This window comes from Antribacter soli (assembly GCF_021568775.1).
Taxonomy (GTDB): Bacteria; Actinomycetota; Actinomycetes; order Actinomycetales; family Cellulomonadaceae; genus Antribacter; species Antribacter soli.
On record NZ_JAKGSG010000065.1, the window covers coordinates 1 to 40758 of the forward strand.

The 40758-nt window shown below is 73.5% G+C and carries 36 protein-coding genes, 1 rRNA gene, 3 pseudogenes and 2 riboswitches; of the genes and pseudogenes, 20 read left to right on the forward strand and 20 right to left on the reverse strand.

All coding sequences use genetic code 11. The features are described from left to right. Window positions 1–78 (forward strand): 5S ribosomal RNA (gene rrf, locus L1785_RS23525); the annotation flags it as partial. Between the two features lie 74 nt (window positions 79–152). After that, complete coding sequence (locus L1785_RS21875) at window positions 153–1451, forward strand: AGE family epimerase/isomerase (protein ID WP_236091369.1); 1299 nt, start codon at window positions 153–155, stop codon at window positions 1449–1451. Window positions 1452–1478: 27 nt separating this feature from the next. Here L1785_RS21875 and L1785_RS21880 read toward each other — a convergent pair whose 3' ends face one another. The 4 genes and pseudogenes from L1785_RS21880 to L1785_RS21895 form a co-directional block, all read right to left on the reverse strand. After that, window positions 1479–2168 (reverse strand): sulfate/molybdate ABC transporter ATP-binding protein, encoded by a 690-nt coding sequence (locus L1785_RS21880; RefSeq protein WP_236091401.1) that lies wholly within the window; start codon window positions 2166–2168, stop codon window positions 1479–1481. 123 nt (window positions 2169–2291) lie between these two features. Continuing rightward, window positions 2292–3119 (reverse strand): annotated as a pseudogene (locus tag L1785_RS21885) (ABC transporter permease); the annotation flags it as partial. Next, on the reverse strand, window positions 3116–3877 hold the full coding sequence (gene modA / locus L1785_RS21890) for a molybdate ABC transporter substrate-binding protein (protein WP_236091370.1): 762 nt from the start codon (window positions 3875–3877) through the stop codon (window positions 3116–3118). The gene modA and the pseudogene L1785_RS21885, both read right to left, overlap by 4 nt. Further along, window positions 3874–4278 (reverse strand): TOBE domain-containing protein, encoded by a 405-nt coding sequence (locus tag L1785_RS21895; RefSeq protein ID WP_236091371.1) that lies wholly within the window; start codon window positions 4276–4278, stop codon window positions 3874–3876. Before L1785_RS21895 ends, modA begins: the two co-directional genes overlap by 4 nt. 71 nt (window positions 4279–4349) lie before the next feature. Between L1785_RS21895 and L1785_RS21900 the strand changes: the two genes are divergently transcribed. Then, window positions 4350–4850: a MogA/MoaB family molybdenum cofactor biosynthesis protein gene (locus L1785_RS21900; protein WP_236091372.1), complete on the forward strand. Its 501-nt coding sequence runs from the start codon at window positions 4350–4352 to the stop codon at window positions 4848–4850. Window positions 4851–4864: 14 nt separating this feature from the next. On the opposite strand, the gene L1785_RS21905 is transcribed toward L1785_RS21900, so the two are convergent. The 4 genes and pseudogenes from L1785_RS21905 to L1785_RS21920 form a co-directional block, all read right to left on the reverse strand. Next, window positions 4865–5113, reverse strand: a complete 249-nt coding sequence (locus L1785_RS21905) for a MoaD/ThiS family protein (protein WP_236091373.1) — start codon at window positions 5111–5113, stop codon at window positions 4865–4867. Window positions 5114–5235: 122 nt separating this feature from the next. After that, window positions 5236–5697: pseudogene (gene moaC / locus L1785_RS21910) on the reverse strand (cyclic pyranopterin monophosphate synthase MoaC); the annotation flags it as partial. Between the two features lie 227 nt (window positions 5698–5924). Then, window positions 5925–6935 (reverse strand): glycosyltransferase family 4 protein, encoded by a 1011-nt coding sequence (locus L1785_RS21915; RefSeq protein WP_236091374.1) that lies wholly within the window; start codon window positions 6933–6935, stop codon window positions 5925–5927. A gap of 104 nt (window positions 6936–7039) precedes the next feature. Beyond that, a complete protein-coding gene (locus L1785_RS21920) occupies window positions 7040–8491 on the reverse strand; it encodes an FAD-dependent oxidoreductase (RefSeq protein ID WP_236091375.1) in 1452 nt (483 codons plus the stop codon). A gap of 225 nt (window positions 8492–8716) precedes the next feature. Between L1785_RS21920 and L1785_RS21925 the strand changes: the two genes are divergently transcribed. Further along, entirely contained in the window at window positions 8717–9502 is a 786-nt protein-coding gene (locus L1785_RS21925; RefSeq protein ID WP_236091376.1) for a PAS and ANTAR domain-containing protein, read from the forward strand. A 38-nt stretch (window positions 9503–9540) separates the two neighbouring features. Here the strand turns inward: L1785_RS21925 and L1785_RS21930 are convergent, their stop codons facing one another. Continuing rightward, entirely contained in the window at window positions 9541–9825 is a 285-nt protein-coding gene (locus tag L1785_RS21930) for a DUF4235 domain-containing protein (protein ID WP_236091377.1), read from the reverse strand. Window positions 9826–9862: 37 nt separating this feature from the next. After that, window positions 9863–9970, forward strand: a riboswitch (TPP riboswitch). A gap of 69 nt (window positions 9971–10039) precedes the next feature. On the opposite strand from L1785_RS21930, the gene L1785_RS21935 reads away from it, so the two are divergent. From L1785_RS21935 to L1785_RS21945, 3 genes are read left to right on the forward strand one after another with little or no spacing between them, the layout of a single operon-like run. Beyond that, window positions 10040–11167, forward strand: coding sequence for a thiamine ABC transporter substrate-binding protein (locus L1785_RS21935; RefSeq protein ID WP_236091378.1), 1128 nt, complete (start codon window positions 10040–10042; stop codon window positions 11165–11167). A 47-nt stretch (window positions 11168–11214) separates the two neighbouring features. Continuing rightward, on the forward strand, window positions 11215–12909 hold the full coding sequence (locus tag L1785_RS21940; RefSeq protein WP_236091402.1) for an ABC transporter permease: 1695 nt from the start codon (window positions 11215–11217) through the stop codon (window positions 12907–12909). Then, window positions 12909–14186 (forward strand): ABC transporter ATP-binding protein, encoded by a 1278-nt coding sequence (locus L1785_RS21945; RefSeq protein WP_236091379.1) that lies wholly within the window; start codon window positions 12909–12911, stop codon window positions 14184–14186. The genes L1785_RS21940 and L1785_RS21945 overlap by 1 nt, the downstream gene beginning before the upstream one ends. 14 nt (window positions 14187–14200) lie before the next feature. On the opposite strand, the gene L1785_RS21950 is transcribed toward L1785_RS21945, so the two are convergent. Then, entirely contained in the window at window positions 14201–15385 is a 1185-nt protein-coding gene (locus L1785_RS21950) for a PrsW family intramembrane metalloprotease (RefSeq protein WP_236091380.1), read from the reverse strand. Window positions 15386–15570: 185 nt separating this feature from the next. Here L1785_RS21950 and L1785_RS21955 point away from each other — a divergent pair, with 185 nt between their 5' ends. Then, complete coding sequence (locus tag L1785_RS21955) at window positions 15571–16389, forward strand: copper homeostasis protein CutC (RefSeq protein ID WP_236091381.1); 819 nt, start codon at window positions 15571–15573, stop codon at window positions 16387–16389. Between the two features lie 80 nt (window positions 16390–16469). Here L1785_RS21955 and pgi read toward each other — a convergent pair whose 3' ends face one another. The 3 genes from pgi to L1785_RS21970 all read right to left on the reverse strand — a co-directional run bounded on the left by pgi (window position 16470) and on the right by L1785_RS21970 (window position 20548). Continuing rightward, the gene (gene pgi, locus L1785_RS21960; RefSeq protein ID WP_236091382.1) at window positions 16470–18173 is read right to left on the reverse strand and encodes a glucose-6-phosphate isomerase; all 1704 of its coding nucleotides are present in this window, start codon (window positions 18171–18173) and stop codon (window positions 16470–16472) included. Window positions 18174–18269: 96 nt separating this feature from the next. After that, entirely contained in the window at window positions 18270–19421 is a 1152-nt protein-coding gene (locus L1785_RS23000; protein WP_268915583.1) for a GNAT family N-acetyltransferase, read from the reverse strand. Next, window positions 19418–20548 (reverse strand): GNAT family N-acetyltransferase, encoded by a 1131-nt coding sequence (locus L1785_RS21970; protein ID WP_236091383.1) that lies wholly within the window; start codon window positions 20546–20548, stop codon window positions 19418–19420. Before L1785_RS21970 ends, L1785_RS23000 begins: the two co-directional genes overlap by 4 nt. Window positions 20549–20667: 119 nt before the next feature. Here L1785_RS21970 and L1785_RS21975 point away from each other — a divergent pair, with 119 nt between their 5' ends. Continuing rightward, window positions 20668–21117, forward strand: coding sequence for a MarR family winged helix-turn-helix transcriptional regulator (locus L1785_RS21975; protein WP_236091384.1), 450 nt, complete (start codon window positions 20668–20670; stop codon window positions 21115–21117). A 61-nt stretch (window positions 21118–21178) separates the two neighbouring features. Beyond that, window positions 21179–21769, forward strand: a complete 591-nt coding sequence (locus L1785_RS21980) for an isochorismatase family protein (protein ID WP_236091385.1) — start codon at window positions 21179–21181, stop codon at window positions 21767–21769. Window positions 21770–21781: 12 nt separating this feature from the next. Here L1785_RS21980 and L1785_RS21985 read toward each other — a convergent pair whose 3' ends face one another. Next, the gene (locus tag L1785_RS21985) at window positions 21782–22828 is read right to left on the reverse strand and encodes a LacI family DNA-binding transcriptional regulator (protein WP_236091386.1); all 1047 of its coding nucleotides are present in this window, start codon (window positions 22826–22828) and stop codon (window positions 21782–21784) included. Between the two features lie 223 nt (window positions 22829–23051). On the opposite strand from L1785_RS21985, the gene L1785_RS21990 reads away from it, so the two are divergent. From L1785_RS21990 to L1785_RS22020, 7 genes are all read left to right on the forward strand, one after another. Next, window positions 23052–24350: an extracellular solute-binding protein gene (locus tag L1785_RS21990; RefSeq protein WP_236091387.1), complete on the forward strand. Its 1299-nt coding sequence runs from the start codon at window positions 23052–23054 to the stop codon at window positions 24348–24350. 8 nt (window positions 24351–24358) lie between these two features. Then, the gene (locus L1785_RS21995) at window positions 24359–25399 is read left to right on the forward strand and encodes a carbohydrate ABC transporter permease (protein WP_236091388.1); all 1041 of its coding nucleotides are present in this window, start codon (window positions 24359–24361) and stop codon (window positions 25397–25399) included. After that, window positions 25396–26289: a carbohydrate ABC transporter permease gene (locus L1785_RS22000; RefSeq protein ID WP_236091389.1), complete on the forward strand. Its 894-nt coding sequence runs from the start codon at window positions 25396–25398 to the stop codon at window positions 26287–26289. Before L1785_RS21995 ends, L1785_RS22000 begins: the two co-directional genes overlap by 4 nt. 30 nt (window positions 26290–26319) lie before the next feature. Further along, entirely contained in the window at window positions 26320–28722 is a 2403-nt protein-coding gene (locus L1785_RS22005; RefSeq protein WP_236091403.1) for a beta-xylosidase/alpha-l-arabinosidase, read from the forward strand. 72 nt (window positions 28723–28794) lie between these two features. Further along, a complete protein-coding gene (locus tag L1785_RS22010) occupies window positions 28795–29151 on the forward strand; it encodes an RNA-binding S4 domain-containing protein (protein WP_236091390.1) in 357 nt (118 codons plus the stop codon). Between the two features lie 157 nt (window positions 29152–29308). Then, complete coding sequence (locus L1785_RS22015; RefSeq protein ID WP_236091391.1) at window positions 29309–29869, forward strand: hypothetical protein; 561 nt, start codon at window positions 29309–29311, stop codon at window positions 29867–29869. A 31-nt stretch (window positions 29870–29900) separates the two neighbouring features. Beyond that, window positions 29901–30554, forward strand: a complete 654-nt coding sequence (locus tag L1785_RS22020; protein WP_236091392.1) for a response regulator — start codon at window positions 29901–29903, stop codon at window positions 30552–30554. Between the two features lie 3 nt (window positions 30555–30557). On the opposite strand, the gene L1785_RS22025 is transcribed toward L1785_RS22020, so the two are convergent. Beyond that, window positions 30558–32228 carry a GAF domain-containing sensor histidine kinase gene (locus tag L1785_RS22025; RefSeq protein ID WP_236091393.1) on the reverse strand — a complete coding sequence of 557 codons (1671 nt, stop codon included), beginning with the start codon at window positions 32226–32228 and terminating at the stop codon, window positions 30558–30560. 135 nt (window positions 32229–32363) lie between these two features. On the opposite strand from L1785_RS22025, the gene L1785_RS22030 reads away from it, so the two are divergent. Together L1785_RS22030 and L1785_RS22035 are read left to right on the forward strand one after the other, a co-directional pair. Next, window positions 32364–33239, forward strand: coding sequence for a universal stress protein (locus L1785_RS22030; RefSeq protein WP_236091394.1), 876 nt, complete (start codon window positions 32364–32366; stop codon window positions 33237–33239). 28 nt (window positions 33240–33267) lie between these two features. Continuing rightward, window positions 33268–34386, forward strand: a complete 1119-nt coding sequence (locus L1785_RS22035; RefSeq protein ID WP_236091395.1) for a dipeptidase — start codon at window positions 33268–33270, stop codon at window positions 34384–34386. Between the two features lie 135 nt (window positions 34387–34521). Here L1785_RS22035 and L1785_RS22040 read toward each other — a convergent pair whose 3' ends face one another. From L1785_RS22040 to L1785_RS22060, 5 genes are all read right to left on the reverse strand, one after another. Next, window positions 34522–35100 carry a 1-acyl-sn-glycerol-3-phosphate acyltransferase gene (locus tag L1785_RS22040; protein ID WP_236091396.1) on the reverse strand — a complete coding sequence of 193 codons (579 nt, stop codon included), beginning with the start codon at window positions 35098–35100 and terminating at the stop codon, window positions 34522–34524. Window positions 35101–35175: 75 nt separating this feature from the next. Then, window positions 35176–35448, reverse strand: a complete 273-nt coding sequence (locus L1785_RS22045) for a hypothetical protein (protein ID WP_236091397.1) — start codon at window positions 35446–35448, stop codon at window positions 35176–35178. Window positions 35449–35586: 138 nt separating this feature from the next. Next, on the reverse strand, window positions 35587–36543 hold the full coding sequence (locus tag L1785_RS22050; protein ID WP_236091398.1) for an alpha/beta hydrolase: 957 nt from the start codon (window positions 36541–36543) through the stop codon (window positions 35587–35589). 133 nt (window positions 36544–36676) lie between these two features. Next, window positions 36677–38395 (reverse strand): hypothetical protein, encoded by a 1719-nt coding sequence (locus tag L1785_RS22055; RefSeq protein ID WP_236091399.1) that lies wholly within the window; start codon window positions 38393–38395, stop codon window positions 36677–36679. A 331-nt stretch (window positions 38396–38726) separates the two neighbouring features. Next, window positions 38727–39503 carry a C40 family peptidase gene (locus L1785_RS22060; RefSeq protein WP_236091400.1) on the reverse strand — a complete coding sequence of 259 codons (777 nt, stop codon included), beginning with the start codon at window positions 39501–39503 and terminating at the stop codon, window positions 38727–38729. Then, window positions 39504–39657, reverse strand: a riboswitch (cyclic di-AMP (ydaO/yuaA leader). A 417-nt stretch (window positions 39658–40074) separates the two neighbouring features. Between L1785_RS22060 and L1785_RS22065 the strand changes: the two are divergent. After that, window positions 40075–40758: pseudogene (locus tag L1785_RS22065) on the forward strand (hypothetical protein); the annotation flags it as partial.

The window sequence follows — 40758 nt, forward strand, 5'->3', positions numbered from 1 at the left end:
CCGAACCCGGAAGCTCAGCCCTTCAGCGCCGATGGTACTGCCCTGGTGACGGGGTGGGAGAGTAGGACGCCGCCGAACACCCTTCACGTGAAGGCCCGCACCCCCCGGTGCGGGCCTTCACGCATTTCCGCACCCGTGGCTATCCTTGCCGGGTGCGTAATGACCAGGCCCCCGCTGGGGCGGGCCTTCCCGAACAGATCGCCCCTTCGGCCGCTGTGCCGGCCGATGTGTCGGCCGACGAGCAGGCCGGCGCCTCGGCCTGGCGGCGGGAGCACTTCGCCGGCCTTCTTGACTTCGCGGCGGGCTCGCTGCGACCCGACGGCGCGGCCCAGTGGCTGGATGACGACGGCGTTCGCGACGCGTCGCACCCGGTGGAGACCTGGATCACCTCCCGCATGGCGCACACGTTCGCATTCGGGTCTCTGCTGGGCGTTCCCGGTGCCCGGGAGCGCGCAGACCTGGCGTTGCGCGGCCTGACCGACGTTCTCGCCGACCAGGAGTTCGGCGGCTGGGTGGCTGGCAGGGGCCCGGAGGCGGACGCCGTCGTCGGGCGCAAGCAGGCCTATGCCCATGCCTTCGTGGTGCTGGCCGCGTCGTCCGGTTCGCTCGCCGGCATCGCCGGCGCCCCGGCTCTCCTCGAGCAGGCGCTGCGTACCCTCGACGAGCGGTTCTGGGAGCCAGAGCACCGGCTTCACCTGGACGAGCGGTCGCGGGACTGGTCGGTCGTCGACCCCTACCGGGGCGTCAACGCGAACATGCACGCCGTCGAGGCGCTGCTCGCGGCCCACGGCGCCACCGGCGACCGGGAGTGGATCGAGCGTGCGCGGTCGATCGGCGACCGCGTGATCGCCTGGGCCGAGGCGAACGCGTGGCGCCTCCCCGAGCACTTCGACGCGGCCTGGGAGCCGCAGCTCGAGTACAACGCGGACCGCCCGCGCGACCAGTTCAAGCCCTACGGCGCAACCCCCGGCCACGGGCTCGAGTGGGCGCGGCTGCTCCTTCAGCTCGACGCCGAGGGGGGCACGCCCGGCATGCGGACCGTGGCCGCGGAAGCGCTCTTCGACCGCGCTGTCACCGACGGGTGGGATCCGCTGGGCGGCGGCTTCGTCTACACGACCGACTGGCAGGGCACCCCCGTCGAGCCACGGCGCTTCCACTGGGTCGCGGCCGAGGCCGTCGCGGCGGCGGACGTGCTGCACCGCGTGACCGGCTCGTCGCGCTACGCCGAGCTCGCCGAGCGGTGGTGGGTGTGGATCCGCAGGTACCTCGTCGACACCGAGCGCGGCTCCTGGCACCACGAGCTCGACACGTCCAACGTGCCGTCGGGCCGGACGTGGATCGGCAAGCCCGACGTCTACCACGCGGCCCAGGCCGTGATCCTCCCGGAGCTGCCGCTCACCGGCTCGTTCGCCGCCTCGGCGAAGCAGGCGGGCGAGATCCTGGCCCCCTGACCCGCCCGGACACCGCTCCGGCGGGTTCTAGCTCGGCGCCGAGGGGCTGAGCAGGCGGCGCGCGAAGGGGGACTCCGGCCGAGCGAGCACGCGGTCCACCGGCCCGTCCTCGACCACCCGCCCGCGGTCCAGCACCACGACCCGGTCGGCGAGGGCGGCGACGTCGGCGGCGTCGTGCGTGACGAGGAGGGTCGTGCGGGGAGCGGCGTCGTGGGTGGCGCGGAGCAGCGCGCGCACCTGCGCCACCGAGTCCACGTCGAGCGCGGCGAACGGTTCGTCGACGAGCAGGACGACCGGCTCGGTCGCCAGCGCCCGCGCGACGGCGACCCGCTGGGCCAGCCCGCCGGACAGCTCACGCGGGTGCCGGCCGGCGACGTGCTCCGCGCCGACGGCCTCCAGCTGCCGCGCGGCCGCCGCACGGGCGCTGGCCCCTCCGGTCCCGCGCGACGCCGGACCGAACGCGACGTTGTCCAGCACCGTCAGGTTGTCGAGCAGCAGCGCCCGTTGGCCCAGCCAGCCGACGCCGCGGTCACGTGCGGGTACCCGGACGCCCGCGGCGGTGTCGGCGAGGACGCGGTCACCGAGCGCGACGACCACCTCGCCGCGAGCCGGGTCGAGGAGGCCCGCCACCGCCTGGAGCAGCGTCGACTTGCCCGCCCCGTTCGGGCCGAGCAGCGCGACCACCTCGCCGGGCGCCACGTCCAGCGTGATGTCCATGCCCCGCTCCGGCACCCGTACCCGCAGGTGCAGCGGCACCGCGGCGGGCGGCGCCTTCCCCGTTGGCGCGACGTAGGCCGGGGCAGCGGCCGCCGGCCGCCCGGCGGCCGCGCCGGACACCGGCTCCGCGCCCGCCCGCGGCTCGCGCGCCGTCGGCCACGGGCCGTGTGCCGCGACGATGATCGCCAGCGCGACGACGACGAGCACGAGCGACAGCGCGACCGCCGCGTCCGGGTCTGCCGACCGGGCCAGGTAGATCTCGAGCGGGAGCGTCTGCGTGACGCCCTGCAGGGCGCCCGCGAACGTCAGCGTGGCCCCGAACTCGCCGAGCGCACGGGCGAACGCGAGGACCGTCCCCGACGCGAGCGCGGGCCGCAGCCGGGGGAGCGTCACCACGCGCAGGATGCGCGCGGGCCTGGCCCCGAGCGTGGCGGCGACGTCCTCGTGCGCGGTGTCGAGGGTGCGCAGCGCCCCCTCGAGCGTCAGGACGAGGAAGGGCAGCGCCACGAAGGTCTGCGCCACGACCGCCGCCGCCGTCGTGAACGGCACCTGGAACGGCAGGAGCTCGCCGAGCAGCCCCCGCCGGCCCAGCAGGGTCAGCAGCGCCAGGCCGCCCACCACCGGCGGCAGCACGAGCGGCAGCAGCACCAGGGCACGTGCGAGGCGTCGCCCCGGGAAGTGGAAGCGGGCGAGCACGAGCGCCATGGGGACCCCGAGCAGCAGGCAGAGCACCGTGGCTGCGGCGGACGTCCGCAGAGACAGCCACAGCGCGTCCCGGGCGCCGGGCGCCGTCACCAGGTCCCAGAACCCGGCGAAGTCTGCCCGGGTCACCAGGGCGACGACGGGCAGCACCACGAGGAGCGCACCCACGCCCGCGGGCAGGAGCACCCACCGCGGCACGCCGTCGGAGCCCGACCAGCGCGACGCGAGCCCCCGCTGGGCGTCCGTCACGGCAGCCCGAACCCCGCCCCGGCCAGCACGTCGCGTCCCGCCTCGCTCGTGACGAGCTCGACCCAGTCGCGGGCGAGGTCCGGCTGACCGGCACGGGTGAGCACGGCGACCGGGTACCTGTTGACGGCGGCCTCGGCCTCGGGCGTCGCGACGACGCGCAGGCCGTCGCCGGCGAGGGCCGCGTCGGTGACGTACACGAGCCCGGCGTCGGCCTCGCCCGCGGTGATCTTGGCCAGCACGTCGGTGACGCTGGGCTCCTCGCTGACCCGGTGGATCGTCACGCCGGCGGCCTGCGCGACCTCGTCGGTCGCGGCGCCGCACGGCACCTCGGGCGCGCAGACGACGACGTCGACGTCGTCCCGGGCGAGGTCTGCGAACGAGGCGACCCCGGCCGGGTCGTCGGGCGGGGTCACGACGGTGAGGGTGTTGGTGGCGAAGACGACCGGCCCGGCGACGTCGCCGCCCTCCTCGACGCGGGCCATCGTCCGCTCGTCGGCTGTCGCGAGCAGGTCGGCGGGGGCACCCGCCAGGACCTGGTCGGCGAGGTCGGCCGAACCCGCGTACGACACGATGACCTCGACCCCCGGGCGTGACGCCTCGAACTCGGCCGCCAGATCGTCGAACACCTGGCGGAGCGAGGCCGCGGCCAGCACCGTCAGCCTCTGGTCGTCCCCGGTCGCGCTGCCCGACGACGGCGCGCAGCCTCCGAGCACCAGGGCGACACCCAGCAGGGGGGCCAACGCACGTCCGACGGTCATGACGTACCCCCAGGAATCTCGACGACGACGTTCGTCGCCTTGACCACGGCGACCGCGAGGCTGCCGGGCCGCAGACCGAGCTCGCGGACGGCCTCGGTGCTCATCAGCGAGACCACCCGCTGACCGCCGCAGATCATGTCCACCTGCGACATGACGCGATCGCTGACGACCTCGGTGACGAGGCCGACGAACCTGTTCCGCGCGGACCGCGCGACCGCGGACGGGTCGGGCGCGGAGCGGGCCTGGTCCAGCGCCAGCCGCGCGAGGTCGGCACCGTCGACCACGTGCCGGCCGGCGGCGTCGGTCGTGGCGGCCAGATCGCCGGCATCGATGCGCCGGCGCAGCGTGTCGTCACTGACGCCGAGCAACGCCGCCGCCTCCTTGATCCGCAGCTGCGTCATGAGGATGACTCTATCGGCGCAGATGCGGATGGCACACCCCTGTTCGAAGGTCCGTCAAGGACAATGGCCGGATGACCCCCGACCGCGTCGCCGTCGTCACAGTCTCCGACCGCTGCTCACGCGGCGAGGCCGAGGACCGGTCGGGCCCGCTCCTCGTGCGGCTCGTCGAGGAGGCGGGCCTGGGGGGCGACGTGGTGACGCTCGTCGTGCCCGACGGCGTGGCCTCCGTCCGCGAGGCCCTCACGTCGGTGCTCGCGCAGGGGGCGCGGCTGGTTCTGACCACCGGCGGCACCGGCGTGTCGCCGCGTGACCTGACGCCCGAGGGCACGCGCGAGGTGCTGGAGGCCGAGGTCCCGGGCGTCGCGGAGGCGATCCGCTCGCTCGGCGCGTCGGCGGGCGTCCCGACGGCGGTGCTGTCGCGGGGGCTCGCCGGCCTCGCCCGGGCGGGCGACGGGCGGCGCGCCCTCGTCGTGAACCTGCCGGGCTCGACCGGCGGCGCGCGCGACGGGGCCGCCGTCGTGCTCCCGCTGTGGCCCCACGTCAAGGCACAGCTCGACGGCGGGGACCACTGATCCCTCGTCCGCCGTCAGCCCCCGGCGAAGGGCGGGAGCACGTCCACGGTCACGCCGTCCGGGACCACCGCGTCGTCGGACGCCGCGCGGGCCCCGGCCACGAGCAGCGCGCACCTGGGGAGCACCGGGCCCAGGGCCGGGTGCCGGGAGGCGAGGGACGCGCGCAGGCCGCCGACCGTCGTCGTCGGGCCGCCCAGGTCCACGGGCTCCGCGGAGACTCCCGCCGCCTCGCGCGCGCCGGCGAAGTACCGGACGGTGACCATCAGGCCCCCGAGGCGCCGCCGGCGGCGACGACCGCGAGCGGCCGGGCGTCCGCCTCGGTCCCGGCGCCCGCCTCGGTGGCGGGTTCGTCGCCCGCCCCCGCGCCCGCCGCCGCGAAGCCGTACCGGTGCCAGTCGCCGGACTTGCCGCCCGTCTTGGCGACGAGCTGCACGTCGGTCAGGACGACCGACTTGTCGAGGCCCTTGACCATGTCGACGACGGCGAGGCCGGCGACCGCGACGGCGGTCAGGGCCTCCATCTCGACGCCGGTGCGGTCGGCGGTGCGGACGGTGGCCGTGATGTCGACGCCGTGGTCGGCCACGGTGAGGTCGACCACGACACCGTGCACGCCGATGACGTGCGCCAGCGGGAGCAGCTCGGGGGTGCGCTTGGTCGCGGCGATGCCCGCGACGCGGGCGACGGCCAGGACGTCGCCCTTCGGGACGGTCTCGTCGCGCAGCGCTGCGACCACATCTGGGCCGCACAGCACGCGGCCTGTCGCAGTGGCGGACCTGACCGTCGGTTGCTTGGACGTGACGTCGACCATGCGGGCCTGACCCCGCTCGTCGAGGTGCGTGAGCTCCACGTACCCAGGATCGCACGGGTGCGAGCTCCTCGAGACCGGCGCACCGTGGAAGGAGCGATCGAGACCGGGCTGCAGGACGATCGGCGCAGAGGACGACGCGCGCCCGGCCGGGTCCCGGGGCCGTCACGGCGGACGTCACGCCGCCGTGGCGGTCCCGGCCAGGAGGGTGTCGCACGCCGCGGCGACCTCTTCGGCGCCGAGCGCCTCGTGCTCCGAGCCCATGCCGATCAGCATGGCGTCACGTCCCGGTGGAGCAGGTCGTTCCAGCGGTCGAGGAAGCGGTCGAGCGGGTAGCGCGTGAGCACGTGGTCACGCGCGGCCTTGCCGATGGCGGCGGCCTCGCCCGGGTCGGCGAGCCAGCGGAGCGCGACGGCGACGAGCTCGGCGGGGTTGGCGCTGAGGAACCCGGCGTGGGGCGGGACCGCCTCGTGCGCGGCCGTGACCGGCAGGGCCAGCACCGGCAGGCCGACGGCCATCGCCTCCAGCAGCGAGAGGCCGAGGCTCGTCCAGCGGAACGGGTGCAGGTAGGCGCGGGCGCCGGCCAGCCGCTCGTGGAGCACGGACTGCGGGTGGTCGTAGAGGCGTTCGGCGGACGCGGCCCCGACGTCGGACTGCGCGGCGAGGTGGGGCGCGAGCGCCTCGGTCCCCATCCCGTAGACCTCCATGGGGACGTCCCGGGCGATGCGGAGCAGCACGTCGGTGCCCGCGACCCGCCAGCGCCGGACCGGCTCGTTGACGACGAGGGCGAGGTGAGGGCGCTCGCCGGTCGCGAGGACGCCGGGGTCGGGCACGCCGTGGTCGATCACGTAGGTCTGGGCGCGGCCGGTGTCCCACATGAGCGCGTTGAACGCGGTCACGTGCACGATCGGCACGTGCCCCGAACGGACGACGTCGAGGTCGGCCACGGGGTGGCGGGTCTCGGCGGCAGGCCCGGCGGGCGTGCTGTGCTCCAGGTACACGGCGGGCACGTCGAGGCCCACGCGGCGTCCGGTCCACTCCTCGACCAGGTCCACCTCGTGCGGGCGCTGCAGCACCACGACGTCGATCTCGCCGGCGTCGAACGCGCGGCGCACCGCTCCGGGGGACACCTCGCGGACGGACGGCGGCCAGTCCCAGGTGCGCGCCCGCCCCCGCCCGTCGGCGGGGCGGCCCGGCAGCACGGGCACCAGGTACTCGTGGGGGCCCTGGACGAACGCCGTCGTCCACGACCCGTGCACGTGCCAGAGCAGAATCCTCATGCGGTCACCCCCTGGGCCCAACTCTGGGCGCGGCGAGCGAGCTGCGCGAGGCGAGCCACGGCGTCGGAGCCCGTTTCCATGCCCCTCGCACTCCGAACCGCTTCTCAGGCGGGCGACAGATCCTTGGTCGCGGGACCCTCGCACAGCACCCCGTCGGGGCCGAAGCGCGACCCGTGGACCGGGCAGTCCCACGACTTCTCGAGCTCGTTCCAGGCCACGACGCCGCCGAAGTGGGGGCACACGCGCGACACCCGCGCCGCCCCCTCGACGGGCGCCCTGCCCGTCGGCCGGCTCGCCGCCTGGGCCCACCCGGCGACCTGCCTGCTCAGCGTACGTGCGCTCGCCTGGCGCGGACGCGGGAGCCGTGCCCACGGCTCGAGGACGGGCTCCCAGTCGACCGGGACCCCGAGCAGCCGACCCGACAGCGTGATCCCGGCGGCCGCGGCGGTGACGAGGCCCCACTTGGCGTACCCGGTGGCGACCAGCACGCGGTCGTCGCCGGGCAGCGCGGCCCCGATGAACGGCAGGCCGGTGTCGGTCGCGTAGTCCTGCGCGGCCCAGGCGTGGCGCCGGGTCGCGACGGGGAAGTGCCGGCGGGTCCACGCGTCGAGCGTGTCCAGGCGCGCCCGGGGATCGGGCTCCCGTCCGACGACGTGCCCCTCGCCGCCCACGACCAGCAGGTCGCCCGCGGTGCGCAGGGACCGCACCGGCTCGCCCGCGGTGATCGACATGGTCATGGCGAAGCCGTCCGGCAGGGCGGCGCCGGGCGCGAGCTCCCACGACGTCAGGTAGGAGCGGTGCGCCTCGAGCCGCAGGACGAGCCCGCCGTACACGCCGGGCGGGACGCCGGTGGCGAGCACGACGTGACCCGCGCGCACGGTCCCGCGGCTCGTCCGGAGCGCGACGCCCGAGGGGGTGCGGCGCACCTCCCGGACCCGGACGCCGTCGTGCACGGGCACGCCGCGCGTCCGCAGGAGGCGGCGCAGCGCGGTGAGCGCGGCCATGGGGTCGACCTGCGCCTGCCCCGGCAGGCGGACCGCCCCGAAGGCGGGTGACGGCACCGGCGGGTCGTCCTCCCACTCGGCCGCGAGACCGATCCGGGCGCACGCCTGCAGCACCGCGTCGACCGGTTCGACCTGCTCGGGTGTGCCGGCGACGGTGAGGTCGTCGCGGTTCTCGACGACGACGCCGAGGTCACCCAGGGCGCGGCGCAGCCAGCCGATGCCGGCGAAGCCTGCCGCCACGTACGAGGCGAGCACCTCGTCCCCGTGCCGTGCCACGCGCGCCAGACGGGTGCCCTGCAGGACGGTCAGCTTCCCGGTGGACCTCGCCGTGGCCGTGGTCCTCGCCGGACGGGCGTCGAGGACCACGACGTCCGCGCCGCCCTCCGCGAGCAGGAGCGCCGTCACGGTGCCGGTCATGCCGCCGCCGACCACGACGACGTCGGCCCGCAGGGGACCGGGCTCGTACAGGCCGGCGGGCTCCGGCGCGGGCTCCGGTGGCGCCATCGCCTCCGGTGCTGCCGTCGGGGCGGGGGGCGCCGCGGTGGTGCTCACAGGTCGGGGCCCTGGTCAGGGTCGTACGGCGTCGTGCCGCTGGCTTCGCTCACAGCGCACCTCCTGCGGGGTGACGGGCGACCCACAGGTCTCGAGGCCGCCCGATCAACGCTGACACAGGTGACGTCCGCTCGAAACCGCACGCGACGGAACCGGACCGGACGGCTAAACTGGCGGCACGGAGTCATGAAGTGGCCCCAGACCCCGCGGATCTGGGAGGTTTCCGTGACCACCATCTCGCACCGGGCGGGCCCCGACAGCAGCAGCGCCCCCCTCGAGACCGAGCCGGTCCACCCGGCGGTGACCGCCGCCGACCTTTCCGAGGCACTGGGTCTCGGCGCGAACCTGCTCGTCGGTCGCTACCGCGTGGAGCTCGGAACCGGCAGCTGGTGGTGGTCGGACGAGGTGTACGCGATGCACGGCTGGGAGCCGGGAGAGGTCGAACCAGGCCTCGACGCCCTGCGCTCGCGCAAGCACCCCGACGATCGCAGCCGCGTCGTCCGCGCCGCGACCGAAGCCCTGCGCGTCGGGCGCCCGTTCGCGTGCGGGCACCGCATCGTCGACGGCCACGGCCGTGCCCGGTCGATAGTCGTCACCGGACAGGGTCGACGCGACCCGAACGGACGCTCGGCCGAGATCGCCGGATACGTCGTGGACGTGAGCCCGATCCAGCGCGAGGTCCTCGGCCGGGAGGCGGACCGCGCGGTGACCCGCGCGTTCGTCAACCAGGCGGTCGTGGAACAGGCGAAGGGAGCGATCATGGCAGTACGCGGCGTGGACGAGGAGAAGGCCACGCGCCTTCTCGTCGAAGCAGCCTCGGCCGCGAGCGTCCCCGTGCGCCTGGCCGCCGCGCAGGTGGCGGACGCCCTGACGGCGGCCGGTGGGATGGACGCCGCCGCCGAGGACGCCCTGGTGAGCGCCTTTGCGGCGATCCACCCGGTCGACCGGCCGCGCGGCCACGACCCGCTGCTGACGCGGCGTCGTCGACGCCGGCGGGACGACGTGGACTGACCGGACGTGGACTGACTCTCAGCCGGGCCGCGGCCGGGTCAGACCGCTGCGCGGGCCTTGCCCGCGATGCGGGCCGCCACCCGGCCGGCGCCCTTGGCCGCCATGCGCTTGACGAGCACCGCCGTCCCGGCGGCCACGGCGGCGAACACGGTGGCCTGGACCAGGCTCAGCTCGGGATCGTCGGCCTTCGTCGGTGCCGGCTTGCCCGTCACGCGCTTCCAGATCAGGCCCACGGCCTTCTGGGCCGCCCACCCGGCGGCGAACGTGAGTGCGATGGTGCCGATCTTCACGGCAAGTGTCTGTTCCGTCTCATTATCAGCCACCCCCTCACGGTAGCCCGTGGCGTGTGGGTAGGCTTCCCAGGAACGACAGGGGAGCGCCTCGAGAGGGCGCTGAGAGTGCGGACCGCCGCAGACCCTCGAACCTGATCCGGTTAGCACCGGTGGAGGAAGTCGGGCTTCTCGATCCCTGCCCGCGACCCCGCGGAGGGGTCGTCGGCAAGGCCCCCTTCTCGATCCTTGAGGAGGAACCATCATCATGACGACCACCCCCGCAGCCTTCGAAGCGGCCCGACGCCGGGCACGCGCCTCGGCCATGCGCCTCGCCTCACGCGCTGCCCGTCCGACGGCGGCCGGCCTCGCGCTGGTCCTCACCCTCGCCGCCTGCTCGTCCGGTGACCAGGGCGAGACGGGTACAGAGGCCGACGCTTCGCCGTCGGGCACCGTGACCCTCGTGACGCACGACTCGTTCGCGCTGTCCGACGGACTGCTCGCCGCCTTCGAGGAGGAGTCGGGCCTGACCGTCGAGACCGTCGCCGCGGGCGATGCCGGCACGCTCGTGAACCAGCTCGTGCTGACGAAGGACGCGCCGCTCGGCGACGTCGTCTACGGCATCGACAACACGTTCGCGTCGCGCGCGATCGACGCGGGCGTGCTGCAGCCGTACACGCCCGAGGGCTGGGCGGACCGGGACGTGCCGGAGCAGCTCGGTGACGGTGCGCTCACGCCCGTCGACCTCGGGGACGTGTGCGTCAACGCCGACACCGCCTGGTTCGAGTCGAACGGCCTGGCCCTGCCCGTGACCCTCGAGGACCTCGCCAAGCCGGAGTACAAGGACCTGCTCGTCGTGGAGAACCCGGCCACGTCGTCGCCCGGGCTCGCGTTCCTGCTGGCCACCATCGGCGCGTTCGGCGAGGACGGGTTCGAGGAGTACTGGACGTCGCTCGCGGGCAACGGCGTGAAGGTCGTCGACTCCTGGGAGGACGCGTACTACGTCGACTTCTCCGGCGCCGAGGGCGGCACCCGCCCGCTCGTGCTGTCGTACGCCACGTCGCCCGCGTTCACGGTGACCGAGGACGGGTCTGCCACCACGACGACCGCCCTGCTCGACACCTGCTTCCGCCAGGTCGAGTACGCCGGCGTCCTCGCCGGGACCGACGACGAGGCCGGCGCGCAGGCGCTCGTCGACTTCCTGCTCTCCGCCGACGTCCAGGCCGACGTGCCCGGCTCCATGTACATGTACCCGGCCGACAACTCGATCGAGCTGCCCGCCGAGTGGACGCAGTTCGCGCCGCTCGCGCCGGCGCCGTTCACCGTCGACCCCGCGGACGTGTCCGCGAACCGTGACGAGTGGATCGACCGGTGGACCGCGGCAACGATCGGCTGAGCCTGACCACGGACGCCGGGGCCGCCGACCAGGACGTGGGTCGCGGAATGCGGGCTCATTCCGCAACCCGTGTCCTGGTCGGCCCGGCTGCCGCCTGGGGGCTCGCCGTCGGCGTGCCCCTGCTCTTCCTCGGCGTGTTCTTCGCCTGGCCCGTCGTGTCGCTGGTGGCGCGCGGGTTCGTGACCGACGGGGCGCTCGATCTCGGCGGGTTCGGCGAGGTCCTGGGCCGTCCGCGGACGTGGCGGCTCGTGGGCCTGACCCTCGGGCAGGCCACTCTCGGCACCGCGCTCTCCGTGCTGCTGGGCCTGCCCCTGGCGTACACGCTGTACCGGCGGTCGTTCCCGGGGCGGACGCTTCTGCGTGGTCTCGTCACCGTGCCGTTCGTGCTGCCGACCGTGGTGGTGGGCGTCGCGTTCCGCACGCTGTTCGTGCACTCCGGGCTGCTCGGTGCCTGGGGACTCGAGGAGTCGCTCGCCGGGATCGTCGTCGCGCTCGTCTTCTTCAACGTGTCGGTCGTGGTCCGGACCGTCGGGGGGCTGTGGGAGCGGCTCGACCCCCGCGCCGAGCAGGCCGCTGCGGCCCTGGGCGCCTCGCCGTGGCGGGTGCTGCGGACGGTCACGCTCCCGTCGCTCGGCCCCGCGATCGCGTCCGCCGCGTCCGTCGTGTTCCTGTTCTGCGCCACCGCGTTCGGGGTGGTGCTCGTGCTCGGCGGTGTGCGGTTCGGCACCATCGAGACCGAGATCTGGGTGCGCACCACCCAGTTCCTCGACCTGCGGTCCGCGTCCGTGCTGTCGGTGCTGCAGCTCGTCGTCGTGACGCTCGCGCTGTTCGTCTCCGGCAGGGCGCGTGCCCGCCGCGAGGCCGCCCTGTCGCTCGTGAGCGACGTCTCCGCCGCCCGCCCGCTGCGGTGGACTCCCGCCGACGCGCTGGTGCTGCTGGTCAGCCTCGCGATCGTGGGCGGGCTCATGGTGCTGCCGCTCGCCGGGCTGGTCGCCCGGTCGTTCCGCGGGCCCACGGGCGAGTGGGGTCTGTCCAACTACGTCGCGCTCGGCACCACCGGCGAGCGCAACGCGCTGGTCGTCACCGTGTGGGAAGCGCTCGGCAACTCGGTGCGGACCGCGCTGTGGGCGACGCTGATCGCCGTCGTGGTCGGCGGGCTCGTCGCGCTCGTGGTGTCCCGCCGGCCGCGGGCGCACGGTGCGCGGCGTGCCGTCGCACTGCTCGACGCGGCGTTCATGCTGCCCCTCGGCGTCTCGGCCGTGACCGTCGGCTTCGGGTTCTTCGTCACGCTCGACCGGCCCCTCGGGATCCCGTTCGACCTGCGCACCTCTGGCGCGCTCGTCCCGATCGCGCAGGCCGTCGTCGCCGTGCCGCTCGTCGTGCGGACCGTGCTGCCGGTGCTGCGGGCCGTCGACCCGCGGCTGCGTGAGGTCGCGGCCGTCCTGGGCTCCGCGCCCGGGCGGGTGCTGCGCACCGTCGACGTCCCGCTCGCCGCCCGGTCTCTCGGCCTCGCGGTCGGGTTCGCGTTCGCCGTGTCCCTCGGGGAGTTCGGCGCGACGTCGTTCCTCGCCCGGCCCGACGCCGCGACCCTTCCCGTCGTCATCTTCCGCCTGATCGGACGGCCCGGCGCCGAGAACTACGGGATGGCGCTCGCGGCCTCCGTGGTCCTCGCGGCGCTCACCGCGTCGGTGATGATGCTGGCGGAACGGCTGCGCGGCGACCGCGCAGGAGAGGAGCTCTGATGCGCGACACAGCACCGCGCGAGGCAGAACGCGCCGAGGCAGGACCGGGCGAGGCCGGCCGGGTCGTGGGCGAGCCGGCGCGTCCCGGACCGGCGGCCGCCCAGGTGGGTCCTGCGGTCGGTGACGGGGCCGGGCTCGAGGTGACCTCCGCCGTCGTGCGGTACGGCGGGCGACGCGGGCGCGCCGGGACGACCGCCGTCGACGGCGTGTCCCTGAGCGTCGCCCCGGGCGAGGTCGTCGCCCTGCTCGGCCCCAGCGGGTGCGGCAAGTCGTCCCTGCTGCGGGCCGTCGCCGGGCTGGAGCCGCTCGCGGGCGGTCGCGTCGTCTTCGGCGGCGACGACCTGGCCGGCGTTCCCGTGCACCGGCGCGGGTTCGGCCTCATGTTCCAGGACGGCCAGCTCTTCCCGCACCGCGACGTCTCCCGGAATGTCGCCTACGGGCTGGAGGCTGCCGGAGTCCCGCGGGCGGAGCGGGCGGCGCGGGTCGCGGAGCTCCTGTCCGACGTCGGCCTCGACGGCTACGGACCCCGCGCCGTCGCGACCCTGTCTGGCGGCGAGCGCCAGCGCGTCGCGCTCGCCCGCGCGCTCGCGCCGAGGCCGCGCCTGCTGCTGCTCGACGAGCCGCTCTCGGCGCTCGACCGCGGCCTGCGCGAGCGCCTCGCCGCCGAGCTGCGCGAGGTGCTCGTCGCGACCCGGACCACGGCCGTGTTCGTCACGCACGATCACGACGAGGCCTTCGCCGTCGCCGACCGCGTCGCCGTCATGGACCGCGGCAGGCTGCTGCAGGTCGCGCCGCCGGCGGAGCTCTGGGGGGCGCCGGCGTCCCGGCGCGTCGCGGAGTTCCTCGGCTACCAGGCGTTCGTCCCGGAGGGGCTCGCCGGGACGACGGGCCGCCCAGGTGCGGACAGCGCCGCTGCGGACGGACCGGGCGAGCGCGAGCCCGGCGGCTCGGGCGACCGGCTGGTCGCCGTCGGACCGGCGGGGCTGCGCGTCCTCTGCGGGCTGGACAACCCGGCACGCGCCACGCTGCCCGGCCTGCGCTGGGAGGCGGCCGTGGTCGCCACGGCGTTCCGGCGCGGCCGGGTCGAGGTCACGGTCGACGTCGACCTCGGCGCCGGCACCGAGCGGCTCGTCGCGCTGTCCGACGTCGGACCGGTCGCCCCCGGCGCCCTCGTCACCCCGGTGGGCCCTCGCTCGGGCGGGGGATTGCCGGTGACGGGCGACACCGTGACGGTCGCCCTCGATCCGGCGGGCTGTGCGACGGTGCCGGCCGGCTGAGCCCTCCCGGGGCGTCAGGGCGTCGGCACGAAGCCGGTCTGGCCGCCCGCCGCCCAGGGCGCCGTCGGCGGATGCGGCTGCCGCTGCAGGAACGCCTGGCGTGCCACCTGCATGAGCGCCAGCAGCGACTGCCGCTGCCGCTCCTCGACGACGGGCTCGGCGGCGCCGCGGGCGACGCGCTCGTGCAGGAGGGCGAGCTCGGTCGAGGCCTGCTGGTAGTCCCGCATCGCCCGCGCCGCGCCAGGCCCTCCGGCGGCGCGAGCCCACTCGCGGGCCTGCCTGCGCATACGGAGGGTGCTGAGCATGTGCAGGTCGGCGGGGGTGACGAGCCCGGTCGGCAGGTACGGCACGAGGTGGTGCTGCACGAGCCCGACGGTGCGGCGCCGGTCGCGGAACAGCACGACCGCGATTGCGACGAGGACGCCGAGCCCGACGAGGTACGCGAACGCGATCCCGGAGGCCCCCCACCGAGAGGACCCGTTCCACAGCATGTGCAGCGTGATCGCTCCGAGGAGCCCCAGCAGGGGCGCGAAGCGGCGCGTTCTCGTGCCGGGCCGGGAGAGCGCGGCGGCGGTGACACCGAGCCCGGTGAGCGACGTGAAGAGGGGGTGCAGCAGCGGGGAGAGCACGCCGCGCACGAAGAAGGTGCCGCCGAGGATGCCGACCTCCGCGGCGGAGATGTAGTACGTGACGTTCTCGACGGCGGCGAACCCGAGCCCGACCATGGCGGCGTAGATGACGCCGTCCGTCGGCCCGTTGAGCTCGTGGCGGCGGAACCACAGCATGCCGAACAGCACGAGGCCCTTGAGGATCTCCTCGACGATCGGCGCCTCGAACGTGGCGGTGACGTACCAGCCCTCGACCTCGCCGAGCAGGGGCCCCGTGACGAGGACGAGCCCCAGCGTGTTGAGGATCGCCGCACCGAGGGCCGCGACGCCCGCGCCCCAGAGGAACGCGAGGACGAGGGCGTTGGGCGGCTCGGGCTCGAGCCGGTCGAGGGCAAGGACGACGGGCAGCCACAGCCCGAGCGGCACCAGCGCGAGCAGGGTCCCGGCGACGAACGGTGCCCCGCCGACGTAGGCCTCGTAGCCGAGCGATACGACCAGGCACAGCGACGACACGGCGATCGCGACGATCACCCCGACGGGAGCCCGGCCGGGCGTGCGTCCCTGCAGGATCGCGTCAGGATCGATGGCCATGCCGGGGACACTACCTAGTCGGGCGTTCCGGGGCAGGGTCGAACGCGCCGGGCGGTGCCTCGGCCGGGGTGCCCGACGGCGGACGAGCGCCGCCGCGGGCGGTCCACCACGCGCCACGACCGCTCCCGGTGTCGATTCCGGGCTACGCGGGTGCCGCGGTGCCCGCTGCGCGTACCCTGGCGCGCGTGCCGTCCCAGCCAGTCGCCCCTGACGACTCCGCCGCCCCCGTCGCCCCCGTCGCCCTCGAGCTCGCCGTCCAGGACCCTGTCGGGGCGCTGATCGCCGCCCGCGTCGGTGCCGCCCGCGTGGAGCTGTGCACCGCACTGGGAGCGACGGGCGGGCTCACGCCGTCGACCGGCCTCCTCGAGGCGACGCTCGACGCGCTCCGGGTGACCGGGGACCCGTCGGACACGGGCGTGCACGTGCTCGTCCGGCCGCGCCCGGGCGGGTTCGTGTACGACTCCGTCGAGGTGGCCGTCCAGACGCGCGACGCGCGCGCCGCCGTGGCCTCCGGCGCGGCGGGCGTCGTCGTGGGGGCGCTGCTGCCGTCCGGCGTCGTGGACGTCGCCGCGCTGCGGGCGCTCGTGGACGCGGCCCGGTCCGCCGACGCCGGCGCCGAGGTGACGTTCCACCGCGCGATCGACACGCTCGCCGACCCCGTCGCGGCGCTCGACGTGCTGGCGGGGCAAGGCGTGACCCGGGTGCTGACGTCGGGCGGGGCAGCCCGCGCGATCGACGGCCTCGACCGGCTTGCCGAGCTGGCGGCGCGCGGGCGCGAGCTGGGCGTCCAGATCATGGCGGGCGGCGGCGTGCGGCCCGAGGACGTCGCGGCGCTGGTAGGCGCCGGTGTGCATGCGGTGCACCTCTCCGCGAAGCGCGTCGTCGTGGACGACGGCGGGCCGGGCGGCGGGGGCGACGGTGGGTACGAGACGACGGACGAGGCGGTGGCGACGGCGGCGGCGGAGGCTCTGCGCGTGGTCGAGGAGGCGAACCTGCCGAAGTAGATGTGGCGCCAGGCGACCATCCAGCCTGGCGCCACATCTACTTCGGCAGTTTCGCCCTCGGTTGGTCCCAGCAGGGTGCCTCAGCCGCGCAGCTCGCGGTACTTGGTGATCAGCGCCGCCGTAGACGCGTCCTGCGCGGCGAGCGCGGACTCGTCCCCGGCGACCGCCGGGGCCACCTCGAGCGCGAGCTTCTTGCCGAGCTCCACACCCCACTGGTCGAACGAGTCGATGCCCCACACGACGCCCTGGACGAACGTGATGTGCTCGTAGAGCGCGACGAGCTGCCCCAGCACCGACGGAGTCAGCGCGGGGGCGAGGATCGACGTCGTCGGCCGGTTCCCGGAGAACACGCGGGCGGACACGAGGGCCTCGGCCGTGCCCTCCGCGCGGACCTCGTCGGCCGTCTTGCCGAAGGCGAGGGCCTTGGTCTGCGCGAAGAAGTTCGCGAGGAAGAGCCCGTGCACGTCGGCGCCGGCGGCAACGGCACCGCCGTCGCCCTCCGTGTCGACGAGCGGGTAGGCGGGCTGCGCGACGGCGATGAAGTCGGCCGGGATCAGCCGTGTGCCCTGGTGGATGAGCTGGTAGAACGCGTGCTGACCGTTCGTGCCGGGCTCGCCCCAGAAGACCTCGCCGGTGTCGGACGTGACGGGCGAGCCGTCCCAGCGGACGGACTTGCCGTTGGACTCCATCGTGAGCTGCTGCAGGTAGGCCGCGAAGCGGTGGAGCTGCTGGGCGTACGGGAGCACCGCGTGCGTGTGGGCGCCACGGAAGTTGACGTACCAGACGTTCAGGAGGCCCATCAGCACCGGGACGTTCTGCGCCAGGGGCGCCGTCGCGAAGTGCTCGTCCATGGCGCGGAAGCCCGCGAGGAGCTCGGCGAACTTGTCCGGCCCGATCGTGATCGCGAGCGACGTGCCGATCGCGGAGTCCATCGAGTACCGGCCGCCCACCCAGTCCCAGAACCCGAACGCGTTCGCGGGGTCGATGCCGAAGGCGGCGACCTTGTCGAGCGCCGTCGACACGGCGACGAAGTGCTTGGCGACGGCGTCGCGCCGCCCCTCCTCGGTGTCCTCGATCGCTCCGGCGGCGACGAGGGAGCGCAGCAGCCATTCACGCGCGAGGCGCGCGTTCGTCAGGGTCTCGAGGGTGCCGAACGTCTTCGACGCGACGATGAAGAGCGTGGTGGTCGGGTCGAGGTCGGCCGTCTTCTGGGCCACGTCGGTCGGGTCGATGTTCGACACGAACCGGGCCCGCAGGCCCTCCGCGACGTAGGGCTCGAGCGCCTCGTACGCCATGACCGGGCCGAGGTCGGAGCCGCCGATGCCGATGTTGACGATCGTCCGCACCGGCAGGCCGGTGACCCCGGTCCACTCGCCGGAGCGCACCTTCTCGGCGAACGCGTACATCTTGGCGAGCTCGGCCTGGACGTCGTGGTCGATGTCCTGCCCGTCCACGGTCAGCGGCTGTCCGGCCGGGCGGCGCAGCGCCGTGTGCAGCACGGCCCGGTCCTCCGTGACGTTGATGTGGTCGCCGGCCAGCATCGCGTCGCGACGCTGGGTGACCCCGACCTCCTCGGCGAGCTCGAGGAGCGAGGTGAGGACCTCGTCCGTCAACAGGTTCTTCGACAGGTCGACGTACAGGTCGGCGGCCTCGAAGGAGAACCGCGACGCGCGACCGGGGTCGGTGGCGAACCAGCCGCGGAGGTCAGGCTGGAGGGCCTCGGAGTGCTTGGTGAGGTCCGCCCACGCGGAGGTCGTCGTGGCATCGACGGGGGAGCTGCTCATCGTTACGGCCTGCGCTTCCGTTCATCGGGTCCGTGAAGTACGTCCTGGACAAACCTAGTGACCCTGGGCCGCGCCCGCCCTGTCTCGTTCGTCACCTCACAGGCGCAGCTGCCACTCGGCTCCCACGCCGGCCGGGCGGAACCCGAGGTCCACGTTGATCGCGAGCATGTGGTCGTTCTCCTCGGCGTTCCACGTGTGGACGCGCACGGCCTGCGGGTTCACGTTCGCCAGCTCGTCCAGGACGGCGACCTTCACGAGCATCCCCAGCCGGTGCCCGCGGTGCTCGCGCAGCACGAGCGTGTCCTCCTGGTCCACCACCGTCGGGCGGTCCTGGGCGAACGAGACCATGGAGAACCCGGCGAGGATCCCTGAGGCGACATGCTCGGCAGCCGCGAGGACGAACCGCCGGCCGCGCTCGCGCAGGGCGCTGTGGGCCTCCTGCACGCGGGCGGCGTCCCACCGGTCCTCCTCGATCACGAGGTCGCCGCTCGGCGCGTCGGTGGACATGCGGGTCTCCATTACCGCCAGGTCGCCCAGACGCTCGTCCGGGACCTCGTCGCGCCACACGTGCACGCGGTACCCGGTCGCGCACTCCCGGGCGGCCGACCGCAGGGCGTCGAGCCGTTCCACCGGGACGGGGAGCTCGAGCTCCGAGTGCCGGTACACCTGCTCCAGCGCGAAGCCCCGGTGCAGGGCGAAGACGGACCCCGGATCGTGCCGGGGGAAGCGGCCGCTCCCGGTGGGCGGCTCGAGGGCGTCCGGCCCGGCCGGCGGCTCAACCCCGGAGTCGGAGTCCCCGATGATCACCGTGCGTCCCGCGTCGCGGATCTCCGCGAGGCACGCCTCCCAGAGCGCCGACCCGATGCCCCGGCCCCGCCACTGCGGATGCACCCGCACGTGCGCCGTCCCGAGGTGCGTGTTGTCCTTCATCGGCAGCCGCACGATCGCCCGCCCGACCACGGCCTCGGGCGGCGGGGTCGCGGACGCGCCCGAGGCCTCGGGCAGCTCGTCCGCGACGGCGACGTACCGCGTGACCCGCTCGTAGTCCTGCTCGCGCACCATCGTGCCGAGGACGGTCGCGGCGTCGAGCGAGAGGTCGTCGTGACCGTAGATCTCGGCGTCCACCACATGGTCGAGAAGCACGGTGCCGTGCACCGCCCAGGCCTCGGGCGACTCGAGCGGCGCCTCCCCGGCGGGGACGGGCACGCGGAGGATGCGCACGGGCGGGTCCTGCCGGGAGCCGGTCATGCGAGCGACCTCTGGTAGGCCGCGGCGCCGCCGGCCGGGCGGAAGCCCAGCGCGACGTTGATGGCGAGCATGTGCTGGTTCTCCTCGGCGTTGAAGGTGTGGATGCGCTCGGTCGACGGCCGCACCCGCGCGAGCTCGGCGAGGTTGACGGCTTTGAGCAGCATCCCGAGCCGGTGCCCGCGGTGCTCGCGCAGCACGATCGTGTCCTCCTGGAACGCGAACGGCCCGTCCTCGAGCGGGTACAGGAGCATCGAGTGGCCGGCGAGCGCTCCGCTGGGCACGTGCTCGACCGCGGTGATGAGGTACCCGTTGCGGTTCCGCTTCTGCATCTCGCTGAACGTGCGCACGCGGTCGGCGTCCCATACGTCCTCGTCGACGTCGAGGTCGCCGTGGGGGGCGTCGGTGGTCATGCGGGTCTCCAGCACCGCGAGCCCGTCCAGCCACTCCTCCGGGATCTCGTCCTGCCAGGTGTGCAGGCGGAAGTCCGGGCCGGCGGCGGCGCGCGACTCGTCCTCGAACCTCGCCAGGCGTGCCGCGTCGACCGGCAGGTCCAGCACCGACTTCCGGCTGACCTGGGCCAGCGCGAACCCGTGCCGCGTCGCGAAGCGCGTCGTGGGCAGGTCCGCCGGGACGCGGCCGCTCCCGTTCGACGGCGTCAGGGCGTCCATGCCCTCGGGCGCCTCGGCCGCGAACATGGGCTCGCCGATCACCTGTGTCCGGCCGGCCGCCGCGACGACCTCCTCGGCGCTCGCCAGGAGCGCGGAGCCGATGCCCTGGCCCCGGTGGGCGGGGTCCACCGCGACGTGGATCTCGGCCAGGTGGCGGTTGCTTGCTTCGGGCATCGCGATGAAGGCGTGCCCGACGACGTCCGACGCACCCGGGTGAACCCCGTCGCCGGAGGCGGGGTCGCGCACCGCGACGAACCGGTGCTTGGTCGTGTACTGCTGGTTGTCCATGCCGACCAGGACCCCCCGGGCGTTCTGGGCGAGGTCGGCGTGACCGAACAGGTCCTGCTGGCAGGCCTCGGAGACGGCGGCGATGCCGTGGTAGGCCCAGGCCTCGGCGTCGTCGAGCGACGCGGCGTTCGGCGCCTCGACGACGTGCCAGGCGGTGCGAGAGGAGGTCATGTCCTCACCCTTGCTCCGGTCGGGCGGTCGCGCGAGGTCTTTTCGCCGGCAGGCCGGTCCGGGTCCGATTTAGACAAGCTAACTTGAACAAGTCGCCTTGAACACTCTAGGGTGACGGCATGCCGGCTGACCCGCTCGAGATCTCCGAACCGGCCGCCCGTGCGGCGCGCGACCTGCAGGTGGTGTTCGGGCGGTTGTACCGCCGGTTCAAGGAACTGGCGGACAACCGCCACCTCACCCCGTCGCAGGCCTCGGTGCTGAGCAGGCTCGGCAAGGAGGGTGACGCGTCGGCCAGCGAGCTGGCCGCGGCCGAGCGTGTGCGCCCGCAGGCGGTCACGCCCACGCTCGCCGTGCTCGCCGAGCGCGGCCTGATCGAGCGGCGTCCGGATCCCCGGGACGGCCGGCGCCAGGTCGTCTCGCTCACTCCCGTCGGCCGCGCCCACTTCGAGGACTCCCGGCGCGCCGGCGACGAGTGGCTGGCGCGCGCGGTGCAGGAGCGGCTGTCCGACGCCGAGCGCGAGGTCCTCGTCACCGCGATCGACCTGCTGGAGCGGCTCACCCGTCCCTGACCCTGACCCTGCGCGCTGCCCGCCGAGGCGGGCACCGCTCTCCCTCTCGAAAGGAACCACCATGCCCGTCACCCAGCTCGACGACCGGACGGCCCTCGTCGTCGTCGACCTCCAGAACGGCTTCCGCGCCCGCCCGACCGCCCCCCACGCGGCCGACGACGTCATCGCGAGGAACGTCGAGCTCGCCGCGGCGTTCCGCGCCCGCGGGCTGCCCGTCGTGCTGACCCGGTTCACCTTCGCCGCGGACGGGTCGGACGCCGCGCGCGGCCGCACCGACATGAGCGGCCGCCAGTCGGGCGGCGTCGCGCCGGAGGGCTGGGACCAGCTCGTCGACGACCTGGCCGGCCACGACGGTGACGTGGTGGTGACGAAGCGGCGCTGGGGCTCGTTCTACGGCACCGACCTGGACCTGCAGCTCCGCAGCCGCGGCGTCACCCAGGTTGTCCTGACCGGTGTCGCGACGAGCCTCGGCGTCGACTCCACCGCCCGGGCGGCGCACGAGCGCGGCTATCACGTCACGCTCGCCGTCGACGCCATGACCGACCTCAACCCGGAGGCACACCAGAGCTCCGTGGAGCGGATCTTCCCGCTGCTCGGCGAGACCGGGACCACGGCGCAGATCCTGACGCTCCTCGAGGAGAGCCGGGCCTGAGCGTTGGGCGGGTCAGGCGGGCGGCGGGGCGCAGGAGGCGCGGACGACGAGCGACGTCGGCAGCCGCACGTGGTGCTCGCGGGGGGTGCCCTCGATGAGGTCGACCACCATGCGCAGCGCCTCGGCGCCCATCTGGTGCAGCGGCTGGGCGATCGTCGTGAGCGGCGGGTTGCAGGACGCCGACTCGGGAACGTTGTCGAAACCGATCACGGACAGGTCCTCGGGGACGCGCAGGCCGAGCTCGTGGGCGACCTCGACGATGCGGATCGCGGAGATGTCGTTGGCGGCGAACACGGCGGTGGGCCGGTCGGGCCGGTCGAGGAGCTCGTGCGCGGGGGCGTCGGCCAGGTCCGGGCGGTAGTTGCCGACGCGGATCAGGTCGGGGTCGACCTCGATCCCGGCGTCCTCCATCGCCTCCCGGAAGCCGAGCTCACGGAGCCGGGCGGACTCGAGGTCCTCACGTCCGCGGAGGTGGGCGATGCGCCGGTGGCCCAGGCCGATGAGGTACTCGGTGGCGGTACGTGCACCAGCCAGGTTGTCGGAGTCGATCGTCGGCGCGCCGGACGGGCCGGTGTGCGGGTCGATGGCGACGATCGGGACGTTGTCGTGCACGGGGGCCACCACCGTGGGGGTGACGATGACGGCGCCGTCGATGAGCGTGCCGCCGAGGCGGGACACGGAACGCCGCTCCCAGCCGACCCGGTTGCCGTCCGCGCTGCCGCCCGAGTACGCCAGGAGCTCGTAGCCGGTGCCCTCGATGGCCTGCGAGATGCCCTTGAGAAGCTCGGTGCTGAACGGCTCGAACTCGGCGACGAGGACGCCGATGACGTTCGTGCGACGCCGCCGCAGGCTGCGGGCGACCAGGGACGACTCATAGCCGAGCTGCTCCACGACCTCGAACACGCGCGCGGCTGTCGCGGGCGCCACGCCGTAGCGGCCGTTGACCACCTTGGACACGGTCGCGACGGACACGCCGGCGGCCTTCGCGACGTCGGTGATCGTGACACGCCCACCCTGGTCGGCGGTGGACGGCCACCGTTCCGCCGCCGCATTCGCCAACGATTTCTCTCCCGGCCCGGCGGTGGGCTCCGGGGTTTCGCCCGCACTGTGCACGTGAGAGACAGTACCTTGGGTTGGTGGTCACGCCCGTTGGGACATCACGCGTTGTAAAAACGTTATCGAAAACGTTTGACAGTGCCCAGGTCTCGCTGCCACCCTCGCTCTGACAGAGATCTGTGGCTGTCGACAACGACCCGTCGATGACGACCAAGGGGTTTCCGCGATGATGAGGATGAAGCAAGCGACGAGCGCCCTGGCGCTGGGCGCCACGGTCGCGCTGCTGGCTGCCGGTTGTGGCAGCTCGGCCGGCGCCTCGGGTGACGAGAACACGATCACCTGGTGGCACAACTCGAACACAGGCGCAGGCAAGGACTACTACGACAAGGTGGCGGCCGACTTCGAGGCTGCGAACCCGGGCGTGACCATCGAGGTCAGCGCCATGCAGCACGAGGACATGGGCACCAAGCTCGACGCGGCGTTCCAGAGCGGTGACGACGCGCAGATCCCGGACATCTACATGGAGCGTGGCGGCGGCGAGCTCGCCGACCACGTCGAGGCCGGCCTCACCAAGGACATCAGCGAGGCCTCCGCCGAGACGATCGCCAAGCTGGGTGGCTCCGTCGCCGGCTGGCAGGTCGACGGCCAGACCTACGCGCTGCCCTTCTCCGTCGGCGTCGTGGGCTTCTGGTACAACAAGGCGCTGTTCGAGCAGGCGGGCATCACCGCGGCGCCCACCACGATCGACGAGTTCGACGAGGCGGTCGGCAAGCTCAAGGCCGCCGGCATCGACCCCATCTCCGTGGGTGCGGGCGACAAGTGGCCCGCTGCGCACTACTGGTACTACACCGCGCTGCGCGAGTGCTCGGAGGACGTCCTCACGGACGCCGTGACCAGCCTCGACTTCTCCGACGAGTGCTTCGTCCGCGCCGGAGAGGACCTCGAGGCGATCATCGCCACGGAGCCGTTCAACCCCGGCTTCCTGTCGACCGCCGCGCAGTCCGGCCCCACCTCGGCCTCCGGCCTCCTCGCCACCCGCAAGGTCGCCATGGAGCTCGCCGGCCACTGGGAGCCCGGCGTGATGCAGGGCCTCACCGAGGACGAGCAGGGCCTGGGCGAGGACACCGGCTGGTTCGCGTTCCCCGAGTTCCCGGACCAGGAGGGCGCCGCCGCCGCCGCCCTCGGTGGCGGTGACGCGTGGGCCGTGTCCCAGGGTGCCCCGGACATCGCGGTCGAGTTCGCGAACTACCTCCTGTCCGACGAGGTGCAGACCGGCTTCGCCGAGCTCGACATGGGCCTGCCCACCAACCCGGCCGCGACCGGCTCCGTGGCCGACCCGGCGCTCGTCACGCTGCTCGACGTCCGCGACAGCGCCCCGTACGTGCAGCTCTACTTCGACACGGCGTTCGGCGCGTCGGTCGGTGGCGCCATGAACGACGCGATCGCGCTGATGTTCGCCGGCGAGGCCTCACCGGAGGACGTCGTGGACGCCACGCAGGCGGCCGCGGACGCAGAGAAGGAGTAGTGGTCGACGTGGCAGACGGAGCGACCGCCCGCATGGGCGCGCCCGCATCGCCTGCGACGTCCACCCTGACTGCCGGGGCCGCCGTCCGCGCAGGTGCGCGGACGGCGCCCCCGGGAGTCGGCGGACGCCGCGGAAACCGTGCCTCCCTGCGCAAGGGGCTCGAGATCGCGTTCTTCGTGACGCCCGCTCTGGCGCTGTTCCTGTTCTTCGTCGTGTGGCCCATCGTCAAGGCCGTCCAGTTCTCGGTGTACCGCTGGAAGGGTTACGGCCCCCTGGTGGACTTCGTGGGCCTGCGGAACTACGTCTCGGTGCTCACCAACGAGGTCTTCACCGACGCCCTGGTGCACAACCTGGTCATCGTGGTGCTGTCCATCGGCATCCAGCTCCCGCTCGGACTCGCGATCGCCCTGCTGCTCAACCGCACGATGTGGGGACAAGGCCTGCTGCGGACCGTCATCTTCGTGCCGTACGTGCTGGCGGAGGTCATCGCCGGCGTCGTCTGGTACCAGCTGCTGCAGCCGCAGTACGGCGTGATCGACACGATGCTCCAGGCGGTAGGCCTCAGCGGCCCGGCGCAGGGCTGGCTCGGCACGCCGGACTACGCCCTGCTGACCGTCGTCGTCGTGCTGACGTGGAAGTACCTGGGTCTCGCCGTCATCCTGTTCCTCGCCGGCCTGCAGAGCGTGCCCGAGGAGCTCTACGAGGCCGCCCAGATCGACGGCGCCACCTGGTGGCAGGTGCAGCGCAAGATCACGATCCCGCTGCTCGGACCCACGCTGCGGACCTGGGCCTTCCTGTCGATGATCGGCTCGCTCCAGCTCTTCGACATGGTGTGGATCCTGACCGGCGGCGGCCCGGCGAACGCGACCAGCACGATGGCGACGTTCCTCATCACCGAGGGCACCAAGCGGCAGAACTACGGCATCGCCGCCGCGGCGTCGGTGGTCCTGTTCGTGGTCGCCCTCGTCCTGGCGCTCGGCTACCAGTACTTCGTCCTGCGCCGCGACAACCAGGACACCGTCGTCACCCGGAAGAAGGCCACGAAGTGAGCGCCGACGCCTTGACCGACCTGTCGATCGCCCCCACCGCACGGGAGAGGCGCCGTCGGCGCTCGACCAACGCCTTCCAGGGCGGGAACCCGCTCGTCTATGCCGTCGCCCTCGTCGTCGTGGCGCTGACGCTCGGCCCCGTGCTGTACGGCGTGCTGGGCGGCTTCCGCACCAACGCGCAGCTCGCCGCGGACCCCGCCGGTCCGCCCGATCCCTGGGTCCTGAGCAACTACACGGGTGTGCTGACCAACCCCGCCTTCTGGCAGTACGCGCTCAACTCGGCGGTCATCGCCGTCGTCACGACGGCCCTGGTGGTCGTCTTCGGGGTCATGGCCGCGTACCCCCTGGCGCGCTACCAGTTCAGGTGGCGCGAGGGCCTCTACATGGTCTTCGTCCTCGGCCTGCTGTTCCCGGCCACGGTGGCGATCATCCCGCTGTTCATCCTGATCACGCGCGACCTCCAGCTCGGCAACACGTGGTGGGGTGTGGCGCTGCCGCAGGCCGCGTTCGCCCTCCCGATGACCGTGGTCATCCTGCGGCCCTTCCTCCAGGCGCTCCCCAAGGAGCTGGAGGAGGCAGCGATGCTCGACGGGACGTCCCGGATCGGCTTCTTCTGGCGCATCCTCATCCCGCTGTCCGGTCCCGGCCTGGTGACCGTGGGCGTGCTGGCCTTCGTCGGCTCGTGGAACGCCTACCTGCTGCCGCTCCTGCTGCTGCAGGGCGACATGAAGACGCTCCCGCTGGGCGTCGCCGACTTCTCGTCCGAGCACTCCTCGGACATCGCAGGTGTCTTCGCCTTCACGACCCTGGCGATGGTTCCCGCGCTCGTGTTCTTCCTCACGATGCAGAAGCGGATCGTCAACGGTCTCCAGGGCGCCGTCAAGGGCTGACCCAGCTCATACAGAGAGGACATGGTCCCGATGACGGATCTTGATGTCGCGTCGCCCGCGACGCCCACGGTGTCGGAGCGCGTGCGGGCACTGCACGCGCAGATGACCCTCGAGGAGAAGCTCGCGCAGATCGTCGGCTACTGGCTCGACCAGGGCGGCGACGTCGTCGCACCCATGCAGGGCGAGATGGTCGCCGGCCGGCAGGACCCCGGCAAGCTCTCCGAGGTCACCGCTCACGGACTCGGCCACTACACGCGTGTCTACGGCACGCGGCCGGTCGACCCGGCCGAGCGGGCGGCCTGGTTGTGGGAGGAGCAGCGCCGGCTCAAGCGTGAGACGCGCCTGGGCATCCCCGCGCTCGTCCACGAGGAGTGCCTCACCGGCCTTGCCGCCTGGAAGGCCGCGACGTTCCCGACACCGCTGGCGTGGGGCGCGTCGTTCGACCCGGACCTGGTCGAGGAGATGGGGCGCCTCATCGGCGGGTCCATGAAGCAGCTCGGCATCCACCAGGGCCTCGCGCCGGTGCTCGACGTCATCCGCGACCCCCGCTGGGGCCGGGTCGACGAGTGCATCGCCGAGGACCCGTACGTGGTGGGCACGCTCGGAACCTCCTACGTGCGCGGCCTGCAGGACGCCGGCGTGCACGCCACGCTCAAGCACTTCGCCGGCTACTCCGGTTCCAAGGGCGGGCGCAACCACGCCCCGGTCTCCGCCGGTCCGCGCGAGGTCGCCGACGTGTTCCTCCCGCCGTTCGAGATGGCGGTGCTGGACGGTCGTGCCCGGTCGGTCATGGCGTCCTACAACGACGTCGACGGCGTGCCCATGCACTCCGCCCAGGAGTACCTCACGGGCCTGCTCCGCGAGGAGTGGGGGTTCGACGGCGTCGTGGTCGCCGACTACTTCGGCGTCGCCTTCCTCACCGTCATGCACGCGATCGCGGCCGACCGCGGGCAGGCGGCTGCCCTCGCGCTGGAGGCAGGCGTCGACATCGAGCTGCCGTCGGGTGACGCCTACCTGGCGCCGCTGGCGGAGAAGATCCGCGCAGGCGAGCTCGACGAGGCCTACGTGGACCGCGCCGTCCTGCGTGCCCTGGCGCAGAAGGAGCAGCTGGGTCTCCTCGACGCCGACGCGTTCGAGGGCGCGCCCCCCGTCTCGATCGACCTCGACTCGCCCAGCCACCGCGATGTCGCCCGCCGCCTGGCGGAGGAGTCGGTCGTCCTGCTGTCGAACGACGGGGTGCTCCCGCTCGGCGCCGGGACCGGAGCACGAGTCGCCCTGATCGGCCCCAACGCGGACCGTTCCGAGGCTCTGATGGGCTGCTACTCGTTTGCCAACCACGTGCTCGCGCACCATCCCGAGGTGCCGCTGGGCTTCGAGATCCCGACGGTCACCGAGGCGCTGCGTGGCGAGCTTCCGGGCGCGGTGGTCACCTTCGCGCAGGGGTGCGAGGTCGAGGGCGACGACACGTCCGGGTTCCCGCAGGCCGTGGCCGCCGCGCAGGCAGCGGACGTGGCGGTGGTCGTCGTGGGCGACCAGGCCGGGCTCTTCGGGCGCGGCACCGTGGGGGAGGGCAACGACAGCGAGTCGCTCGAGCTGCCCGGCGTGCAGCGTCAGCTCGTCGAGGCGGTCCTCGCCACGGGCACACCGGTCGTGATGGTGCTGCTCACGGGTCGTCCGTACGCGATCGGCTGGGCGCTGGACGGCGACGCCGCCAAGCCCGGCGCGGTCGTCCAGGCCTTCTTCCCGGGCGAGGAGGGTGGCACCGCCGTGGCCGGCGTCCTCACTGGCCGGGTCAACCCGTCGGGCCGGCTGCCGGTCTCCTTGCCGCGCTCCACCGGGTCGCAGCCGTACTCGTACCTGCGCCCGATCCTCGGCGGCCCGTCGGAGGTCACCTCCACCGACTCGACACCGCTGCGCCCGTTCGGCTTCGGGCTCTCGTACACGACCTTCGGCCGCGAGCTGGTGGCGGTGGACCGCGAGGTCGTCGCGGGCGGCACCTTCCGTGCCGTGGTCCGCGTGACGAACGCGGGTGACGTGGCCGGCGCCGACGTCGTGCAGCTCTACGGGCACGACGTCCTCGGCTCGGTCGCCCGCCCGACCGTCCAGCTGCTCGGCTACCGCCGCGTCGAGCTGGCGCCGGGGGAGTCCGTCACCGTGACGTTCGAGGTCCCGACCCAGCGCTTCGCGTTCTCGGACCGCTCGATGACCAGGATCGTCGAGCCCGGGGACGTCGAGGTGTGGGCCGGCGCGAGTGCCGGCGACAACGAGGTCCAGGTCGTCGCAGAGGGCATCGCCGATCTGGACGAGCCTGGCACCGGGGCGATCGCGGGACGCGGGGGGCCGACGTCGGACCGCGCCACCGTGAAGGTGACGGGCGACGTGCACCGCGTGACCGGGGCGGATCCCCGCTGGGTGACGACGACCCTGTCGTAGTCGTGGCCACGACGCCGAGATGGTCGGGCGGACCGACTGTCTCGGCGTCTCAGGTCAGGGGAGAATGGCCGGATGCGGATCGACCTGTGGCTGTGGGCGGTGCGGCTGACCAAGAGCCGTTCGGTCGCCGCCGACCTGTGCCGCAGCGGCAAGGTCCGCATCAACGGGATCGCGGCCAAGCCGGCGACGACGGTCACCGTCGGCGACCGCGTGACGTGGCGCGAGCCGCTGCGCGACCGGGTCGTCGAGGTGGTCGAGCTGATCCCCAAGCGCGTGGGCGCACCGCTCGCCGTCAAGGCCTACAAGGACCACAGCCCGCCGGTGCCGACGCGCGTGGAGCGCGAGGCCGTCGGGCTGCGCGACCGCGGGGCGGGACGCCCCACGAAGCGGGAGCGGCGCGAGATCGACCGCCTCCGCGGCCGCGGCTGACCGCGGCGCGGGGTGCGGCGCCGCCGACGGGCCTGGCAGGACGGGACCTTGGTCCCGTCCGGGACGGGGCCGCCGCCTCTCACCTGCGACCGCCCCGCGGGGAGACGGTGGTGCCAGAGGCCGGAGCTGGTCCGGCCCTCGTCCCTGGGAGGACATGATGACCGCCGCAAGCCACCACATCCACACCGTCGAGGCGCGGGAGGTGAAGAGCGCCGCGGTCGCGGGCGTCACTGCTCAGACCGTCGGACGCTACGCCTTCGCCGGAGTCCGGCTCCTGCTGGCCTTCGAGTTCCTGTGGGCGTTCGGCGACAAGCTGTTCGGGTGGGGCCTGGCCACGCCGGCCGAGCGCGCCTGGGTGAACGGCGGCTCGCCGACCACGGGTTACCTCAGCAACGTCGAGGGCACGTTCGGCGGGTTCTTCGCCGGGCTTGCCGGCAACGCCTTCATCGACTGGCTCTTCATGCTGGGCCTCCTCGGGATCGGCGCGGCCCTCGCGCTCGGAATCGGCCTGCGGATCGCGGCCGGGGCCGGCGTGGTCCTCCTGATGCTCATGTGGCTCGCATCGCTGCCGCTGGCCAACAACCCGTTCGTCGACGCGCACATCATCGACGCCGTCGTGCTGGTCGGCCTCGCCGCGGTGGCCGCCGGCCACACCCTGGGCCTCGGTCGCTGGTGGGCCGAGCTGCCGATGGTCAAGAAGTACCCGGTCCTGCGGTGATCCGCGCTCTCCACCGAGTAGCGTGAACCCCGTGAACGACGCCCCGGTCCGAGTCTTCCTCGTGGACGACCACGAGGTGGTTCGCCGGGGCGTCGCCGACCTGCTCGGCTCGGAGCCCGACCTCGAGATCGTCGGCGAGGCGGGCACGGCACGCGAGGCGATCGCCCGCGTGCCCGCCATCGCGCCGGACGTCGTGGTCCTGGACGTGCGGCTGCCCGACGGCGACGGCGTCACCGTCTGCCGTGAGCTGCGCTCCCGGATACCGTCCGTGGCGTGCCTGATGCTCACGTCGTTCGCGGACGACGAGGCGCTCTACGACGCCATCCTCGCCGGCGCCGCCGGATACGTCCTCAAGCAGGTGCGTGGCACCGAGCTGGTCGACGCCGTGCGGACCGTTGCGAGCGGGGGCTCGACGCTCGACCCGCGCGCCGCCGCGCAGGTCATGGAGCGCCTCCGGGCCGACGCGCACCCGGCCGACGACCCGCTGGCGTCCCTGACCACCCAGGAACGCCGCATCCTCGCCCTCGTGGGGCAGGGCATGACGAACCGGCAGATCGGCGAGGAGCTCTTCCTCGCGGAGAAGACGATCAAGAACTACGTGTCCAGCATCCTCGCCAAGCTGGGGCTGGAGCGGCGTGTCCAGGCGGCGGTGCTGGCGACGAAGCTGGAGCGCGAGGGCAACTGACGCTCAGGCCTCCGGGAGCGGGACCCGCCAGGTCAGCCGGGTCCCGGGCCCCACGCCGCGGTCGCCGGCGCGGTCGGATCCGCGGGCGCCGTCCGCCCGGGCGGGGACCACGTCGAGGCTTCCGTCGAGCTCGCCTGCCCGGTCGGCGAGATTCGCCAGCCCGCCCCGGTGCTCGAGGTGGCCCGGCAGGCCGGTTCCGTCGTCGACCACGGTGACCGCGACGTCGTCGGACACCGTGAGGACCACGTCGACGCGGGTGGCGCCGGCGTGCCGCGCGACGTTGGACAGGCTCTCGCGCAGGACAGCGACCACGTGGTCCGCGATGTCGGCGGGGATGGACGTGTCGACGGTCCCCTCGAACCGCAGGTGCGGGGTGAAGCCGAGCGAGCGGGCCGCGCGGTCGACCTCGGTGATGACGCGGGAGCGCAGGCCGACCTGACGGGCGCCCCCTCCGGGCTGCAGCCGGTGGACCGTCGTGCGGATCAGCGAGATCGTCTCGTCGACCTCGTCGACGGCGGCGGCCAGGCGCGCGCCGGCGTCGCCCTCCACCTTCCGGCCCAGGGCCTGCAGGGACAGGCCTGTGGCGTAGAGGTGCTGGATGGCCAGGTCGTGCAGGTCGCGGGCGATGCGCTCGCGGTCGCGGAGGACGGCGAGGTGCTCGGCGTCGGTGCGCCGCTCGCCGAGCTCGAGCGCGAGCGCGGCCTGCGCCGCGAAGGCGCTGAGCGCCTCGACCACCACGGGGGCGAACGGTGCGCCGCCGCGGCGCCGGGCCACGGCGAGCACGCCCCTGGTGTGTTCCTGCTCGCCGAGGGGCATGACGACGAGGGGGCCCAGGTCGTCGGGGAAGGCGAGGGAGAGCCCGGCGCGGTCGTCGGCGACGGCGTCGGCCGTGACCATCGGCAGCCCCGACACGAACGTCTGCGCGGCGAAGGTGCCGGAGGCAGGAAGCGTCGTCCCGCGCATGCTCTGAGCACCGAGCCCGCACGCGGACCGGACCACGAGCCGTCCGGTGCCGGGCTCGGGCACGGCGATCGCCGCCAGGTCCGCTGCCGCCACCAGCATCGCCTCCGCGCCGACCAGATCGAGGACCTCCTCCGGCGAAGCGCCCGCCAGGACGCGGCGGGAGATCTCGTCGTTCCCGTGCGCCCAGCGTTCCCGCAGCCGCGCCTCGTCGTAGAGGCGGGCGTTCTCCACGGCGACGCTGGCGGCCGCCGCGAGCCCCTCGAGCGTCCGCTCGTCCTCGGCGTCGAAGAAGCGGCCGCCCCGCTTCTCCGTCAGGTAGAGGTTGCCGAAGGCCGCGCCGTGCACGCGCAGCGGTACGCCGACGAACGAGTGCATCGGTGGGTGCCCGGCGGGCACGCCGATCGAGGCGGGGTGCGTCGTGAGGTCCTGGAGGCGCAGCGGCACGGGGTGGCGGATCAGCTCGCCCAGCACCCCGTGGCCCGTCGGGTACGGGCCGATCCGCCGGATCTGGTCCTCCGAGAGCCCCACGGTCAGGAAGCGCGCGATCTGGCCGTCGTCGCCGAGGACCCCGAGTGCGCCGTACCGCGCGTCGACCAGGTCGGCCGCCGTCGTGACGATGCGGTGCAGCAGCGACTCGACCTCCAGCCCCCGGCCCAGGTTGACGATGGCCTCCAGGAGGAGGTCCATCCGGGCGCTCGCGCGTTCCACCATGCCGACCTCCGCCCTCGGGACCCCGCCGATCCCACCGTAGCGGGCCGGGACCTTCGGCCCGCCCGGTGGGGCCGGGCGCCTCTGACCGGGTGGCCCACCGCCGCGGTTCTCTTGTGGTGAGCGAAGGAGGAAGCGATGAGCTGCACCTGGTACCGGGGCGTCGTCGTCGGGGTGGACGGCTCCGAGGAAGGGATGCGCGCGCTCGACTGGGCGGCCCGGACCGCAGATCGGCACGGGGCACGGCTGACCGTCCTGTCGGCGTACTCGGTGCCGGCGTCCCCGGTGATCCCGGAGGTCGGGTTCACCGTGGCCGACGCCCGCGAGGACGCGCAGTACGCGATCGACCGGGCCATGGCGCGGCTGGGCGACGCTCGGCCCGGCGACCGGGTGGTCCAGACGAGGATCGCCCAGGGGTCCGCCCCGCACGTGCTCGCGCAGGAGGCGCGGTCCTGCGACCTGGTGGTCGTCGGCCGGCGCGGGCTCGGGCCGCTCGACCGCATGCTGCTCGGGTCCGTGTCCTCGGCGCTCGCGGCGGGAGCCCACGGCCCCGTGGCCGTCGTCCCGGCCGGGGCGAGCACGGGCGACCCGCGACGGGTCGTCGTGGGAGCGAGCCGCGACGACGACCTGGGCCTGGTCCTCGAGCTTGCCTTCGCCGAGGCGGAGCGCCGGGGCTGCCGGCTGGAGATCGTCCACGTCCTCGAGCCGCTCGGGGTGGAGGCCGGCCTGGACCGGTCGGGCTTCACCGCGGCCTGGCGCGAGGCCGCGGCCACGGACATCGGTGACGAGGTGACGCGCTGGGCGGAGAAGCACCCCCGGGTCACCTCCACGGTCACGCTCCGCACGGGCGACGCCGCGACGGTGCTGCTGCAGGGGCTCGCCCCCGACGACCTGGTCGTCGTGGGCGGCAGGCGGCACTCCCAGATGCTGGGCCGCCTGCTGCGGAGCGTGCCGGACAAGGTGCTCCGCGGAGCGCCGTGCCCGGTCGTCGTCGTGCACGAGCACCACGACTGAGCCTGTGGCGGACGGTAGGGTCGCCCGCATGACGCCGCGGATCGCCCGGCTCCTGGAGGGTGCGCCCGTCTGGGACGGGCACAACGACCTGCCGTGGGAGCTGCGCCAGCAGGTCGCGTACGACTTCGATGCCCTCGACATCGCGGGACCCGTCGCGTCGACCCATACGGACCTGCCCCGCCTGCGGGCCGGGGGCGTCGGGGCGCAGTTCTGGTCGGTGTTCGTGCCGGCGACGCTCGCGGGCGGCGCGGCCGTGACCGCCACGCTGGAGCAGGTCGACGCCGTGCACCGCATGGTCACGCGCTACCCGGACCGGCTGACGCTCGCCCGCACGGCGGACGACGTCGAGGCCGCCTGGGCCTCGGGCCGCGTCGCGTCCCTCATGGGCGCCGAGGGCGGCCACTCCATCGACTCGTCGCTCGGTGTCCTGCGCATGCTGCACGCCCTGGGCGTCGGCTACCTGACGCTCACCCACAACGACAACGTGCCGTGGGCCGACTCCGGGACCGACGAGGAGGTGCTCGGCGGCCTCTCGCCCTTCGGCGAGGACGTGGTCCGGGAGATGAACCGGATAGGGATGCTCGTCGACCTGTCGCACACGTCGGCGGGCACCATGCGGCACGCGCTGCGGGTCACGTCCGCGCCGGTCATCTTCTCGCACTCGTCGGCCCGGGCCGTCTGCGACGTACCTCGCAACGTGCCCGACGACGTCCTCGCCGCCCTGGGCGCGAACGGCGGCATCTGCATGGTGACCTTCGTGCCGCAGTTCGTGTCGCCCGCGGTGGCGCAGTGGAAGGCGGAGGGCGCCGCGGCCGCCGCTGCGGAGGGCATCCGCGACACCGACTACCTGGCGTTCACGCCGTTCCTGGAGCGGTGGCGCGTCGCGCACCCCATGCCGAGAGTGACGCTGGACGACGTCGTCGCCCACGTGGAGCACGTCCGCGAGGTGGCGGGGGCGGACCACGTGGGCCTCGGCGGGGACTACGACGGCACGTCCTTCCTCCCGGAGGGGCTCGAGGACGTCTCCGGCTACCCTCGGCTCCTCGCGGCGCTCGCGGACCGCGGCTGGTCCGACGCGGACCTGGCGAGGCTCACGAGCGGGAACATGCTGCGGGTGCTTCGCGCCGCGGAGGACGTGGCCGGCTGACGGCGGCCGGCCCGACGCGGACCGGGCCGGCCCGCTGTGCCCGGGCCGGCCCGCTGTGGGCGGAGAATGTGCCGGGTTGCGGCCTCGCGAGGCGGCACGAACTCCGCTCACAGCGAGGGGCGGGCCCCGCGGGCGTCAGCCCTCGGGCTCGTCCTCCGCCGCGAGGTGCGGCACGGAGGTGAACTCGGGCCGCAGGCCCTTCTTGGGCCCGAAGAACGCGCGGAACTTGTCCATGTCGGCGCGGACGTCGCCCGTGAGCTCGATCGTGGGGCCGACGCCGGCCGTGCGCGTCACCTTGTCGACATATCCGGTCACGACGGGCAGGCCCGTCTCGCGCGCGATCCGGTAGAACCCCGACTTCCAGCCCTTCGCGGCGCTGCGCGTCCCCTCGGGCGTGATGACGAGGTAGAAGCGTTCGCCGGCCTGGAAGCGCCGGATCAGGTCGTCCACGAGCCCGGCCGGGTCGCGCCGGTCCACGGGGACGCCGCCGAGCGCCCGCAGCACCGAGCCCGCGAAGCCGCGGAACAGCGTGTGCTTGGCGAGGAAGCGGACGCGCATCCGCAGCGACCACAGGATCGCGAGGAAGAAGGCGAAGTCCCAGTTCGACGTGTGCGGCGCGGCGACGATGACGGCCGGCGGCTCCGGGTACGGCTCGGCCTGCAGGCGGTAGCCGGTCACGCGCCAGAACAGGGCAGCCAGGGCGCGGCGGATCATGCGCGAGTCACGGAAGGCACGACGGTGGGCATCCGGCAACGGTAACCGGAACCGGCGCGCGAACCCATTCGGTGCTCAGGAGCCCAGCTCTACGACCTTCTTCTGGAACCCCAGCGCCACGCGCTGCAGCGACTCGAGCGGCGTCTGCTCGTTGTGGTGGCTGATCTGCCTGAGCATCGAGCCGGACGAGGCGAGCAGCGCGATCATCACGTCTCGCGCATCGGAGCGGTTGGCGAGGGCCTCGTGGAGGAGGTCCTGCACGAGGGGCGACTTCAGCCCGTCCTCCTCGGGGTCCAGCAGTGCGGTGAGAAGTGCGATGGACAACGAGCTACCTCGGACGCTGGCCATGATGTTCTCCCCCTGGAGTTGTGGTGCCGCGACGTGAACCGCCGGACGCACACCCCTGCGCGACCGGCCGTGGACCCCTTGTCTACCGCAGTCTGCGCCGCACCGCAGCCGGTGGCTGGGGTGCGGCGTCCAGCAAGGTCAGGTGAGCCTGCGCTGCACCCACGCCTCGCGCGCGGCACGCGCGGCCCGAGAGACGGCCGCGCCGGGGACGAGACCGTCGAAGGCGTGAAAGCCGCCCGGCCACACGTGGAGCTCGCAGTCCCCGCCGGCCGCCCAGATCGCCGAGGCGTACGCGACGATCTCGTCGCGGAACACCTCGGCCGAGCCGACGTCGAGGAACGTGGGCGGCAGGTCGGAGAGGTCCTTCGCGCGCGCCGGCGCGGCGTACGGCGAGACGTCGTCGGTCCCGTACCGGTCGCCCAGCAGGGCACCCCAGCCGGTCCGGTTGCTGACCCGGTCCCACACGCCGGCCCCGTCCATCTGGCGTGTCGAGACGGTCGCGTCGCGGTCGTCGAGCATGGGACAGAGCAGGAGCTGGGCGGCGATCGCGGGACCCCGGCGGTCCCGTGCCAGCAGCGCGACGCCCGCGGCCAGGCCACCGCCCGCGCTGCCGCCCGCGATCATCAGGCGCTCCGGGTCGAAGCCGAGCTCCTCGGCCTGCCCGGCGAACCAGACGAGGGCCGCGTAGCAGTCCTCCACCGGCACCGGGTCGGGGTGCTCGGGCGCGAGGCGGTAGTCGACGGTGACGGCTACGGCGTCGTACCGCTCGACCCAGTCCACGATCGCGTCGAGACCCTGCAGGCGGCTGCCGCTGATCATCCCGCCGCCGTGGATCCAGCAGACCGCCGGGCCGTCGCCGGCGTGGTCCGTGCGCCGCAGGACGCTGACGGTGATCTCGCCGCCGTCGTACCCGGGGACCGTGCGGTCCTCGATCGTCACCGGACGGCCTTCCGTCCAGCTCTCCGGGAGCGGGATCGCGCCCGAGGCCCGGGCCGCCTCGATGTCCTCGGGCCTGAGGGTGCCCTGCAGCATCGGCAGGAACTCCAGGACGTCCGCGAGCTCGGGGTCGAACGGCGGACGGGGCAGGTCCGGCATGTCACTCCTTCGTGGGCGGCGACGGCGTTTCCGCAACGCGCCCACGATAGGGCCGGGAACGGGAGGGGCCGACCGGTGTCTCCGGTCGGCCCCTCCTTTGTGTGCAGCCGTGTGGGTGGTCGGCTGAGTGGTGTCAGGCCAGGTGGCGGCCCAGGCGACGGGGAAGGCGACGGCCGAGCTGGCGGCGCCGGCGTGCCCAGACGGTCAGGACGAGACCGGTGATCAGGCTCAGCGTGGTCAGGGCGACCAGTGCGCTCGTCTCGTCGGGTCCGGTGACCGGGAGGATCGGGCCCGTGACCCCCTTGTCGGTGGCCGTCACGGACTGCCCGGCGGCGTTGAGGCCGGCGTGCGCGGTGGTGGACGTGATGCCCCCGGTCGTGGTCAGCGTGGGCGTGACCAGCCCGACCGTGACCTCTCCCGCGTCGTTGGTGTCGTCGACGGGGTTGGTGCTGTCGGTGTTGTCGACCGGGTCGACCGGGTCGACCGGGTCGACCGGGTCAACGGGGTCGGTGGGCTCGACGGGGTCGATCGGGAAGACGGGCTCGACGGGGTCGACCGGGTAAACGGGGTCGACGGGGTCGATCGGGTAAACGGGCTCGACGGGGTCGACCGGGAAAACGGGGTCGACGGGGTCGACCGGGTCGACGGGGTCGACGGGGTCAACCGGGTCGGGGTCGACGGGGTCAACCGGGTCGACGGGGTCGGTGGGCTCGACGGCGCACTGGACGTCGTCGAACCTCACCGAGAACGTCGCGACGGTCGGGGACGCTTGCGTCCAGCCTGTCGGCATCGCGGCCCAGGTGTAGTCGGAGCCGGTGGTTGCTGTGACCGTGGCGGTCTGGCCGGCGAGGTAAGGGCCGGCGGTGTTGGCGGAGTAGGTGACGCCCAGGCCGTTGGGCGCCAGGGTCAGGGTCGGGGGTGTGACCACACCGCCCACACAGACCGCCTGGGTGACGGCCGGGTTGACGGGCACCGCGGTGACCAGGACCGCGTTGGCGAACAGCGGCAAGGTCTGGACGCCCCGACCGGCGTCCGACACCGGTCCTGCCCCGGAGTTCTGGGACACGAGGATGCCGTAGTTCCCCGCGTGGAGGTTGCCCGTGATGGTCCCGGGCGGGTCACCGTAGGTGAGGGTCGCGTGGTACTCGATGACGATCGTCTCGCCGGCCTCGACGTCGGTGACCGTGCTGGCCAGCTCGATCTCGCCGGCCGACCAGGTCCCGGAGGCTGACGTGGGGTCGATGGTCTCCTGATCGTCACTGACGTACCCGGAGTCGCCGGTCGCCAGGAAAGCCGTCACCTGGGTGATGCCGACCTGGTCCGAGTTCCCGAACCTCGTGTCGAACCTCGTGGTGACCGTGACCGTCGACTCGCCCGCGGGCGCGTCGGCGTCGACAGGGACGACCTGGAAGTAGATGACCGTGTCGCCGCGCTGGAACGACCGGTTCTGCGACTGGCTCGTCAGCTGCGGCAGCACGTTCGAGGTGTCGGCGCCAGACGTGTCCGTCGTGGTGTAGGTGTCGGGGTGCGCAGCCCGGAACAGCGGCTGGCCGATGTCAGCGGCGGACGGACCGGTGCCCGCGGTCTCGGCCAGGATCGTGACCGGCTGCGCCGGCGCCGGCTCGGCGGGTGCTGGCTCCGCAGGTTCGAGCGCGATGGGGGCGGGCTCGACGGTTGCGGGCTCAGCTTCTGTGGCAGCCGGCTCTTCGGGAGCCGTCTCGGGAGCCGTCTCGGGAGCCGGCTCGGGAGCCGTCTCCGGTGCGGGCGCTTCGGTGCCCGTGGTCTCGCCGGTGATGGCCGCGTCGGATGGCGGTTCGACAGCGCTGCCGTCGTCGGCGAATGCGGCACTCATCGTCAGACCGCCGACGGCGGTGGCGAGAGCCGCCGCCAGGCAGGCGCTCAGAAACCTGGTGCTCGTTGCTCGGAGGCGTTTCTGGGCGCGACCGATTCCGGAGTGTGGCATGGCTCTCCCCTGTCCAAGGAAGCCAGGGGGCCGGCAACGCTTCGTCGCCCGTGCGAGGGATGCTCCCTGGCTCTTTCCTCTTGGAGGCTGACACATGCGCAAGGCGCAAGTCAAGCGAATCGGCAAAGTTTCCGATCACGCAACCAGTTTCATCCGGTTGAAAAGCGCCGACGAGGGCCCCACCCATGAGGTGAGGCCCTCGCCACCATGCAGAAGCCGGTCAGCCGACGCGGATGAAGACGGGGCTGGACTGCCAGATCTCTCCGTACCGGACGGTCTCGCCGGGCACCGGGGCCTCGATCTGCATACCGTCGCCGGCGTAGATCGCGATGTGGCCGGGGCTCCAGATCAGGTCGCCGGGCTGGGCCTCGGCGCGTGAGACGACCGTCCCGGCGTACCGCTGCTCGGACGACGTGCGCGGCAGGTCGATGCCGACCTGGGCGTAGACGTACGAGGTGAACCCTGAGCAGTCGAACCCGGCGGGCGTGGAGCCGCCCCACAGGTACGGCGCGCCGAGGTACTGCATGGCTACCGCGACCACCGTGGAGCCTGCGGCCGACGCGGGTACGGCGACCTCCTCGGCGGGCTCGGCGGCGACGGTCTGGGTGGTCTCCTCGGCCTGCTCGACCGCGGCTGCCGGCTCGGCGACGGGCTCCGGCTCCGGCGCAGGCGGCGGGGTCACGACGACGGCGGAGCTCTCGACCGTGAACCGGGCGTCCGCGGAGACGCTCACGACGGGGGCGGCCGCCAGTGCCTGGCTGGCTTCTTCCGTCAGTGCTCCGAGGTCGACGGTGCTGAGGATCCTGCTGCTCTCGGTGCTCGTGACGGCGTTGGCCGGGGCGCTGAACACCGAGACGAGGAGGCCGGAACCGGCTGCGACGAGGGCGCCCCGGCGGGCGGCCGCGCCGATCCCGCGCGCGGCGGCGCGGGAGTACGGGGTGAGGGGGGTGAGGGGTCTGCGGGCAGCACGATGGCGCCCGGGGGTGCGTGAGGTCACGGCAGATCTCCAGGACGCCTGCGAGGTGAGCTGTCGGGTTCGGGTCGGAGACTGACCCGGCCGAACGGACCTGCTGTTCGGCTTCACCCCAAGGACACCGTGGTGTCCACGTACGTGGGTCCCCCGTCCCTGTCATGTGTGGTGAGAGCAGACCTCGGGCGGTGACAGGGCTCGGCGCCCGCCTGGGTCCCCGGCGGATCGTCCGCTGGGTGGAGAGACCGTAACGCAGGTTCCTGGAAAAGTCACGATCAGGTCACGACCGGCGTGTCGTCGGTGTGTCGATATTGGAGAAAAGTCCCGTTCGACCCGCGGCGCCACCTCGAACATCGAGATCCCGGTTGGCATCGACCTCGGCGCGCACACCCGTCCGGGCGGCGAAACCATTGGAACAATTCAATTCTCGCTAAAAGCATTCAAAGCCGATTAAATGCATTCACGCGGCGCAATTCACCCCCCTCGGGTGGTGATCGCCACGCGGCAGAGTGCAAGCCTCGAAGTGAGAGCCGGGGGGCTTCCCTCGGCCGGGCAACGACGCGCTGCCGACCCCCTGGCTTTCTCTGAGGAGAATGTCATGCGGCACTCCGGAGTCGGTCGCGCCCAAGAGCGCCGCCGAGAATCAGCACCTTGGGTCAGGAGGCTGCTGGGCGCATGTCTGGCGGCGACTCTTGCCACAGCGACCGGTGGACTGGCGATCAGCACCGCATTCGCCGACGACGGCAGCGTCGTCGAGCCGGCATCCGACGCCGCCATCGCCGGCGACACTTCGGGCACCGAAGCGCTCGCACCGGAGACGGCTCCTGAGCCGGCACTTGAGCCGGCGCCCGACCCGGCTCCCGGACCGGCACCCGAGGATCCGGCTGCCGCAGAATCTGAGCCCGCATCCGTCGAGCCCGCCCCTGTCGTGCTCGAGCCTGCGGAGCCTGCACCCGCCGAGCCGGCGCCCGCGCCCGAGTCCGAGCCCGCGGCGGCGGAACTTGGAGTACCGGAAGCTCCCGCATCGGACGCTGCTTCGGCCGCGGCCGACGAGGTCACGATCCTGGTCGACACCGCAGGTCCGGGTCCGTCCGCTGGTGACATCGAACAGCCGCGGTTCCGGGCTGCGCACCCCGACACCTACACCACGGCCAACCCCGGAACTGCGGACACGTCGAACGTGCAGACGCAGCTGACGAGCAACACGCAGAACCGGTTCTTCGAGTGTGGCGACACGATCATCTACTTCCAGATCATCCCGATCGCGGCCGACGCGCCCTCG

Excerpts from the sequence above, each read along its gene's own strand:
- L1785_RS21880 (WP_236091401.1), bottom strand. The coding sequence starts at position 2,168 with ATGGACATCACGCTGGACGTGGCGCCCGGCGAGGTGGTCGCGCTGCTC.
- modA (WP_236091370.1), bottom strand. The coding sequence starts at position 3,877 with ATGACCGTCGGACGTGCGTTGGCCCCCCTGCTGGGTGTCGCCCTGGTG.
- L1785_RS21895 (WP_236091371.1), bottom strand. The coding sequence starts at position 4,278 with ATGACGCAGCTGCGGATCAAGGAGGCGGCGGCGTTGCTCGGCGTCAGT.
- L1785_RS21900 (WP_236091372.1), top strand. The coding sequence starts at position 4,350 with ATGACCCCCGACCGCGTCGCCGTCGTCACAGTCTCCGACCGCTGCTCA.
- L1785_RS21905 (WP_236091373.1), bottom strand. The coding sequence starts at position 5,113 with ATGGTCACCGTCCGGTACTTCGCCGGCGCGCGCGAGGCGGCGGGAGTC.
- L1785_RS21915 (WP_236091374.1), bottom strand. The coding sequence starts at position 6,935 with ATGAGGATTCTGCTCTGGCACGTGCACGGGTCGTGGACGACGGCGTTC.
- L1785_RS21935 (WP_236091378.1), top strand. The coding sequence starts at position 10,040 with ATGACGACCACCCCCGCAGCCTTCGAAGCGGCCCGACGCCGGGCACGC.
- L1785_RS21940 (WP_236091402.1), top strand. The coding sequence starts at position 11,215 with ATGCGGGCTCATTCCGCAACCCGTGTCCTGGTCGGCCCGGCTGCCGCC.
- L1785_RS21945 (WP_236091379.1), top strand. The coding sequence starts at position 12,909 with ATGCGCGACACAGCACCGCGCGAGGCAGAACGCGCCGAGGCAGGACCG.
- L1785_RS21950 (WP_236091380.1), bottom strand. The coding sequence starts at position 15,385 with ATGGCCATCGATCCTGACGCGATCCTGCAGGGACGCACGCCCGGCCGG.
- pgi (WP_236091382.1), bottom strand. The coding sequence starts at position 18,173 with ATGAGCAGCTCCCCCGTCGATGCCACGACGACCTCCGCGTGGGCGGAC.
- L1785_RS23000 (WP_268915583.1), bottom strand. The coding sequence starts at position 19,421 with ATGACCGGCTCCCGGCAGGACCCGCCCGTGCGCATCCTCCGCGTGCCC.
- L1785_RS21970 (WP_236091383.1), bottom strand. The coding sequence starts at position 20,548 with ATGACCTCCTCTCGCACCGCCTGGCACGTCGTCGAGGCGCCGAACGCC.
- L1785_RS21975 (WP_236091384.1), top strand. The coding sequence starts at position 20,668 with ATGCCGGCTGACCCGCTCGAGATCTCCGAACCGGCCGCCCGTGCGGCG.
- L1785_RS21980 (WP_236091385.1), top strand. The coding sequence starts at position 21,179 with ATGCCCGTCACCCAGCTCGACGACCGGACGGCCCTCGTCGTCGTCGAC.
- L1785_RS21990 (WP_236091387.1), top strand. The coding sequence starts at position 23,052 with ATGATGAGGATGAAGCAAGCGACGAGCGCCCTGGCGCTGGGCGCCACG.
- L1785_RS22005 (WP_236091403.1), top strand. The coding sequence starts at position 26,320 with ATGACGGATCTTGATGTCGCGTCGCCCGCGACGCCCACGGTGTCGGAG.
- L1785_RS22010 (WP_236091390.1), top strand. The coding sequence starts at position 28,795 with ATGCGGATCGACCTGTGGCTGTGGGCGGTGCGGCTGACCAAGAGCCGT.
- L1785_RS22015 (WP_236091391.1), top strand. The coding sequence starts at position 29,309 with ATGACCGCCGCAAGCCACCACATCCACACCGTCGAGGCGCGGGAGGTG.
- L1785_RS22025 (WP_236091393.1), bottom strand. The coding sequence starts at position 32,228 with ATGGTGGAACGCGCGAGCGCCCGGATGGACCTCCTCCTGGAGGCCATC.
- L1785_RS22030 (WP_236091394.1), top strand. The coding sequence starts at position 32,364 with ATGAGCTGCACCTGGTACCGGGGCGTCGTCGTCGGGGTGGACGGCTCC.
- L1785_RS22035 (WP_236091395.1), top strand. The coding sequence starts at position 33,268 with ATGACGCCGCGGATCGCCCGGCTCCTGGAGGGTGCGCCCGTCTGGGAC.
- L1785_RS22040 (WP_236091396.1), bottom strand. The coding sequence starts at position 35,100 with ATGATCCGCCGCGCCCTGGCTGCCCTGTTCTGGCGCGTGACCGGCTAC.
- L1785_RS22045 (WP_236091397.1), bottom strand. The coding sequence starts at position 35,448 with ATGGCCAGCGTCCGAGGTAGCTCGTTGTCCATCGCACTTCTCACCGCA.
- L1785_RS22050 (WP_236091398.1), bottom strand. The coding sequence starts at position 36,543 with ATGCCGGACCTGCCCCGTCCGCCGTTCGACCCCGAGCTCGCGGACGTC.
- L1785_RS22055 (WP_236091399.1), bottom strand. The coding sequence starts at position 38,395 with ATGAGTGCCGCATTCGCCGACGACGGCAGCGCTGTCGAACCGCCATCC.